Origin of the sequence: Salipiger sp. H15, assembly GCF_040409955.1 — a bacterium.
In the GTDB taxonomy this organism is placed as follows: domain Bacteria; phylum Pseudomonadota; class Alphaproteobacteria; order Rhodobacterales; family Rhodobacteraceae; genus Salipiger.
The window spans coordinates 1-56,314 of record NZ_CP123390.1 but is presented as its reverse complement, the minus strand read 5'-3'; the positions used below and the strand labels follow the sequence as shown (position 1 = coordinate 56,314).

Here is a 56,314-nt window from a genome sequence, read left to right as displayed (position 1 = left end):
CGACCGCTTGATGAGCAGGTCGTGCAGCGGCGTCCGGGTGTCGATGCGGGCGCGGCGCGGCTGTTTCGCAGCGGCCAGGCCGAGCGTCACGTGGATCCGGCAACGCAGCACTGCGCGCCAGTGTGCATAGGCGCGATGCGAGCGCCAGAACGCCCGGGGCGCGCCGGGCAGGGGGCCCGCGCCGATGTGCGTGAGGGGCGGGAAATGGGTGTCGAACCAGGCAAGCAGGTCGCCTCCCGCGCCGTCGAGGGTGCAGAGCGGTGCACCGACATACTCCGAGAGACGCGCAATGCACCTGCGCGCGCTTTCGTCCGGGGTCTGGTCGAGGACGGTCTGCATGTCGGGGCTCACCGGCCTGGCGGGGGCACGCGTGGTTCGGGACAGGCTGGAAGAATGGCTCATGGCGAGCTCCTGGAGGGGGTTGAGAGGGGGCCGGACGCCGGGGGTGGCATCCGGCCCTCGGGCGGTGTCAGACGGACCTAGGGACAGGCGCGACCGAAAAAAAATGTGGGTCTGGCCCGGGGCGCGGTTGAGGTCGGCCGGAGTGCGCCCGGAGGCGGGATGTGGCGGGATGCGGCAGGGGGGGCGCGGGTGGAGGTCCATGTGGATCCTTTCCTCTGGTTCGAAGGGGAGATTGGCCGCCTGGCGTGCAGACGAAGCGAAAACGTGCGCGGGAGGCGATTTTTCCGGATATTTACCGGTCCCTTATGTTTTCGGGAGTTTCGCCTCTGCCGGCGCTCCGTGCGCATCATCGCCTCGGCGGGCACCTGCGGCGGATCGGGTGCATACGGAGCGGGCCGGATGATCCCGAGGGGCCTGCCGCGTGGCGCTGGCAAAGAGGCCACCGACCGGGGCCGCGACGGGCGGGCAGGGGGCATCGCGCTCCGGCCCGTCCTCGGCAGCGACAGCGGCGGAGGCGCCGGAGTCCGGGGCGGCGGGAGAGCCGAGCCGCCGCAGGACGTCGGCGACAAGGAAGCGGGACTGCCCGCCCGCGAGGATGTGCATCGGAGCGGTCTCGGCGTCGGCCAGCAGCGCGTCGATCCTTGCCTGCGGGCGGCCGGTGGCGCGGGCGAGGTGCGACGCCGGCTCGGCAAAGCCCGCGATCGGGGTCAGCGCGTGCCAGGCATTGCGCGGGCTCGCGAGCATCTGCTCGACCTGGGCCCGCAACATCAGATGCCGGTGCGGGCCGAGCACGAAGAGCGGCGGGTAGCCATGGCCCGGGCGGCGGAGCGCCTTGAGCAGGTCGTCGTTCTGCAGCCCGACGCGCGCCGCGACCCAGGTCGTGCGCACCAGGCCCTGGCCCAGCATCTGCGCCTCGGCGTCATCCTCCGGGTCCAGGCCGAGCAGCCCGTGGTAGACCCGCAGCATCGGGTATTTCCGGTTCAGCGCTGCCACGCCGAGACCTTTCAGCAGCGGCCCGACGCCATTGCGCGAGAGCGTCGACCAGCCGGCCAGGTCCTGAAGCGTCGCGGGGTGATATCTGTCGAAAACGGTCATGCTCTTCTCCTCTTGCGAGGAAGTAGGAACGTGTGACCCGGCGCGGAAATGAGCGCCGCCCTTTTGTCCAGGGAGCTGACCTCGGGGCCATCCTGCCGCGCGTTCCAGGCCCGCGCAGGTGCCTGCGCGGGCTGGTCCGTCGGGACGGGCGGGCGGCAAGATGGACCCGGTCGGCAAGCCCGGGCCCTGGGTGTGTTGGCCCGGGTCCCGGAGCTGAGACGTCTCGCGGCAGGTGCCGCGCCGAGTGCCTGCCCGGATGACGGAACCCCCGGTTCCGGGCCCATGGCACTGCAGCGATCTTCTCTTCAGCCCCCAGAAGGCCGACATGTTGCCATTCCAAGACGTCCGCCTGTCCGGAGACGCCGGCCCCTGCCTGGCCGGCACGTCCACCGCGTATTTCCTACGCCGAGGGGCGTAGTGCGGTCCCTGCCGGGATCGGCTGGAACGCGCCTCACCCGGCGGGTGATGATCTTCGGGATCGGCGGGTCGGCCATGGCGCCCGCGCGGAAAATCCCGGGGCATCCTGCGGATCGCGGATCTTGAAGGCGGGCAGGGGCCTGGAGGCAGGCCACAGGACGCCCGGCGACACCGGCAGGCCGCCCCGGGCTGCCGCAAACCTGGCAATGCCGCGCTTGCGGGCCAGGCCTTCGCAACACGCGATGCTCCTGCCGATGGCAAAACGCTTGCGGATTTGACCCTGGGCATCCACCTTAGACTAGGTCGTGGTCGAGCCCCGATGGGAGCGAGGTCTCACATGCAGATGGATATCGCAGAAGCGAAGGCGAAGCTGTCGCAGCTCGTCGCCGCTGCAGAACGCGGCGAGGAGGTGGTGCTGGCGCGTGCCGGGCAGCCGGTCGTGCGCCTCGTGCCGGCCGTCCCGGCGCGGCCGAGGTTTCGGTTCGGCGTTGCCGCAGGTGAGGTGAAGCACGTTCCGGACTTTCTGGAGCCCATGCCCGACGACGCGCGCGCTCTGTGGGACTGACCGCGGCTCTGCGGGATACCCACACCCGGGTTTGGACAAGGCTCGATATGCCGGACCTCGATCCCGCCGCCAGGGCGGCCATCGCGGACGCGCAGACGGTCTACGTCCCGCCCTGTGGGTACCACGAGATCCCGCAGAAACACAGGTCGGGGACATGGCCGGAGGTTGGTGCCATCGTGGCGCGTGTTCCGGCGCAATTGCGGGCGCAGGGCGGCGTGCACCGCCGAGATGGCGATGCTCTCGGGCGGAATGGACTGGAGCCACCGCGATCCCTTTGACCGGAGGATCGCGGCAACGGCGATCGCGTTGGTCTGCCCCCTGATGTCGCAAGATCCCGCCTTCGACGGGTTGGACGGAGTGCCGGGCTGGAAAGGCCGGCTGTGGTCCGAACAGTCCGCGCAGAAAACGTCGTCAGCACCTTCCTACCCGCAGTCCAGCACCTGGGGATGGCAGGGTGTCCTGCCGAGCAATGCTGCTGCACTCCCCGCAGGGGGCGGACCTTGCGGGCGGCTTTGGTGCGGCATCGCGGCTGTGGTCACGGGGCTTGGGCCGCGCCGGCGCGCCTGGGACCTGCCCGCGGCTGCGGTCAGGCTGGGCTCGCCAGGTCCATCCCGGGCAGGCTTTCCCGCCAGTCGCGGAGCCGGGCCAGGTGTTGGCGCGCAGAAGTTGGCGCCAGCAGGGATTGCTCGGCCTCGACGCGCTCGAGAAGCGTCTCGCTGACCAGCAGGCCGGGGGCCGGATCGGCCCCCCGGGGGAAGAGGCCGAGCGCGCGCAGGCAGCGCCACAGGAGGTGGGCGGCCTCGAGCAGCTGCTGGGGCGCGCCGTCGAGCGCGGCCTCGAAACGGCGGGGCAGGGGGAAGAGACCGTGTCTGCAGCGGGCGCCTCGCGCCGGCATGGGGCCCAGGCACTGGGGGGGCAGAAGACCACTGGCGGCGACCGCGGGGAGCTCCCGCAGCGCGTCGAGACGCGTGATGTTGCGCGCCCAGGTCAGCCGCAGGTCCGGGCGCAGGCCGCGCTCGTGGCTCCAGGCCCATTCCCGGTCGAGCTGCCAGGGCTCGAGCCTGGCCTCTCCGGCGACGCGGGCCAGCGCCGCAATCGGGTTGTCGAGGCGCGCCACGCCCGCGTCGGTGATGGCCCGCTCGAGATCGCGCCAGCCCGGCGACAGATTGCGCGTCAGCCGGTCGGCCAGCCGGGTCAGCTCGGTCCGGTATGGCGCCAGGTCCGCAGGGTGGGCGACAAGCGCCGCGTCGGTCAGCGCGGCCCAGGGGATCTCCGCAAGCTCTGCGTCGAAACGCTCTTTGGCCGATGACAGCGTGTAGAGCTTGCGGACCGCGACGAGCTGCGCCTTGGCGGCAGGGTCGCTGTATCCGGCCGCTTTCGCCTCGCGTCGCAAGGCCTGCTCCAGCGCCGGGGGCAGCTCGCAATTGCCCCCCTTGCGCCCGTCCGGCAGCGACCCGATCGGCGGCGTGGGCAGGAGGTCGGGCAGCAGGCCGCGCAGCAGATCGAGCGAGCTGAGGCCCTGCCGCAGTCGAGAGCCATCGCCGTGTGTCCGTGCCGTTGCGACGAGGTTGGTTGCAAGCTTGGTGTCGATGCCCGCCGGGGAAAGCTGCGGGTCGAGCGCCTGTGCCTGTCGCCGGAGCAGCCGCAGCCCGCGAATATCGAGGCCGGCGATGGCCGCAGTCCGGGCCTGGTCGAGCAGCGCGTCCCAGGGGTCCCGGTGACCAACGTGCCTCAGGAAGTCGCGCAGGAGGCTGCGATAGGTGGTCAGCGTCCCGGGCGTCGCTTCGGGATAGAGCGCCTCGAGCCGGGAGATGGCGCCCTGGAGCACCTGGTCCCTGTCATCCGCTTCGACACCGTCGAAGAGCCGCGCGAGGATCCGCCGCAGGGTGGTGATCTTCTTCGTGGCTGCCTGCCGCGCAACCCCGAACCCCGCCACGTCAGCCTCGACCTGGCAGGGCAGGGGAGGCAGGGACCTGTCTGTCTTTGAAAGCGACACGCGCTCCGGCTTGGTTGGTCCGCAGGGCCGGTCCGGGTGCCTGACCCGGGCAAGCGTCAGACCCTCGGGAACGACACCGGTGTCGGCCGCACGCAGCAGTGCAATCAGCGCGCCGAGGGTGAGCGAGGCCCAATTCTCCGAAACACGGGTCGAGACCTTGGCATGGTAGTCGCGCGCGGCGTGTTCCGTCAGCACCTTGCGGCCTTGAGGTTGCAGGGCCAGAACACCGAGTTCCAACGCAAGCTCATAGGCGCGCCGGGCCCGCTTGGCGTGGCCCCTTGGCAGCCGTGGCACGGCGGCCTCGAGATCGGGCGGCAGGGGCAGCCGCAGTTTGACCCCGTCCACGTAGCGGGGCAGGGGGCCGATCATCTCATCGCCGAGCAGGCTGAGCGCGCGGAGCCTGGGCTGGTCCCGCAGCCGGTCGAGGGCGGCGAAACTGGCCCGCAGGGCACGGCGCTCCGAACCGCGGAGAGGCTGATCCGCCGCGAGGGCGCGTTCACGGGTGATCTCGCTCAGGGCGAGGCCCGGGAGGTAGGTCTCCAGCACGCGCCGGTTGACGGTCGGCGTGCCAAGGTCCCGGGCGGCCTGGTTCAGCAGCGGAAACGGATCTGCGCTGGCCCAGAGGCCCGCCAGCTTGCAATGGCGCAGCAGGCTTGCGCGGCAGCGCCTGTAGAGCGCGGCATCGCCAAAGGCCGTGGCAAGCGCTGCATCGGGGACCGCCGGCAGGGCGTGGCAGAAGGCCTCTTCGGAGATGACAAGCTCGGGAGACTCGAAAACGTCTCCCAGTGCACGCCGGGCAAGCGCCAGGAACGCGAGGGCTGATGCGGGGCCGGGAGAGGCCAGCGCGTCGGAGCTGATGGCCTGCTCGAGCTCGGGCAGGGAGTGCGGAAGATCTGGTGTCATGAGGGGGATATTGGTCGCAATGTCCGGCGCCGAAGAAAAAACTCCGGCGCGGAGAAAAAGGTCAAAAGCGGGGAGCCTGCCCGCCGCCGCGAGACGGTGGGCAAGGGGTGATTTGCGACCGGGATCAACCGCGTGGCAGGTGCAGGACCACGACCCTGTGCCGGTAATCGGTGGCAACGTCCTGCACCTGAGGATTAGTGCTCTGGGCAGGGACGGTTGCTGCGCTGAAGTCCTCTCGTCGCCGGGCTGCAATGTCTTCCCGGATTTCGAGGTAGGTATCAATGCTGTCGTCGATTGCCTCAAAGATGATGCCGAGGCGCGCGCCTTCGGTATTCGCCGCGAGGTAAGTCTCTCCACAGATCGCATGGATCTCCTCGCCGATGGAGAAGTTGAGCGAGACCTCGAGGAAGAAGCCATCACCGGACATGAGGTCCGGGCGGGGCGTGCATCGGATTTGGATCGGGACGAAGCCGTCCAATTCGGCCAACCGGATGACGCGATTGGGAGTGAGCTGTTTGCGCAGGTAGCGCGCGGCTTCCTCGAGAATCTCGACCTGGTCAAAGCCGAAGAATGCGGCGCTGGCGGGGGACTGGAAAATGCAGCACGTCATCGAGCTGAGCCTTTCTGTGTTGTGGTGTAGAGCTAAAATCGGAGCGACGGAGCCCGGACGGAAACGACCTGGCCGCCAAGTTTGAGATTTTTTCCTGGCGTGCCGGGCACCCTGAAGCTGCCCCCGGGGGAAACGGGCACAAGCGCGGCCTGGCGCGCCTCGCCTGGATCGGGCTCATGGCGCGCTCCGGGCGTGCTGGTGTTGGCGCGGCGCAGGGCGCGTCCGGGGCCAAAATTGCCCTCTCCAACGCGGCCGACGGCCTCTTTCAAGGGATTCTTTCAATTCCTTAGATTCAGGGGCGAATTCGTCTCGTAAAATCAGAGTGTTATGGCGGCGATGTCGCGGAAATTCCGGGCCGGGTCGCAGAAATTCCGCGCAATGTCGCAAGAATTCCGCGACATGTCGCAGAAGCTCCGGCGCGTGTCGCAGGAATTCCGTCGCAATTTCGAGGCGGTTGAGTTCCTCAGGACAGATCGTTGCTCGGTTGGGCGAGATCCGCCAGATCGCGTTGAACACGGGCATGGCGGAGCGCGTCCCGAAGCCCGATCTCGGCCGCGGCGCTGAGGTCTACGCCGAGCCGCCGGGCTTCGTCCAGAAGTGCTGCGTCGAGCGCAACTTCGAGGGTTTCGGTCCTTCGTGTCATCGGTGCCTCCGCCTTGCTTTGTCTTGTATCTTGCCGAGCAGCCGCGCGTCCGTCGAGCGGCGAAAGGGTCTGGCATGGGCGCGGCAGGACCGCCGCGGCTCTGTCCGCGGCGCTCGATGTCCTGCAAGCGCTGCGCGGCTCGGAGGGGGAGGGCCGGCGACTTCGCAAAGTGCCTCTATCCCCTTCCTTCCCACAAGGGCGTTAAAACTGCCCCATCGGCTCGGGTACGCCAAGCGTCGCAGGGGGTCTTACGCAGATGCTCAAAGTTTTTTGAAATTTCCACCGGCCAATTTTTTTCTCGCGGCCGAAAAGTTCCATGTTCTTCTCGAGCGGCGTGCCCGCTCGTGCCGCAAACCCGCACCGCCGATGGTGCCAAAAAATGAAAGCCAGATGATGAAACTCCAGAATATCGCCATTTTTGACGGACAGTTTCTCAACGCCGAGATCGTGACCGAGATCGGCACCATCGCCGTCGAGGCCGAAGTTATGCACTTCGTTCCCATCCAGATCGAGCATGCAATCTGGACGGAAACCGGGGAAGATGCGTTGTGCTACGTCGCGCAGCGCTTGGATGTCGTGCGCGACACGCTTGAAGCCGCGCTTCCCGAGCGAGCTTGAAGGGACGGGCGCCGATCCAGGAATCTGCGCTTGGCACAGTCGGCTCTTCGGAGCCGTCCATGTCGTTGCCAGAAAAGAACTGTGGGTTCTGCACGACGGTTTGTCGAAAGGGCCCAGGGGCGGCCTTCAACAGAACACCCCCTGGCAGATCGGTGGCGCGCTAGGCCATGAACGTGTTCCGTGAAGGCGAGGTTCCGCCGCCAAGCTGCAGCACGGGTTCTGGACGAGAGGCGGGCTCGCAAGGGATCCATTCAGCCTGAACCAGCGAGCTCGGCATGGTCCAGATCTGCAGTGCCCTGAATACCTCCGCGATCGTCGTGGCATATCACCGCGCTCCGGCTGCACAGATGCCCTGACGTGGGCCGTGCAACCGAGGGCGCGGGTGAACGTCTTGCCAGGGACGGGCTGAGTGCGGGTGTTCACGCCTTGCGCCCGAGGATCATCAGGCGCTCATGCTGTGAAATTTTTGCAGGATTTACACTTTCTACGCAGTCCGTTCCCCTGCAGCGGCCCTCAGCCCACAGGTCGCCGCCGCCGAAAGGTCTGGTGGCGAAAGCGTCGTAGCCCTCGAACCAATCACTCAGCGGGACATATGCCAAGCGGCCGCAGTGGAACGTTACTTCGATCCCGTGCTTTTCGGAGAGCAGGGCGAATTCATCGAGGAAGGCTTTCATTTTCTCGGGTGACATAGAGTCCTCATGTGGATTTTTTCAATCGACACGAAGATTGGCCAAATTGGCCTGCCACGAAGAAGAAATTCCTAGAAATGTTGACGGAATGTCAGGCACCATCAGGACGTCTCGGCGCACGCCATTAACAATCGGGAGGCGCCGGAACCGTTTTGGCCCGAATTGCGACCCAGTGGTAGAGTTAGCGTGCTGCTGTGGTCGCGTGTTGCACTGGCTCGTTGCTCAGTCGTCCTCGGCGTGGATCCGAGGCTCGGTGGGCCGCTTGCGCCGTCCTGTCACACACGGCACCAGCGCCGGAAGCTCGGCCTTGGGGGCGATTGTGCGCAGAGTCGCGGTGATCGGGACCCAGGGTGGGTCGTTCTTGGCGTGCGGCATCGCGTTCTCTTCCTCCGGTGAGCCTCTGTCAGAGTATACCCTCGCCCGACGAAGTCACGTCGGAATTGGACCCTTCGGGGTCGAGGCACGCGCCTGAAGCGTGCCTCGGCGCTTGAGGCCTCTGCCGTGCAGAAGACGTCAGGGACAGTATCGGTGCCTGGTCGTGATTGGACTGTCGGTGACACGACTTGTCGTCGGAGTTCGGGGGCGCCGCAAAGAAGATGTCGCAAGCCTCAGAATTTCGCATGATCTTGCGGCCGCGGGGCTGTTGGATCGCGATATCGTCATTGGTATCGGTGCCTTGGACGAGTGCTCCGTCAGCCCTGGTCGCCTGCAGCGCGATAGAGGCCGCGGGAGCGGCAGGTCAGGCGCTATTCCAGATCAATATCGTCCGGGACGGTGCCCCGAGATCTTTTGAACGCACGGTGCCAAACAGCATCATCTCTACGCCTCTTGATCAGCAGCATGGCCACGACAATTGCGCACCCCAAGGCGGATGCGGACAGAGTGGCAACGATCAGGAGGGCGGCCGTCTGCGTCATTGGTCGAGTGTATCTTCCTGCGGCATCTGCGGCGAGGGATATTGCGCCCGCCGCTCGGGAAGCGAAGCGCTGGCGGAGCAGGTCGTGGCGTCCGCAGTGGCGAATGCTGACCCGTTTTTTCAGTTTTCTTCTTCGCTGTCTGGAACGTCGGCCAATATTCATTCCGACGCAGCAAGACAAGGCTCCATACACCACCAGAGACCTTCCTAATTTGACGGCCGCGGCGGCGATATCGCCGTCCCAACCGACGCGGCCATCGGGCGGAACTGCCCCGGACTCTTCGATGGAGGTTCATCATGAACTCGATCATTTTCACCCACGTCGCCGAGCCCGTTGCGGGCGTGTCCATTCTCGACATCGGGCTGGAGCGTCTCGGCGCCTGGCTCGACACAGAGCGGGAGACGCTGGGCCGCGTATTTGCTCAAGCCGGCCGCTGGGAGACTGTCAGCGCGCTCGAGGCGCTGGACCAGCTTCATCTCGGCCCGGAATCCTCTACCGAGGACCTCCGGGAGTTGCTCGACCATGCCAGGACCTGCCTTGAGGTTCTGCTCGAGGCCCTGCGTGCCATTCCCGGACGCTGCGCACTCCAGACGGCGTGGGGCCTGCCGGGCCCGAGCACTTTCGATGCCCACCTGCGCTGGAGCGCAGCGCGGCTCTCGGACGTCGTCGCCGCCTTGAACCACGCGCTGGCAGCCTAATGGGCAGGGGTCCCGGGCATCGGTCTGGGACCCCATTGTGTCCGGCAAGGGCGCTGTTGCGCAAATTCAGGGGGAGTCATCTCGTGAATCCAGCATGCTAGCCGGGCAGCATGAGCAGACCTCCGCAGACGACCTACAAGACCACCAACTGACACAGTTACAATCAGGCTGTGACGCAGCGCGGTTCGCTGTCCGTCTGGTTCGATCCCTCGATGCAGCGGGAGGCGATGCCGTCCGGGCGGCGCGGCCGCCAGCAGTCCTATAGCGATGCTGCGATCCAGGTCTGCCTCGCCCTCAAGGTCCTCCTCGGCCTGCCACTCCGCCAGACGACAGGGTGTTGATTTCCGCCCAGAACTGATGGGGTGGATACCCCCCCGACGGCATCGCAATGTGCCAAGGTGATGTGGGTCACATCACAAGAGGGAGGAAGTATCCATGACAGAAATTACCATTGTTGGGCTGGATTTGGCAAAGCGGGTTTTCCAGGTTCATGGTGCGACGGCCGATGGCGGCGTTGCTATTCGCAAGAAGCTGTCACGGGGTCAGGTGTTGGCATTTTTCGCAGATTTGCCGCCCTGCGTGGTTGCTATGGAGGCCTGCGCCACGGCCCACTACTGGGCACGTGAGATCGGTGCTCTGGGACATACCGTCAGATTGGTGCCGCCTGCCTACGTCAAGCCATTCGTCAAGCGTCAAAAGAACGATGCGGCTGACGCGGAGGCCATAGCTGAAGCAGCCAGCCGGCCGACCATGAGGTTCGTCGAGCCGAAGTCATCCCGACAGCAAGCACGCGCCATGGTCTTTCGAACCCGCGATCTGTTTGTCCGCCAGAGGAAACAGACCATCAATGCGCTACGGGCCCATTTGGCAGAGCATGGCCTCATCGCAGCTCAGGGTCTGTCAAATCTCGCAGGGATCCAGCGGGTAGTTGACGAGGGAACAGCTGACTTAGAACCTTTGATAGCCGAGACTGGGCTCCGCAGACTGGAAGCGTGATCACGACACCGAAATATGGAAGTGGGCTGACATATATGCAAACCCCAAGGTCCGCGAGTTGATGACGAAGATCGCCAATTCCAAAGAAGCGGTCGTGCGGTTTAATGGTCAGCAATATTATGACGATGTGAAGATCACCGAACGAGACAAGCAAATTCTTCGCGACATGTTCGTCGTCGAGGAAGTCCTGAAGTCGGGGCCTGATGCCGAAGCCGAATTCTGCGAGACAACCCTTGGCAAGCCGCTCTCGCAGATTCAGCCCTTAGCAAGCTGTCATCGGCTTTCACAGTTTTTGAAACGGAGAGGTGCAAAGGCGAGGCTGCTGCCAAGTTGCAGCGCTGGGTGTCGATGACAGTCGAGCTCGCAACGAGCCCGTTCAGCCGGAACACGCGAGCTCGTGGTGGTCCAGATCAGCAGTGCCTTGGGCGCCGGGGTCGTCGCGGCACATCACCGCCGTCCGGAGAACGCGCGTATTCCAAGCACGCGCCCTCCGGCTGCAGAGACGTCCTGACGTGGGCCGTATAACCGAGGGCGCGGTAGCCCGAGCCTGTCCTAACCTCTCATGGGGAATGATCAGAAGATGGGTTCGAGCCGCGTGGGACAGAAACCCGCTCTTCACTCCGCCGGTGCGGCGGACATCACCACCGGCGGCATGTCACCGCCGGAGGTGCTTTCTCAGCCGCCTACGCGGCGGACAACTGGGCCAAGAGCCCTGAGAGGGAGATGGGATCGGACGGGGTGCCGCCAAAACCCATCTCCGCGACCGCCTGGCAGGCGGCTCTCGGTAAACCCTCACGGGGTATGATCAGAAGATGGGTTCGAGCCGCTTGGGACAGAAACCCGCCCTTCACTCCGCCAGTGCGGCGGACATCACAACCGGCGGCATGTCACCGCCGGAGGTGCTTTCTCAGCCGCCTACGCGGCGGACAACTGGGCCAAGAGCCCTGAGAGGGAGATGGGATCGGACGGGGTGCCGCCAAAACCCATCTCCGTGACCGCCTGGCCGGCGGCTCTCGGTAAACCCTCACGGGGTATGATCAGAAGATGGGTTCGAGCCGCGTGGGACAGAAACCCGCTCTTCACTCCGCCGGTGCGGCGGACATCACCACCGGCGGCATGTCACCGCCGGTGGTGCTTTCTCAGCCGCCTACGCGGCGGACAACTGGGCCAGGGCCCTGAGAGGGAGCTGGGATCGGACGGCGTGCCGCCAAAACCCATCTCCGTGACCGCCTGGCCGGCGGCTCTCGGTAAACCCTCACGGGGTATGATCAGAAGATGGGTTCGAGCCGCGTTGGACGGAAACCCGCTCTTCACTCCGCCGGTGCGGCGGACATCACCACCGGCGGCATGTCACCGCCGGAGGTGCTTTCTCAGCCGCCTACGCGGCGGACAACTGGGCCAAGAGCCCTGAGAGGGAGATGGGATCGGACGGGGTGCCGCCAAAACCCATCTCCGCGACCGCCTGGCAGGCGGCTCTCGGTAAACCCTCACGGGGTATGATCAGAAGATGGGTTCGAGCCGCGTTGGACGGAAACCCGCTCTTCACTCCGCCGGTGCGGCGGACATCACCACCACCGGCGGCATGTCCCGCCGGAGGTGCTTTCTCAGCCGCCTACGCGGCGGACAACTGGGCCAGGGCCCTGAGGGGGAGATGGGATCGGACGGCGTGCCGCAGCACTTGACCAAGGCAATTAGAGAACTCTTTGGGATGTCACACGACAAGACTCGGGAACTCCGCGTCGAGCCAGTACACTACCGCGAGTGCATGGCGCTCGAGATGATGAGCCGTTTTTCTCGCCCCCTGCATTGCTGCCATAGCTTCGGGAGGACGGTCGATTGAGGATGCCATGCGGTCCTCTTTCTTGACCTATCTCGGACACCGGGCTTCATTGCTGATCGACCGGCGCGGCCCGCTCGATCAGGTCATCCCAGTCGGTCGGGGGATCTTCCGACGCAAGGCGCTTCCGGAAGACCTTGTAGGCGTCGGTCTTGCTGCCGTAGGCCCTTTTGGTTTTCTCGTCATTCATCCAGCCATAAATGATGATCTTGGACTTCGTGTCGTAGCGGAAGAAGAGGCGGAACTGCTGCAGGAACTTCACCCGCTTCCAGGCGCGATGTTCCGGCCCGATGGTGTTGCCCAGGTCAAACATAGAGGAAGTTGGATCCGCCGGAATGACCTCCTTGGTCAGCTTCTCGATAGCCGCCAGCATTTTCGTGGTGGCCTTTTCCTGATAGGTATCGGGATGTTTTTCGCGGAGTCCATCGACGGTCGCGACGAGACCCTCGTAGCCTTCCGCAAAGGCTGGATCCTGCAGCAGTGTCCAGCCATTGACCTCTTCATTTTTGCCCCAAGTGACGGAGTTGGTCATGTGCAAGTTCCCTTTTGGATGGTCAGTGAGCTGCGGTATTGCCCCTCACACCGAGGAAATTGGTTTCTTCGGAATCCGCCAAAAGCAGAGCCGTTAGTTTTCTTGATTAATTTTGCGCAGGAGCAACGCAGCGGTCGTGGGGACAAAGAAATGCTAGGGCGATCGCGTGTACGGCGATGAGCGCGGACAGACGGAGTGGGGTCTTCAGGTGGGCGACAACCATCTTGACCGGCACCGTCAGGCAGGTTGCCCTGTACGGCCCCGAGCGCGATGTAAACTTCCGCCAAGCGCCCGAGCCGGGCCGGATGGCGCTGTAGGACTTCACGGGTGCGGGCAGGCTTGGCGTTACCATCGGTGGCGTGCCGCTGGAGCACCGGCTCTTCCGCTTCGTCTTGGCCTTCAGCGGCTGGGAACACGCTGCCGTGGTTTTGGGTGGCGAGAGCTTCACGGCGTTGGCCGAGAGCCTCCAGAACGCGCTCTGGACCCTCGGCGGCGTGCCTCAGGAGCACAGGACTGACAGCCTTTCTGCCGCCTTACCGCAACCTCGATGCAAATGCCGCGGCGGACGTGACCCGGCGCGCCGCATTCTGCGCCCATTACGGTATGCTGGCCAGCCGCAACAATCCCGGGGAGGCCCACGAGAACGACGCCGTTGAGGCTCCGAACAACCATCTCAAGGACGCTCTCGACCAGGCGCTGATCCTGCGCGGCTCCCGCGACTTCGCCGAGCTCGACGACTGGAAGCGCTTCGTTGACGAACTGGTCGCCCGCCGCAACCGGCGGCGCGAGGCCGCTGTGCGCACTGAGATGGCCGCGCTTCGACCGCTGCCAATCCGGCGCACCACCGACTTCACCGAGGTTGTCTCCCGCGTCACGAAGACCGGCGGATTCCTGGTGCATGCCGTCTTTTATTCTGCGCCTTCCAGCTCATCGGCAAGCGGCTGCGGGTTCATGTCTACGACGATCGGATCGAGGCATTCCTCGGCGCTAACCGGCTCGTCACCCACCCCAGGCAGCGCGGGCGTCGGGACGGCGCGCGTGTCCATTGCGTAAACTACCGCCATGTCATCCACGCCCTGCGCCGCAAGCCGCAGGCCTTAGCAGGGGCGGTCTATCGCGATGGCCTGTTTCCCCGCAGCGAGTACGAGGCCGCCTGGGCTGCACTTTCCACCGCCTTGCCCCGCAGGGACGCCTGTCGCCGGATGGTCGACCTGCTGTGGCTTGCCCATGACGAAGCCTGCGAGGTTGAGCTCGCGGGGCTAATCGCCGGCGTCCTTGACGAGGGCCTCTTGACCGAGGCCCGGGCCCTGAAGCCGATGCTGGTACCGCGGCGGCGCGAACTGCCGGGAGACACACCTGTCACCCTGACCGACCTCGCCAGCTTCGACGCCCTGCTCTGGAGGGCCGGGCATGGGGACAGCTACCGCCGGCGAGCTGCAGCCTCCCGACAATCACCCGAGGCTGTCGCTCCGCCGATAGTCTCCAGCGACAACATCAGCGACAAGCTCGAGGAGGAAACCGCACAGTAGCATCAACGAAAAACGCAGCGGTCAAAACCGGCCAAGAAAGTTGACGCTCTACAGTCTTCCGGGCCCGAACACTTTAGGTACGCAATTGCGCTGGAGTGGAGCGCGGCTTTCGGACGTCGCCGCCGCCTTGAACCACGCGCTGGCTGGCAGCCTGGAGCCGGGCAGGGGGCTCGGGTGACCTGCTCCCCGTGGAGTCCGCGGTTATTAGTTCGCTCTGTTCAGGGTTTGGTCCTTTACTGACCGTTGGTGATACTCCCACGGGGTGAGCCCGTCGAGGCTCGTGTGGGGGCGGTGGTGATTGTAGTCGTCGCGCCAGGCCGAGATCAGCTCCCGGGCGTGGCGCAGGTTTGCGAACAGGTGCTCGTTGAGGCACTCGTCTCGCAGGCGGCCGTTGAAGCTCTCGACGAAGCCGTTCTGCATGGGCTTCCCAGGCGCGATGTAGTGCCACTCGACCTTCCGGTCTTCCTGCCAACTCAGAATGGCATTAGAGGTCAGCTCCGTGCCGTTGTCGCTGACCACCATGCATGGATAGCCGCGCACCCGAGCGATGCTGTCGAGCTCACGGCCAACGCGCAGCCCAGACAGCGAGGTGTCCACGACCGTTGCCAGGCATTCCCGGCTGTAGTCGTCGATGACGCACAGCACACGGAACCGGCGCCCATCCGACAGGCTGTCCGAGACGAAGTCCAGGGACCATCGCTGGTTCGGCCCCTGCGGGATCGCCATCGGCGCCCTCGTTCCGATCGCGCGCTTGCGACCGCCGCGCTTGCGCACTGTCAGGCCTTCTTCACGGTAGATCCGATAGAGCTTCTTCCAGTTCACCTGCCAGCCTTCTCGGCCCAGCAGGAGGTGCAGTCGCCGATAGCCGAAGCGCCGCCGTTCGCCGGACAGCTCCTTCAACCTCTCTCGCAACTTGATGTCTGCAGGCCTGGTTGATCCACGCCGATAGACACGCGGGTCGATCCCGGCCAATGCACAAGCCCGCCGCTGGTTGTAGTTCTTCTCTTTCATGGCCCAGTCCACAGCTCGCCGCCTTGCACCGGGCTTCAGAAGTTTTTTCCCAGCATCTCCTTGAGCGTGGCGACATCGAGCATCTGCTCCGCCAGCATCTTCTTCAGCTTCGCGTTCTCGGCCTCAAGCGCCTTCAGCCGTCTGGCCTCCGACACTTCCATGCCCCCATACTTCGAGCGCCACTTGTAAAATGTGCCATCGCTGACGCCGTGCTTCCGGCACAGCTCCTTGGCTCCCATGCCGGCTTGGTGCTCCTTCAGGATGCCAATGATCTGCTCTTCGCTGAAACGGCTTTTCCGCATCGTCTGTCTCCTCGTGTGGAGAACAGGCTAACCTCAAACCGCGGACTTTGGTGCTTTCTCACCGCCTACGCGGCGGACAACTGGGCCAAGAGCCCTGGGAGGGAGATGGGATCGGACGGCAGAAGATGGGCCCCGTGGGACGGAAACCCATCTCACCACCGGCGTGACCGCCGCTTTCAACCGCCTACGCGGCGGGCCGGCTGGGAGGAGATGGGATCGGACGGCGCCGCCAAAAATCTCCGTGACTCACGGCGGTACGTAAATCACGGGGTACGATCACTAGGCGGCCGGGTGCTCGGGCCTGTCCTAACCCCTCATGGGGAATGATCAGAAGATGGGTTCGAGCCGCGTGGGACAGAAACCCGCTCTTCACTCCGCCGGTGCGGCGGACATCACCACCGGCGGCATGTCACCGCCGGAGGTGCTTTCTCAGCCGCCTACGCGGCGGACAACTGGGCCAAGAGCCCTGAGAGGGAGATGGGATCGGACGGCGTGCCGCCAAAACCCATCTCCGTGACCGCCTGGCCGGCGGCTCTCGGTAAACCCTCACGGGGTATGATCAGAAGATGGGTTCGAGCCGCGTGGGACAGAAACCCGCTCTTCACTCCGCCAGTGCGGCGGACATCACCACCGGCGGCATGTCCCGTCGGAGGTGCTTTCTCAGCCGCCTACGCGGCGGACAACTGGGCCAGGGCCCTGAGAGGGAGATGGGATCGGACGGCGTGCCGCCAAAACCCATCTCCGTGACCGCCTAGCCGGCGGCTCTCGGTAAACCCTCACGGGGTATGATCAGAAGATGGGTTCGAGCCGCGTGGGACGGAAACCCGCTCTTCACTCCGCCGGTGCGGCGGACATCACCACCGGCGGCATGTCACCGCCGGTGGTGCTTTCTCAGCCGCCTACGCGGCGGACAACTGGGCCAAGAGCCCTGAGAGGGAGATGGGATCGGACGGGGTGCCGCCAAAACCCATCTCCGCGACCGCCTGGCAGGCGGCTCTCGGTAAACCCTCACGGGGTATGATCAGAAGATGGGTTCGAGCCGCGTGGGACAGAAACCCGCTCTTCACTCCGCCGGTGCGGCGGACATCACCACCACCGGCGGCATGTCACCGCCGGAGGTGCTTTCTCAGCCGCCTACGCGGCCGCCAACTGGGCCAAGAGCCCTGAGAGGGAGATGGGATCGGACGGCGTGCCGCCAAAACCCATCTCCGTGACCGCCTGACCGGCGGCTCTCGGTAAACCCTCACGGGGTATGATCAGAAGATGGGTTCGAGCCGCGTGGGACAGAAACCCGCTCTTCACTCCGCCGGTGCGGCGGACATCACCACCGGCGGCATGTCACCGCCGGAGGTGCTTTCTCAGCCGCCTACGCGGCGGACAACTGGGCCAAGAGCCCTGAGAGGGAGATGGGATCGGACGGGGTGCCGCCAAAACCCATCTCCGCGACCGCCTGGCAGGCGGCTCTCGGTAAACCCTCACGGGGTATGATCAGAAGATGGGTTCGAGCCGCGTTGGACGGAAACCCGCTCTTCACTCCGCCGGTGCGGCGGACATCACCACCACCGGCGGCATGTCCCGCCGGAGGTGCTTTCTCAGCCGCCTACGCGGCGGACAACTGGGCCAGGGCCCTGAGGGGGAGATGGGATCGGACGGCGTGCCGCAGCACTTGACCAAGGCAATTAGAGAACTCTTTGGGATGTCACACGACAAGACTCGGGAACTCCGCGTCGAGCCAGTACACTACCGCGAGTGCATGGCGCTCGAGATGATGAGCCGTTTTTCTCGCCCCCTGCATTGCTGCCATAGCTTCGGGAGGACGGTCGATTGAGGATGCCATGCGGTCCTCTTTCTTGACCTATCTCGGACACCGGGCTTCATTGCTGATCGACCGGCGCGGCCCGCTCGATCAGGTCATCCCAGTCGGTCGGGGGATCTTCCGACGCAAGGCGCTTCCGGAAGACCTTGTAGGCGTCGGTCTTGCTGCCGTAGGCCCTTTTGGTTTTCTCGTCATTCATCCAGCCATAGATGATGATCTTGGACTTCGTGTCGTAGCGGAAAAAGAGGCGAAACTGCTGCAAGAACTTCGCCCGCTTCCAGGCGCGATGCTCCGGACCGATGGTGTTGCCCAGATCAAACATAGAGGAAGTTGGATCCGCCGGAATGACCTCCTTGGTCAGCTTCTCGATAGCCGCCAGCATTTTCGTGGTGGCCTTTTCCTGATAGGTATCGGGATGTTTCTCGCGGAGTCCCTCGACGGTCGCGACGAGACCCTCATAGCCTTCCGCAAAGGCTGGATCCTGCAGCAGTGTCCAGCCATTGACGACCAGCGCGCCGGGAACTTGGCCTTCGGTCATTCGTCGTTGAGTGGCGCGTCCAGATCGACGTCCATGCCTTCGGTCAATTCCGCGGCGCGGCGGCTTGTTTCACCGCCGAAGGGCTGCAGGCGCTGTGGGTTGTTGACCATCTCGCGCTCGAGGAAGCCAAGAAAGGCCTGCACAGCCGGGTCGACCTGGTCGTATTGAGGCTCTGCCTTTTCCAGGATCACCTGACCGCCCCGGATGACGTAGGCGATCTTGTCTCGCTTGCCGAGATGCAGGGCCTTTCGCACTGCGGCAGGGACGGTGTTCTGATACTTGTCTGTCAGGGTCGCTTCGAAGCGGGGGACTCGCACGTCGCTCATGCCGATGTTCCTAGAGATGGGTTACATGAAAAGGTAATGCAAATACATTACCTTTTCAAGGTCACTAAGAAAGCACATCTGGGAGGTAGTCGACCCTCCTCAACTCAATGGCGCTTATGCGAATCCGCGAGCATCAGGGGGCATCAGGCCTGACCTGTGGGACAAGCTAGTAGTTCGTTCGCCCGAAAATTGGAATCCGGCCGTGATTGATGATACAGTCTCCTGACGTCACCGGTGCTGTCCCCACGTGGAAGGCACCCCATGCTGAAAAGCGTCTGAAGGAGACCGCAATCGAAGCTCATCTGCTAGCAGTCCTGATCTTGTCGCCTTTCGTGCTGGCTTTTATTTGCGCGGCCGTTCACGAATACGGGCGTTTCAAGTCTGAGGGTCGTGCGACCTACGGTTTGGTGTTCGATGAAGAGACTGGAACATCTTACTTGACGGGCATTGATGAAGAAGATGAGGCGTTCGATCCGAACGATTTCAATCCCGACGACTACAATAATACCGAAGACACGACGTACTTCGGTGATCGCAGGTCCTGAGCATTGCCGTTCGAGTTCCTCGTTAGCCGAGCGCGTATACCAGCGCTCCTTATGGCGCGAGGCTTCGGCCTTGTGGTAGGTCGCAGGCGCTGCAGGATTTTGTGACCTCGTTCCCACGGGAACGCTGGCCTTGAACGCTGTCTCCTGCATCATAAGTATGATAAAGTAGGTCGATGGCCGTAGGAGGTATGACAATGCCTGGGATCGAGAGAATGACGATCACGATGCCTGCAGAACTGGCCGACGTGCTGCGCCAGACGGTGGCAGGGGGTGAATATGCATCGACGAGCGAGGTCGTGCGCGAAGCCTTGCGTGACTGGGCCCGCAACCGGGATACAGAACGGCGCGAGCTTGAGACCCTCCGCGACGCGATCAAGGCTGGTCTGGAGAGCGGTCCAGGCGTTTCGGCTGACCAAGTGTTCGCGGAGCTTCGCGCGCGATACGGGGCGAAGTCCTGATCTGTGCGACGTCTTGTCATTCTGCCGGCGGCCCGCGCCGATCTGGTTGACGTTGCGGACTTCATCGCGTTGGACAATCCTGAGAGAGCGATGTCCTTCCTTGCCGAGATTGAAGCGAAGATGGGACAGGTTGCAGAACGCCCCGAGAGCTTTCCCATGCGCGACGATGTGTACGAAGGGATGCGCGCAGCGCGTCACGGGCGCTACCTAATCTTCTTCCTGGATGCAGACGATCAGGTGCAGATTGTCAGGGTGTTGCATGGCGCCCGCGATCTGCCCGGGCTATTTCTCTGACCTTTGGTTTACGCGCCCAACTCTTCCGGGCATGGTTGGATGCTGCTGCTTGAGCAAGGAGCCATCCCGGCGCCTCGACCGGGTATTCGTATCTCGCTGCCGCAGAGGTCTCGTCCTCGCGGATGTTCCCACCGGTCATTCACCACTCCGTCTCGGCTTGAGTGACGCGATCTCCGCATATTGCGGCAGCCAGCATTCCCACGATCTGGTGGTGACGTCCCGTCGCGATCGGCTTGCCGGGCAACCTGAATGCGAGATCAAGGGTGTCCGGAGGACGAACAGTCTGAAACCGCTCGCCCGCTGCTGCATCACTCTCGCTCGCCTGAGCTCTACTTCAGATGGCAGGACGAACTTCTTGCCCAACCGGAATGCCGGGGCAGGGGGCACGCGGGGCGCACAGGCATGACGTTGTTCAGGAAGCGTCCCCTTTTGCGCCCTGCCGCGCCTGCTCTCGAAACCGATAGCCGATCCCGGGCTCGTTCAGGATGAGCCGCGGGTGCGAGGCATCCTCTTCCAGCTTCTTGCGCAACGCACGCACGGTCACGCGCAGGTATTCGACCTGTTCGACATGGGCCGGTCCCCAGATCTCGCGAAGCAGATGCGAATGGGTCAGCACCTTGCCTGGATGGGCCGCGAGCTGGGCGAGAAGCGCGAATTCCTTGGGGGTCAGCTTCACCTCGGCGCCATCGCGGCGCACGCTGTGGCCGTCGAGGTCGATCTCCACCGGACCGGCCACGATCCGCCGTGCGGTGCCGCTGCTGCGGTCGGCGCGGCGCAGACAGGAGCGGATGCGGGCCAGCAGCTCCTCGCTGTCGAAGGGCTTGGTCACGTAGTCGTCGGCCCCGAGATCCAGTGCCGCGACCTTCTCGGCCGAACCTTCGCGCGCGGTCAGCACGATGATCGGCACATCCGCCGCGCGGAAGGGTCCGATCAGCTCGAGCCCGTCGCGGTCGGGCAGCCCCAGATCGAGCAGCACCAGTCTTGGCTGCGCGCGGGCGAGCGCCCGTAGGGCCTCGTCGGCGGTTGCCGCCTCGGCGACCGCGTGGCCGCTCCGCTCGCAGGAGACGCGCAGCAGGCGTCGGATCGGCATCTCGTCGTCGACGAGCAGGATGTGGTCGCTCATGCCATGTCCTCCATGGGCATCTGGACGATCGCCTCGGCGGGCATGCGGATGCTGAAGCGCGAGCCGCCGCGCTGGCGCCTTGCGGCCTCGACGGTGAAGCCCATGGCCTCGGCAAAGCCCTTGACGATGGCCAGCCCCAGCCCCGAGCCGCCAGTGCGGTCAGAGCTTTCGCCGCGGGCAAAGCGGTCGAAGATACGCTGCTCGCTGCCGGGCGGGATGCCGGGGCCGCGGTCGAGCACGTCGATCACCGGGCCGCGGCGGCCCATGCGGGCGGTGATCTCGATGGGCTCGGCTTCGGGGGCGTATTTCACCGCGTTGTCTAACAGGTTGAGCAGCGCGTGGTGCAGCAGCGCGGCATCGGCGCGCACCAGCGGAAGGGTGGGATCGACCGAGCTGCGCAGGTCCCGCCCCCCGAGCCGCCGCGACATGTCCGCCACGGCGGCGGCGATCACGTCGGTCAGGTCGACCGGCTGCAGGTCGGGGCTGACGGCGCCCTCCTCGATCCGCGTGAGGTCGAGCAGGTCCGACAGGAAGCGGCCGAGCCGCCGCGCCTCGGTGCGGACGGTCTGCACCAGCTCGGCCTCGGCACCCTCGGCAGGCAAGGCCTCGGCGGCGGCGGTGACGGCGGTGAGCGGCGTGCGCAGGTCGTGGCTGAGCGAGGCCAGCAGTGCGGCGCGCAGGCTGTCGCGCTGGCGCATCACCTCGATCTCGCGCATCTCGGTCTCGAGCTTCAGCCGCTCATGTGCCAGCGCCGCCTGGTCGATCAGGCTGACCGCCAGCGCGGCGCGCTCGGCGGGCACCGGGTCGCGCCCGGCCGGGCCGCGCAGCCCCAGCACCGCCAATGTGCCGAGCGCGGTCTTCAGCGGGCGGAACTGCCAGTCGCTGGCGCTGAGCGTGCTTGTCCCGCGCCCGGCGGCCTCGCCATGGGCCAGCGTCCACTCGGCGGCGGCGCGGTCGACCGGGGTCAGCTCGGGGCGGGTCTGGCCCGAGGCGGTGATGGCCAGCCCCTCGCCCTGCGCCTGCAGCACCAGCGTCTGCACTGCCAGAAGCGTGCGGATCTCCTCGCAGACGATCTGCGCAGTCTCGGCGCGGTCCTTGGCGGCGCCGAGCCGGGTCGCGAAACGCGCCAGCGCCGCGTTCTCGCGCGCCGAGCGCATGGCCAGCGCGGCGGCGGCGCGGGCGCGGGCGGCAAGCTGGCCGGTGAGGATCGCCACCAGCACCAGCAGCACCGCGGTGATCAAGTTGGCGGGCCCGTAGATGATGAAGGTATAGACCGGCGGCAGGAAGACGAAGTTGTAGGCGATGCCCGCCGCGATCGCCGCCATCAGCCCGGCGCGGAAGCCGAAGAGGCTGGCGCTGGCGATCACCGGCACCAGATACAGCAGGTCGATCGGCCCGCGCCCGATCCAGCCCTGCGCCAGATAGGCGAGCAGCGTCATCGCTCCGACCCCGGCGATCGCCGCCAGATCGCCGCCCCAGCCGCCGGCAAAGGCCGCCCGCCAGTCGCGCCGCAGTCCGGACGTGCTGACCGGCACCACGTGCACCGCGGTGCCGTTGCTGCCGTCGAGCAGCGCGCGCACCACCGGCCGGCGCCAGCCGCGCAGCCGCTGCGACCGGCCGATCACCAGATGCGTCGCCCGCGCCTCGCGGCACTGCGCGAGGATCGCCTCGGGCACCGAGGTCGCCGGCACCGACTGCAGCGCCGCCCCCAGCGAGGCGCCAAGCGCCAGCGTCCGCGCCAGCTGCGTGCGTGCCTCGGAACCCTGCCGCTCGGAGGCGGGGGTTTCCACGTGCAGCAGCGTCAGCGGCGCGTGCAGCGCATCGGCAAGCCGCTTGGCGGCGCGCACCACCTGCTCGCTGCCCGGCGCTTCCGAGACCGCCGCCAGCACGTGCTGGCCGCCGCCCTGTCCGTCCTGCCCGGTGACCTCCTGATGTTCGCGGATGCGCGCATCGACCACCTGCGCGGCGTGGCGCAGCGCCAGCTCGCGCAGCGCCAGCAGGTTGCCCTTGGAAAAGAAGTGCGCCAGCGCTTGCCGCGCCTGCTCGGGGATATAGACCTTGCCCGCCTCGAGCCGCGCGATCAGATCCTCGGGCGGCAGGTCGATGAGCTCGATCTCGGCGGTCTCGAAGAGGCGGTCGGGCACCGTCTCGCGCACCCGCACATGGGTGAAGGCGCCCACCACGTCGTTGAGGCTTTCCACGTGCTGGATGTTCACCGTGGTCATCACGTCGATGCCGGCGGCCAGAAGCTCCTCGATGTCCTGCCAGCGCTTCTGGTGGCGCGCGCCGGGGGCGTTGGTATGCGCCAGCTCGTCCACCAGCACCGCCTGCGGGTGGCGGGCCAGGATCGCGTCGAGGTCCATCTCCGAGAGGCTCTGGCCGCGGTAGCGGAGCTCGCGGCGCGGCACCACCGGCAGCGGTGCGATCAGCGCCGCGGTCTCGGCCCGGCCGTGGGTCTCGACCACGCCGACGACGAGGTCGCAGCCCGCGGCGCGCTTCTCGGCGGCCTCGAGCAGCATTTCGTAGGTCTTCCCGACGCCGGGGGCGGCGCCGAGGAAGATCTTCAATGTGCCGCGCCCCTCGCGTTCCGCTTCGCGGAGCAGGGCATCGGGCGAGGGGCGCGTCTCGTCGCTCATGCGCGCATCCTACTGGCGCGGCGCCGGCGCCGCCAGCGCGGCATCGAGCGCGAGGTTGAGGGCCAGCACGTTGACCCGCCGCGCCCCGGACAGCGGCGTGGGCTCGGCCTGTGCGGCGACGATCTCGGTCACGGCGCTGCGTGGAACGCGCCGCGCTTCGGCGACGCGGCCGGCCTGGAACAGCGCGGCCTCGACGGTGACATGCGGGTCGAGCCCGGAGCCCGAGGCGGTGACCAGATCGGCGGGGATCGGGTTGGTCGGGCCGGCGCCTCCCTCGGCGGCGATGCGCGCCTCAGCGCGGGCCGTCAGCACGGGGTTGGCCGGCGAGAGGTTCGAGCCCCCCGCCGCGCCCGCGTCGTAGCCCGCCGCCGAGGGCCGCGGCCAGATGTAGCGCGGCTGGCTGAAGCCCTGGGCGATCTGCCGGCTGCCGAGGATGCCGCCATCGTCGCGGCTGATCAGCGAGCCGTTCGCGGTGCCGGGGGTTGCCAGCTGCGCGACGGTCAGGACCAGCGCGGTATAGCCCGCGACGCAGAGGGTCATGGTTGCCAGTGCGACACGCAGGGCGGAGGTGAAGTTCGACATGGACATGTCTCCTGTTGCCGCCGCTCAGGGCAGCGAGAAATGTTCGGCAAGCGGGCCGAGCGCCGCCGCCGGAAGGAAGGTGAGCGCGCCGAAGATCACCACGGTGATCGCCAGCAGCGTGCCGAAGGTCGCATCCTCGACCCCCAGCGTGCCCGCGCCCTGCGCGCCGCGGCGCTTGGCCGACAGGCTGCCGATGATCGCAAAGGGCAGGATTAGCGGCAGGTAGCGACCGATCAGCATTACCAGCCCCGTGGCGATGTTCCAGGCGGCGGTGCCGTCGCCCAGCCCCTCGAAGCCCGAGCCGTTGTTGGCCGCGGCCGAGCTGAACTCGTAGAGGATCTCGGTGAACCCGTGCGGGCCGGCCTCCTGAACCGTGGCCTGCCCCCAAGGCGTCGCGGCGAAGAGCGCCGTGCCGCCGAGGATCAGCACCGCATGCGACAGCAGCGCCAGCACCGCCAGCCGCATCTCGCGCGCCTCGATCCGGTGGCCGAGGTAGTCCGGCGTCCGGCCCACCATCATCCCGGCGATGAACACCGCGACCAGCACGTAGAGCAGCATGTTGACCATGCCCACGCCGACGCCTCCGAAGGTGGCATTGAGCCACATGCCCGCCAGCGGCATCAGCCCGGTCAGCGGGTTGAGGCTGTCGTGCATCGCCCCCACCGAGCCGTTCGAGGTCGAGGTCGACAACACCGCCCAGAGCGGCCCGCCCGCCGCGCCGAACCGCAGCTCCTTGCCCTCGAGGTTGCCGACGTCCTGCGCCACCGGCAGCCCGGTCAGCGCAGCTGTGGGCGCGCTCTCGAGCGTCAGCGCGCCGGCGATCTTGACCAGCAGGAACAGCGTCATGACGGCGAAGATCACTGCCGCATGGCGCGGACGGCCGAGGATGCGGCCGAACATCCAGACGCACGCCATGGGGATCAGCAGGATCGCCCCCATCGACAGCGCGTTGGTCCAGAATGTCGGGTTCTCGAAGGGATGGGTGCCGTTGGGTCCGAAGAAGCCGCCGCCGTTGGTGCCCAGCTGCTTGATCGCCACGAAGGCCGCCACCGGGCCGCGGGCGATGGTCTGCACCGCGCCCTCCAGCGTTGTCGCATGGGCCGCGCCCTGCAGCGTCATCGGTACACCGCCCGCGACCAGCAGCAGCGCCATGACCAGCGCCAGCGGCAGCAGCACGAGGAAGGTGGCCCGCTGCAGGTCAATCAGGAAGTTGCCGAGCGCCGCGCGCCCGGCCAGCCCGCGCGCCAGCGCCGCCAGCGCCGCGATGCCGGTGGCGGCGGCGACGAACTGCAGCCACATCAGCCCGGCGAGCTGGCTGAGATAGCTCATCGACACCTCGCCCGAATAGTGCTGCAGGTTGGTGTTCGTGGTGAAGGAGGCGGCGGTGTTGAACACCAGCGAAAGCCCCAGCGCGCCCTTGCCGTCGGGGTTGAGCGGCAGGTGCTGCTGGAGCGCGAGGATGGCGAAGGTCAGCGTGAACATCACCGCGTTGAAGCTCAGCAGCGCGGCGAGGTAGCGCCGCCAGTCCTGCCCGGCATCGCCGCCAGCGACGCGAGCGAAAAGGGCCGTCCAGCGGCGCGTGGTGCGGGCGCCGGGGTCAAGCGCCCAGGCCATGTAGGCACCGAGCGGGATCGAAAGCGCCGCGGCGCCCCCGACCACCAGCAGGATGAGGGTAAGTTCGGTCATTCTGTCAGTCCTTGATCGGCCGGGCCGCGCGCGGGGCGCGCAGTCGGGCACGGGGAGTGGGAGGGCTCAGGCGAGGCCGAGGCCCGCGACTGCCATGTCGATCAGTTTGATCCCGGCGAAGGGCACCACCAGCCCGCCCAGCCCGTAGAGGGCGAGGTTGCGGGCCAATTGCCGCGCGGCGCTCTGCGGGCGGTAGGCGACGCCGCGCAGCGCCAGCGGCACCAGCGCCGGGATGATCAGCGCGTTGAAGATCAGCGCCGAGAGGATCGCGCTTCGCGGGCTAGCAAGCTGCATCACGTCGAGCGCGCCCAGCCCCGGGTAGAGCGCCACGAAGATCGCCGGCAGGATGGCGAAATACTTGGCCACGTCGTTCGACACCGAAAAGGTCGTCAGCGCGCCGCGGGTCATCAGCAACTGCTTGCCGATGCCCACGATCTCGATCAGCTTCGTGGGGTTGCTGTCCAGATCGACCATGTTGCCGGCCTCGCGCGCGGCCTGCGTGCCGGTGTTCATCGCGACGCCCACATCCGACTGCGCCAACGCCGGCGCGTCATTGGTGCCGTCGCCGCACATGGCGACCAGCTTGCCGCCCGCCTGTTCCTTGCGGATCAGCGCCAGCTTGTCCTCGGGCGTCGCCTCGGCGAGAAAGTCGTCGACGCCCGCCTCGGCGGCGATCGCGGCGGCGGTCAGCGGGTTGTCCCCGGTGATCATCACCGTGCGGATGCCCATACGGCGCAGCTCGTCAAAGCGCGCGCGGATGCCGGCCTTCACTACGTCCTTGAGATGCACGACCCCCAGCAACCGCGCGCCCTCGGCCACCGCCAGCGGCGTGCCGCCGGCGCGGGCGATGCGCTCGGCAAGGCCGCGCAGCTCGCGCTCGGCGCCGGGATCGAAGGGCTGCAGCCTCAGCACCGCGTCCACGGCACCTTTGCGGATCTGCCGCCCGGCATGGTCGATGCCGCTGACCCGGGTCTGCGCGGTGAAGCCCACCACCCCGGCGCCCTCGGGCACCTTGCCCGCGCGCCCCGACAGGGTGACGATCGACCGCCCCTCCGGGGTCTCGTCGCCCAGCGACGCCAGCCAAGCCGCCTCGACCAGTTCGCTTTCGCGGATGCCGGGCAGCGGCAGGAACTCCGCCGCCTGCCGGTCGCCGAGGGTGATCGTGCCGGTCTTGTCGAGCAGCAGCGTGTCGATGTCGCCCGCCGCCTCGACCGCGCGGCCCGATTTCGCCAGCACGTTGAAGCTGATCAGCCGGTCCATGCCGGCGATGCCGATGGCCGAGAGCAGCGCCGAGATCGTCGTCGGGATCAGCGCCACGAAGAGCGCGATCAGCACCGGCACCGGCAGCGCGCCGCCGGCATAGGCGGCAAAGGCCGGCAGCGTGCCGACAGCCACGAGGAAAACCAGCGTGAGCCCGGTCAGCAGCACGGTCAGCGCGACCTCGTTGGGCGTCTTGGCGCGGCTCGCGCCCTCGACCAGCGCGATCATCCGGTCGATGAAGCCTGCGCCGGGCTCGGCGGTCACCCGGACACGGATCGCGTCGGACAGCACCCGCGTGCCGGCGGTCACCGCCGAGCGGTCGCCGCCCGCCTCGCGGATCACCGGGGCGCTTTCGCCGGTGATCGCCGCCTCGTTGACCGAGGCGATGCCGGCGATCACCTCGCCATCCGCCGGGATCAACTCGCCCGCCTCGACCAGAACGACATCGCCCTTGCGCAGTTCGCTGGCGGCCACCTCCTGCGCCGTGTTGCTCTTCAGCCGCCGGCCGCGCAGCTCGGCCTTGGTCGAGCGCAGCGCGCCGGCCTGCGCCTTGCCCCGGCCCTCGGCCAGCGCCTCGGCGAAGCTGCCGAAGAGCACCGTGAGCCAGAGCCAGAAGGTGATCTGCGCCTCGAAGAGAAGATCGCCGCCAACCGCCAGGCTGCGCGCCAGAAGCAGCGTCGCCAGCGCCGCGGCGACGGCGGTGGTGAACATCACCGGGTTGCGGATCAGCTGGCGGGGGGCGAGCTTGGCGAAGCTCTGCCACAGCGCCGGGCGTAGCAGCGCGGCGGAAAACATCGACGTCGGGGTTCGCGGTGTCATGCGCGCCTCCCTCAGAACCGCTCGGGCCGCATGAGCACGGCGAGCAGGTAGACGAAGAGCGCCGCGGCGGCAGCGCCGGCAAGTACGAGATCAAGATCCATGCGAGGATCCTCCAGATGGTTTGCCGGCCTTATCTGGGGGATCAGGGCGTAAGGTCTCCATGTGGAAGCCCGGCGGGCCGCATAAGGAATGCGTAAAGATCGCCGAGATGAATCTGTGGCCGCGGAGCGCGCCTGCGCCGCAGCGCCAGCGCATTAGGCGACCCATAGGTCGCATTCCGGGTCTTGCCGACATTCGAATGGCCGAGATGCCGCACTCCGCTTGGACCGGATCCCGGCTCTGGTTCGATTCCTCGTGACGGCCTTGGGAACGCCGGAGCCCGGCCCTTTGGGCCGGGCTCCGCATGTTCTGGTCAGGGGAAAGAGCCTGCTCAGACCCAGTAGTTGGGCACGCCGTAATAGTCGTGCGTGCGCGCTTCCCAGTCGCGGTCGCGGTGCCAGTCGTCCCCGCGCTCCGGCGCGCCCTCCAGCTGCTCAGACGTGATGTCGGTCACGTAGCCGCCACGGCTGGTGTCGTAGCTCAGCTTCGCCCAGGGGATCGGGTGGTGGTCTTCGCCTATCCCCAGAAAGCCCCCGAAGCCCATCACCGCGTAGGCCACCTTGCCGGTCGCTTTGTCGATGGTGAGGTGGTCGATCGTTCCGACATGCTCGCCGGAGCGGGAGTAGACCGCCGTGCCGTTGACCTTGACGGACGAAATCATTGTCGAGTTCTCATGCATCGTGACATCTCCTCCTGATGTGGCAACAAAACGGACGGGCAGGGGGCAATGTTCCGGCGGCAGCCGCGGTGCGCGGGGGGATGAGAGCGCATTTCCGCCGAGGCCGCGTGCCCCGGCGGTGCGGTCAGGTTGTCAGGGCCGGAAGAAGGGCACGCCCGTCATCAGGCTGTTGACCTGCGAGACAAGGTAACCGGCCTCGGCGCTCTTCTTCAGATAGTCCTGCCAGTCGGGATCCGCGGCCAGCGCTGCGCGCTTCTGCGCCCGGTCATCCGCGTTCTCGTAGACCCAAATGTGCACGTAGCTGTTCACGTCGCCGCTTTCCGTGCGCATGTAGAGCGCCGGCTGCCCCAGATGCCTGGACTGCACCGGCCAGCCGAATTCCTCGTAGAGCTTCAGATGCCTGGCGATGGTGCCGGGGCGGCAGCTGTAGGTGCGATGGTCGTAGATCATGGGAGGGAGGTCCTTTCTGTTTCAGAGGGTGCAGCGCGCAGAACACACCACAGGTCACGGACCGAATAGGCCAGCATGACAGCCCCGGCGAGCGGGATCGCCGCGTAGAACAGCGCCGTGGGCAGGTTGAGGATCGGGGTGAGCGCGCGCGACCGTAGCGCGAGATCGTATCCGTAGCGCGTCATCGCGACGAGGAAGGCCTTGGCCGTGCAACACCTCGACCTGGCGCAGCTTGGTGACAATGTCTTCCGGCTTCTCACGCTTTCCAGCCATTCTGTAGTCCTCCTGTTCGCCGAAATCCTATCGGATTTCAGGCTTCGTGGGTGGACCACCTCAAAGGGGCTGGCTCACTCTTCTGCCGGATGGAAATCCTGCCGAACCTCTTTGGCGAGTGGACCCTTCTTCAGGAGTGGGGTCTCGTCGGCTTGAGTTGCCAGACCCGCATGGACTGGTTCGCTGACCGGGAGCAGGCGATCACCGCGCTCACCACCCTCGAGGTGGCAAAGCGCCAGCGCGGCTACTGGGTAGAGCCCCAGCAGCTGGCCATGTTTGCCTGACGCTCCCGCCCGATGTCTCCGACAACGGGCGGGCGGACGTAGGAAATGCGTTCTCTCTGCCCCGCTCAACCCACCGCACGTCGAAGAGTCCTGAGCGCGACCACGCCGGTCGTGACGAGCATGCATGCTGCGACGGCCGCGAGAGCCATATTCAGCGGCAGAAGGGTCAGAAGTGCGCTGGTCACAATGACGCCGCCCGCATTCGCCGTACGCAAGAGGGCAAAAAGCTCGGCGCGGCGGTGAGACGGCGCGAGCGCATCGAGCACCAAGGCGTAATGCGTGCCCAGAGGGGCGAGCATCAGGCCAGCAAGAACCGCTCCAAGTATTGTCGGCACCAGCGCGCCCGAAAGGGCTGTCATTCCGATGCCGAGAGAAAACAGCGCCAGCTGCACAACGACGGCGCGGGGCGAAGAAGCCCGATTGCGGATGCTGACCCAGATGCCGCCCAGCACTGAGGCCACGCAGAGCGGCACAGTGAACAGGATGGCCATCGTCGGATCAAAGCCGAACTGCAGCGCGAGCGCGACCGCACCGATCTCGATGGCGGCGATGGTCGCGCCGCCGGCGGCCGCGCAGGTGAGCCAGAGGAAGATCTCCGGGGTGACCAGGCGGCCGGTCATATGGGTTTCAGGCCCAGCGGGCATGCTCGCATCGCCCGAGATCACCAGCGCGGGCAGGCCACCCAGAACCGCCATCGCGGCAACAGCCAAGGCCGGCGAGAGGGACCCGAGACCGGAGGCCAGAACCGGGCCCAATACGAAGGTGACCTCGTTCAGCGTGGCCGCAATGCCCAAGGCTCGCGGCATTTGGGATGCGGATGTCAGCGTATTGAGCAGGGCGCGCAGATAGCCATAGGTCGCACCGTTGACCAGCCCAGCCAGGGCGGCAAGCGTGACGAGGACGGCAAAGGGTGCCTCGGCATGGAGCCCGAGAACGATCCCGGCCAAGGCTGCGCTGCGCAAGAGAACAAGCATGCGCAGGAAGGATGCGATGGACTTGCCCCTGCCCATCCGGGTGATCGGGATCGCCCCGACGACCTGCGCCAGCGTCATGGCGAGCACCATTGCGGCACCGAGGCGCGCGTCCCCCAGGATGGACAAGGCAACGAGGGAGAATGCGACGGGAGCGGTAGCTTGGGGCACCGTGAGCGCGGCGGAGGCCGTGAACCAGCGCAGCATCGGCGCCGAGTGCAGAGCCCGCTGCGACTGCCTCGGAACATCCATGGCGAGGTTGGTTTCGGTCATTGTGATCTCGTTCCGGCAATAGAGTTCCAGGGGCCCCTAGACGGATCAACAGGGCCGAGTGCGAAGGTGGTAGCGGCTTGCACTACGACCGCCGTCCCTCGGGGCCCGCAGCACCGTCGGCACATGGCATGCCCAGCCGAAAAGCCGGTCGCGTCACGAAGGGATTTCAGATTTGGCCTGAGAGGCACTTCCAGCCCTCCTGCAAGGGCCGGGCCGTTCCCGGACTTTCATTCCCGTGATGGGTGAGGGCGTTACCTCATGCTCCGCACCCTATCGGTCGCCAGACATCTGTCAACCTGGGGCAGCGCGGTGCCCGAGAGAGAGCGCCGGGCGGTGGAAAGACGGAGACTCTTTCGCCCCGGGGCACCGGGCATCGAGCAGCTAGACTTGGGCTGGTGCCCGACGGTGAGCGCGGCGCGGTCGCATGAGGTTCTCGGGCAAGGGGTGCAAGGATCGCCCAGAGATCATGTGAAGGCCGCGTTCTTGGCCATGGTGCGCGGGTTTCGGGGTTGTGTCGATGCCGGCGATGGGGTGTCGTGCCAACCTTCCGAGTGGCGCCGAGTAGCCTGCGCGGGCCATTCCGGATGGTGGAGCTCAGGCCTGCGCAGGCAGGGAAGGGCAGTGTCACGCGAGGGCGAGATCCGCCGCTATTTGACGGCCATCGCGGCCTTCCTGGAGGTCATCGGAGGCGATGAAGTCATAACCTTTTTTAGCGTTGAACCATTTGACAGTACCGATGGGCATTGCTGTCTCTCATGAGGGGCGAAATAGAGGTGCGATGTTGGTCCGCGCTGGGGCGCAGGGACGGGCTCGCGCAACTTTGCAATCAGATCCCGAAGTCTTCCACGCTTTTCCCATCTGCGATTGCTTCGAAAAGCCACGCAGGCTTGCGCCCGCGGCCGCTCAAGGTGATTTCTGAGTTTTCAGGGTGGGGGTGACGATACACGGCAAGGGAGCTATTGACCTGGCCCAGTCAATCGCCGAGGCTCGGTGCATATTATTTAATCGGTTTTGAGTCGTCCATTTTTCAGGGAGGCATCAATGCCCATGTCGCTTTCTCAGCTATCCATATTCGATTTTCCGAATTTTTCTCCGGTGGCCGATATTTCTTCCGGCGCTCGGACCGAAGCGGAATCTCTTTCGATTGGCCGCGGGTTCCAGGTCAAAAGCAACCCCCATCCGTCGGGCGGAAAATACCTGGAAGCCAATGCGCAGGGGTCGCAGGCGGGCGGGATTTTCTCCGGTGTCAGCGGCTATTATGACCTGAGTCTCGGCTACTTCGACGAGAGCGACGGCAGCGCGTACATGGAGATCCTGGTGAACGGTGCGGTGGCGGCCGCGTTTGAATGGGACGACCCCAGCGGCACGGCGATCGTCACCGCCGCGGCTCGCCGCGAGTACGTGATCTCGGATCTCGAGCTGCACCACGGGGACGTCATCGAGATTCGCGGCGCTTCCGACGGGGGCGAACCGCTCAGAACCGATTACCTCGATCTCAGCGAAGTCACGCCGCTGGAAACCGCCCAGAGTTTCGACGTCGAGGCCGAGAGCCTCCGTATCCTCTCGGGCTTCGCGGTGGTCCGCAATGGTGCCGCCTCGGGGTCGCAGGTCTTGCAGCATGGCTCGGGCACGGTTGCCCGCGCGAGCTACACGATGGAGGAATCCGGAACTTTTGACCTGACAATCAACTACTTCGATGAAACCGACGGGGTTTCGGAGATGTGGGTATCAGTCAACGGAAGAGAGATCGACCGCTTCGATTGGGACGGAACCTCGGGCAGCGCCCTAGCCAACTCGGCAAGCAAGGCGGCGCGACTGCTCGCGGGGCTCGAGCTCAGGGCGGGGGATGTCATCGAGCTCGCCGGACATGGCGACGGCGGCGAGCCGCTCCGGATCGACAGCCTTTCGTTCGAGGCCAAGGGCGCCGTGGACCCCGATCCGGTGTCGCCTCCCGACATCTGGTACGAGGACGGAGACTATGTGGTCGTTGCGCTGAATGACGGGCATGGGGGGTTCACGGAAGTGGTGACCGGCATTCCCACCGAGGTGACCTATGACACCATCGCGCGGGGTGGCGCGTCCTTCATGAGCGCCGATCTGAACGGCGATGGGCTGAATGATTTCATCAAGGTCACCCATGCGGGACCGGACCTTCCGGACATCCCCCAAGGTGATTGGCAGGTCCCCTACAGCTTCACGGTGACGACAGAAGTCTATCTCAATGGAGGGAATGCCAGCTTTTCCTTGAGCGAAACCTCCCAGGAAACCGTCTCCCTTTATATTCAGGACTATGCCGCCTACGATCCGGATCTTCCGGACGACCTGTTCAAGGCCTATGCCGCCGGGGATGTGGATGGTGATGGCGATGTCGACTATCTCGCCTCCAGCTACCTGGGCGAGTCCGTCTATATTTTCGAGAATGACGGCACCGGTGCCTTTTCCATCCAAGCACGCAGCTATCTCGAACAGGGATATTCAGGTAATGAGGGCAGGCTTGCCGATATGAACGGCGACGGGTTTCTCGATGCCATCCTCTTGACCGGCTACGATCGCAACAGCATTTTCGTCATGGTCAATGACGGCAGCGGCCAGTTGACTGATGTCTCGTCCTCCATGCCGGCGGAAGCTCCGCCCGGAAACCCTCAGGTTGTCGATCTGGACCTGGATGGCGATCTAGACGTGATGTTGACCGCTGGCGGGGATGGGCGCGGCATCTACACCTATCTGAACAATGGCACGGGGCAGGCATCGCGGGGGCCGGCACTGATCCCGCAGGGCGACTCGTCGAGCGGCGGCGGCGTCGGCGCGGCCGCGGCGGCAGACTTCGACGGCGACGGCGACATCGAAATGGTAACCGCCGCCTATATGGACGAGAACTACGGCGCGCCACGGGGATTGCGGCTCTACGACATTGTCGAAGGGGCAGACGGGCTTGAGTTCGAGGAGCGCTCCTATGACCCCACCATCGTCGGAAGCGTCTACGCGCCGGCGGACTATGACGGGGACGGAGACATCGACCTGCTCGTCCAGTCCGCCGGCAACAGGATGTTGGTGAACGACGGCACCGGGCATTTCTCGCTGAGCGCGCCGATCGTGCCGGGTTTCGTGACCACGGAATATTCCTGGGTACCACGGGTCGAGACCGGCATCTTCCACAGCGCGGATGAATTCGTGTTCTAGGGGGAATAGGCGCATGCATGACGCTTGTTATTGAGAAGTTTGAATTTCGCCCATAGACTGGGCGCAGGGTTCGGATTTGAGCCGAAAAGCTCATCGTTCCCTACCTCCCTGTTGGACTTCGGCCGAGCTTGTCTCGGCCATTTTTTTGTCCGCGCGTCTCTTCGGCGGTGGTCTTAGCGCTCTCGGAGCGCCTGCCGCGCCAGCGCGGCGATCAGGTCCGTGCGCGTGACGATGCCGACGATGCGTCCGCGCTCGAGCACCGGGATGGCCTCGACGTCGCCATCCGCCATCATCGGCAGCAGCGCGGCGACCGGCGAGGCACGCGTGGCGCGCGGGCCGGCGACCTTCATGATGTCCGAGGCACTCACCGGGGTCTCGCGCCCGAGATCGACGAGCCGCCGGAAGGCGGGCAGGAATCCCCGTTCGAGCCGCTGCGCATCGTCGCGGGCGCGGGTGATCAGGTGGATCTGGAAAATCACCCCAAGAAATCTCTGCCCCGGACCGACCACCGGCAGCGAGGCGAAGCGATGCTGCCGGAACAGCTCGGCGACCTCGGCAAGGGTGGTGTCGCCGCCGACGGTGACCAGATCGCGCGACATGATGTCTTCGGCCGTGAGCGGGCCTGCATGGTGGCTCGCGGCTTGCAGTTCGGCGGCGCCGATGAGCCGGGCCAGATCCTCGACCCCGAGGTTGAAGGACTGCCGGTAGCGCTCCAGCAGCCCGGAAAGCTCGGCTTCGGAGAGCCCGAGACGCTCTGAGGGCGCACGATCCCCGGTGCCGTGCTGGCCGGGGGCGTCGAACTGCCGGAACGGGTAGTGCCGCCCGGTCAGCCGGGCGTAGAGCGCGGCGAGCACGACCAGCGCGGTGGTGCCCGCGGCGATCGGCGTCAGCGCGAACCAGAAGCCGAGCTGGTCGATGGCCTCGGGGCTCATGGCGGCGGTCATCGCCACCGCCCCCGCCGGCGGATGCACCGCGCGGCAGAGGATCGTCGCGGTGATCGCCAGCCCGACGGCAAGCGCGATGCGCAGCGCCGGATCGGCGACCAGCAGGCAGGTGGCAACGCCCACCAGCGCCGCGACGGTATTGCCGACGATGGCGGACCAGGGCTGGGCGAGGGGGCTGTTGGGCACCGCGAAGAGCAGCACCGAGGTCGCGCCGAAGGGCGCGACGAGATAGAGCCCGAGGCTCAGGTCGATCTGCGGCGAGAGTAGGACCAGCCCGGTGACGCCGAGGCCGAGCAGCGCACCGAAACCGGCGCGGAGCGCCTCGCCGAGGGAGACGCGCGCCACGGCCGGCCCGAGGGAGCGGAGGATCTGCATGGGGAACTGCCTTCTATGCCTGCCGCGCAAAAATTCAGCATTTTGCGAAAAGTTCAACCGTAGGCCTGCGCGAAGAAAACGATGGTGGTGACCAGCCCGACGGTGACGATGAAGGTCCTCAGCAGCGACAGGTCCTGCACCTTGCGGGCCATATGCGCCCCGACGTAGCCGCCCGCGGCGCACCCAAGGCCGGTGACGAGCAGCGCGCTCCATTCGATCAGCCCGGCAAGGCTGTAGGTGACGACCGAGACAGCCGACAGCACCAGCGAGGCCAGCGTCTTCAGCCCGTTCATCCGGTGCAGGTCGCTCATGCCGATGAGTCCGAAGGCGGCCAGCAGCAGGATCCCCAGCCCGCCGTTGAAATAGCCGCCGTAGATCGAGACGAGCAGCAGGAGCGCCGGCGAGACGACATCGGGCAGGCGGCGCCCCGAGGCGAGCAGCCCGCGCAGCAGCGCGGGGCCGGCGGCAAATGCCAGCGTGGCGATCAGCAGCAGCCAGGGAATGACGCCGGAAAACAGGTCCTCGGGGGTGACCAGCAGCAGCAGCGCGCCGAGGACCCCGCCAAGCAGGGCGGTGACGACCAGCGCGCGCAGGCTTGGCCCGTCGCCCGCCTGGATGTCGCGGCGATAGGCCCAGCTGCTTCCGGCATAGCCGGGCAGGGCGGCAAAAGTGGCGGTGGCATTGGCCATGATCGGCGGCACGCCGACCCAGACCAGCGCGGGAAAGGTCAGGAATGTGCCGCCGCCAGCGATGGCGTTGAGCGCGCCCGCGCCGAAACCGGCAAGGGCAAGGATGGTCGTGGTCAGCATCTGGGTCCTCCTCGAGAGCGGCGCGGTGTTGCATGGCATGGCATTGGTCTGCAAATTGGTCTGGGTTTGGCCCGGAGCGGGAGGCACGGCATGACATCAAAGCGGGGGCAGGTGGTCCTGTCGGAACTCCGCGGGCTGGTGGCTGATCTGGCCGCCGAGGTCGGCGCGCGGCTGCCGCCCGAGCGCGACCTGGCGCGCCAGCTCGGCTGCAGCCGCGAGACGCTGCGCGCCGCCCTGCAGGTTCTCGAGCGTGAAGGGGAGATCTGGCGGCATGTCGGGCAGGGCACCTTTTGTGGCCCACGTCCGCTTGGCCATCCGATCCGTGAACAGATCCTCGTGCAGGGTGCCGCACCGATGCAGCTCATGCAGGCGCGCCTGACCATCGAGCCCTCGGTGGCCGCCGAGGCGGCGCGGCTCGCTACCCCGGAGCAGGCCGCCTATCTGGCAGACCTGGCGCAGCGTGGCCGCAGGGCACGCACGCGGCCCGAGAGCGAGCAGCTCGACGCCGCCTTTCACCGCGGCATCGCGGAGGTGACCGGAAACCCGATCCTGCTGGGGCTGCTTGACTATCTTGCGGGGGTGCGGCGTCACGCGGCCTGGCAGCGCGAGTGGGAACTGACCTATCGCAGGCTCGGCGTTACCGAGTTCACCGAGCGCCACAGCGCCCAGCACGAGGCCATTGCGGCGGCGATCTCGGGGCGTGACCCGGACCGCGCGGCGGCAGCGATGCGGCTGCATCTCGAGACCATCTCTGACGCGATGCGTGGGGCCGGGCTGCCGGGTCTCGGAGCGCGGGTCTGGGCGTGAACGTCCCAAGTAGGCAGGAACTTTGATGGAACGCTGGCGCCTTGGAGTGGCGCGCTTAGGGTCAAAAAGGCATCAGGTATCGGTCGCAGTCAGCCCGAACTCGGCAGGCGCGAGGGCGATGTCGGCGACCGAATAGCGCGCGAGCGCCGCGAGGAAGGCGTGGCGCGCTTCCTCAAGGGGGGAGATCAACCGGCAGCGCCGTGTGATCGTGCAGGCGTTGCCCGGGCGCATGCATTCCGCCAAGGCGAAGTCGGTCTCCATATGCTCGACCAGGGCGCTCACGGGGATGTCGCCCGCGTCCCGTGCCAGCGTCAGTCCGCCTGAACGGCCCCGCTGCGCGCTGAGAAACCCCCCCTGTGTCAGCGCATTGACCACTTTCATGACCGTACTGCGCGGCAGGTGATAGTGGGCGACGATCTGGTCGATCGTGATGCGCTGGCCGCCGGTCGAAGCGGCGTGGATCATGATCCGCAGCGCAATGTCGGTGCTGTCGTTGAGCCGCATGTTCCGGTCCTTTCCGTCGCGCCAGCAGTATGCACCGGTCCGCTCAGGCCGGGACGCAATGACGCAGGCCTTTAAGATACCAATGGGTGGAATGTTTTTGAAGGGCCTGTATAGATGCCGATAATCGGAACCTTTTAGGAGGGCATCATGTCGCGCCCGCTCAGCGAAGCAACCCTGCAGATCATCGAGTCGACCGCGCCGGTCGTGGCGCAGCATGTCGACCGGATCGTACCTGCGATGTACCGGCGCCTGCTTGCAGACGAAGAGATCCGCGCGCTCTTCAACATGTCCAATCAGGAGGGCCAGGCGCCACAGCACAAGGCCCTTGCGAATGCGCTGGTGGCCTATGCAACCCATATCCGCACGCCGAACGTATTGGCCGGAGCGGTCGAGCGGATTGCACAGAAGCACGCGGGCTTGCAGATTCTCCCGGAGCATTATCCTCATGTCGCAGATGCGCTTCTGGGAGCGATCTCGGAGGTGTTGGGAGAGGCTGCAACGCCGGAGGTCCTGAAAGCCTGGGGCGAGGCCTATTGGCAGCTCGCGACCATCCTGATCGGACGGGAAGAGGACATCTACCAGGGCACGGCAGAGGCCCCGGGCGGCTGGCGCGGCTGGCGCGCCTTCGAGATCGCGGAGAAGCGGCGCGAGGCGACGGACATCGTCTCCTTCGTTCTGCGTCCCTTGGATGGTGGCGCGGTCGTCCGGCATCTCCCCGGACAGTATCTCAGCTTCCGGTTTCCTCTTGCCGATGGCGAGGAGCAGCGGCGGAACTATTCGATCTCCTCGGCGCCGAACGGTCAGACCTATCGCATCACCGTGAAGCGCGAGCCGCACGGGCGCGTGTCGAATTGGCTTCATGAGGTCGCCGAAGTGGGCCAGCGGATCGACGTCGCGCCGCCCGCGGGTGCCTTCTTCCTCGATCCCCGTGACAAGCAGGAAGTGGTGCTGCTCTCGGGCGGTGTCGGGCTGACGCCGATGATCTCGATGCTCGAAGCCTTTGGCGGGAAAGGTCTGCGCATGGTCCATGTGCACGCGGCGCAGGATCGGGAGCGCCACGCCATGGCGGGAACGTCTGGAAGGCTCGCCGACGCGACCTTTGCGTTTTATGAGGACCTCGGCGGGCGGGAGCGCGAGGAGGGGGTCTTTGAGGGTCGCATCGATCCTGCCTGGTTGACCGAGAGCACCTCCATCGAGCAGGCCGATTATTTCATCTGCGGCCCGGTCGGTTTCATGCAGGCGATGGTGCGTGGGCTCAAGGCGGCGAATGTGCCCGATGCGCGCATCCACCATGAGGTCTTCGGACCCGCGGCGGTGACGATAGGGTGAGCCCGCTGAACGCGCACCGACACCAAATTTGAGGAGACACGGGAATGGCCACGACTTCGGATCGCATGCGGGCCTGGACTGGCCCGGCGCTGTTCAGCTACGGCTTCCGGCCGTTCTTCCTGGGGGCCGGGCTCTGGGCGGTGTTGTCGGCCTGCCTCTGGCTCGCGCTGCTCTCGGGCACGCTCGCGCTGCCGACCCGGCTCGACCCGGTGTCATGGCACGCCCATGAATTCCTCTTCGGCTATCTCGGGGCGGTGCTGGCCGGCTTCATGATGACGGCGGTGCCCAATTGGACCGGGCGGATGCCGATCGTCGGATGGCCACTGATGCTGCTCTTCACGCTATGGCTGGTGGGCAGGCTGGCCATGGGAGTCTCGGCGCTGCTGCCGGCCGGGCTCGGAGCTTCGGTGGACGTGTCCTTCCTGCTGGTCCTGGCGCTGGTGATGCTCCGCGAGATCGTGGCGGGACGGAACTGGCGCAACCTCGGTGTGGTTGCGCTGCTCTGCGTCTTTCTTAGCGGCAACGTCCTCTTCCACGTCGAGGCCGCGCGGGGCGGTTACGCGGCCGGAGGCATGGGGCTGCGGATCGGGCTTGGCGCTGCGCTGATGATGATCGCGCTTATCGGCGGTCGGATCGTGCCCTCCTTCACGCGCAACTGGTTGGCACGGCGCGGGAGCAGCGAGCTTCCAGTGCCGCCCATGCAACGCCTGGATAAGGCGGCGTTGCTTCTGCTACTGGCGGCGCTGGCGGCCTGGATCGTGCGCCCGGAGCATCTGGTAACCTCTGCGCTGCTGATTGCAGCGGGACTGCTGAATCTCGTACGTGTCGCTCGCTGGGCCGGTACGGCGACCCTTTCCGAGCCGCTAGTGTGGATCCTGCATGCCGGGTATCTCTTCGTGCCCCTCGGAGCGCTGGCGGTGGCCCTCGGAGGCGCAATGCCCGCAGTGCTTGCGCCCGCGGCGGCGCAGCATCTTTGGATGGCGGGGGCGGTCGGGGTCATGACGCTGGCGGTAATGACCCGCGCAACGCTGGGCCATACGGGGCAGCCGCTGACGGCGGGACGCGGGACCAGCGCCGTTTACGCCCTGTTGATCGCCTCCGTACTTATCCGGACGGCGGCTGGTCTGTGGCCCGGCGCGGCAGCATTTCTCCAGAGCCTATCTGGCGCTTGCTGGCTCCTCGCCTTTGCAGGCTTTGTTTGTCTCTACGGCGGGCTTCTGATCCGCCCGCGGGAGGCTCGGTGAACATGAGCTGGGCGGTCCTCGCGCTGGCCTTTGCCGCGTTCTTTCTCAGCCATTCGGTGCCGTTGCGCCCGCCTGTACGCAAATTCCTCGAGGCCCGCCTGGGCGCGCGGGGTTTTTCTCTTGCCTACTCGGCGGCCTCGCTGGCGGTGCTTGTCTGGCTGGTCGCCGCCGCGGACCGCGCACCCTTCGTGCCGCTCTGGGACTGGGCCCCGTGGCAATCCGCAGTCACGCTCTGCCTCATGGCCATGGCCTGCCTGCTGTTCACGGCCAGCGTTGCGCGGCCCAATCCGCTGTCTTTCGGCGGCAGGGGTGATGCCCGCTTCGACCCTGCGCGGCCTGGACTGTTCCGCGTCATCCGCCATCCGCTCCTCATGGTTCTGGCGCTCTGGTCATCGGCGCATCTCGTGGCAAATGGAGATCTGGCCCATGTGCTCCTTTTCGGGACGTTCTTCGTCTTCTCCCTGATGGGCGGACGCATGGTCGACCGCCGCAGGCGGCACGAGATGGGAGAGGACTGGTCCAGGTTGGTGGTTGCCATGCGCAAGGCACCGCCGTGGCGAACGGAATTGACCTGGCCGGAGATATTACTTCGGATGCTGGCCGGTGCAGGGCTTTACGTCGGCCTGATCGCACTGCACCCGCTGGTGATCGGGGTGGCGCCATTGCCATAGTGTGCACCTGCAAGGTCGAATGGACATTTCAGCTACAGCGTGCATTCACCGCCAGCTTAGTCCATCAAGGGTTGCTTCTCGGAACTTTTGCCGGTTTCATGTCCACACATTTGCGACACTGCGCAATTCATAACTTTTTCTAGATCGCATTTTCAGCACCAGCGACTTCAGTCAGGCCAACGGAGGATAGGGTCATGGCAAAGCAATTGAAGGTCGTATCCATTGAACGGGTATCCATTTACAGCGATGGCTCTCAGGCTGAGTTGCCCAGCCAGGAGGGGATATTCAGCCAAGACGGCCAGACACTCGTTCTTGAGACCCGTGCGCAGCTTGTGCCGGGGGATGACAACGATCGGATGGACCTATATCTGCAGCAGGAAGGCTCGAGCGCGTGGCAGCGGGTCACACTCGATTCACCCTCCAATGTCCCTGATGGGGGAATGCAGGATGCCGCGATCTCTGCTGATGGAAACCAAATCGCCTTCGTCGGACTTTACCAATCACCCTTGGGGGAACTGCAGAGCGCTATCTACTACAAGCATCTGCTCACTGGCGAAGAAAAGTTGATCTCGGCAAGTGCGGGCGGGGTTCAGGGAAACAATGAAAGTGGCTCGCCGATCTTCACGCCAGACGGCACCAAGATCGCCTTCAACACCGCCGCCACGAACCTGATTCCTGGGCAGTCCGTATCTGGTATTTTTCTCAAGGACATTGCCAGCGGAGCGATTCAGTTGCTGTCGTCCAACGTGGATGGCGATCCCGCTAGCGGAAGCACGCAGGAGTTGGGTTTCTCGCCGGACGGCTCGAAATTCCTCTTCATCAGTAATGCCGGAAATCTCGTCGCGGGCGTCGGCGGCGGCGTCGGACAAGTTTATGAAAAGGACCTCGTCACGGGCGAGGTGATGCTGCTCTCCACGGCGGCGAACGGCGCTGCGGGCAATGCGGATTGCCTGTCGGCAACCTACTCTCCGGACGGAACCAAGCTGCTGATCACCAGCCGTGCCACAAATTTCGCCCCGGACAGCAACGAAGACGGTCTGGACCTCTTCATCAAGGACCTGGCGACGGGCGAAATCACCCTCATCTCCACCGACAGCGTGGGGAACCAGCATGACGGGTCCTATTTCGGCGGGAGGTTTTCGCCTGATGGCACCCGGATTCTCTTCCAGTCCACTGCCGCTCTTGTCCCCGGCGATGACAACGGAACCGTGGATCTCTACGTGAAGGTCCTCGCGACCGGGCAGGTCAGCTTGGTGACGACGAATGAATTCGGCGTGGTGAGCAACGGTCCGAGCCAATTGGCAAACTTCCTCCCGGACGGGTCGGGGATCATCTTCTCGAGTTCCGGCTCCAACCTCGTTCCCGGCGACACGAATGACGGCCAGGACGTGTTCGTCGCCCGGTTCGCGGAGTTCGAGACGGGCACCCCGGTGCAATGGACCGAGGCCGAGGGGGGCAACGGGCACTGGTATGAATATGTCGAGGGCCCGCTGAGCTGGGACGAGGCGCGGGCAGAGGCGGAGACGCGCAGCCACCTCGGGCTGCCCGGCTATCTCGCGACCATCACCTCGGCCGGGGAGAACGCCTTCATCCTGTCGATCACCCCGCCCAATGTCTGGGCCGGCGGGTCCGACGCACGCAGCGAGGGGACCTGGGAATGGGCGACCGGCCCCGAGGCCGGCGAGGTCTTCTGGACGCGCGCCTCCGGGGCGCTGGGATATGCCGATTGGGGCGGCTTCGAGCCGAACAACGCGTGGTCGGAGCCTCCGGGAGTGGACTACCTGACGGTGCACTCGCTCTACGCCAGCGGCACATGGGCCGACAACGGCATCCCGCCGAACCCGAACCATGCCTTCGGCTATGTCGTCGAGTACAGCGCGCTTGATCGCCCGCCCGCCGCGATCGGCCCCGGGCGCACCGAGGCCGAGAACCTCGACATCGCGCGCGGCTTCGTCCCGGAACGCAACCCCTGGGCCTCCGAGGACGGGCTGCTGCGCGCGCAGGACGGCGGCGAGGCGGGGGCCTCGGGCCGCTTCACCGGCGCGGCGGGGCTCTACAGCGTGGTCATCGGCTATTTCGACGAGACCGACGGCGCAAGCCGCCTGCGCCTCGAGGTCAATGGCGAGACGGTCGATGCCTGGACCTGGGACGCGGATCCCGCCGGCGCCACGGTCACCGGCGCTGCCGCGATGCGGCGGGTGGTCCCCGTCGTCGCGCTCGAGGAGGGCGACGTGCTGACGCTCGCCGGATGCGCCGACGGCGGCGAGCCGCTGCGCACGGATTACATCGACATCCACCAGGCGCCGCCGGTCTCGGGCAGCTTCGTGGTCGAGGCAGAGACCTTCGAGATCATCAAGGACATGCAGATCGCCCACAATCCCCACGCCTCGGGCGGGGCCTACCTGCAGACCGGCGGCGCTCCTGATCCGCGCGCGAGCTACAGTTTCGATGGCGCGGCGGGCACGTACGACCTGACGGTCGGCTACTTCGACGAGAGCGACGGGGCGAGCCAGATGACTGTGGCGGTCAACGGCGTCGCGCTCGACAGTTGGCTCTGGGACGGCACGTTCGGAGACGCGATCGTGACCAAGGCAGGTGCGGCACGGCACACGATTCATGAGGTTGCGCTGGCACCCGGCGACGTGATCGAGATCTCCGGTCACCCAGACGGCGGCGAGCCGCTTAGGACGGATTACATCGCCTTTGACCCCGTCGATCCCGCGACCGGACCGGACGCGTTCTTGTTCATCTGAAGGTGATCTCGCGTCTGACGCCAGTGCCCGCGATATTGATGACCACTGACCTGCTCCGCGAATTTAGCCCTTCCTTGTACAGGCGCGACCGCCAAATCAGCGGACCGAGGGCGAGTCCATGGCCTTCTCGTCGGGAGGTTCGCTGTCTTCTCGCTGGTGGGCGGACGCATGGTCGGCCGTCGCAGGGGGCGTGAGATGGGCGAGGACTGGTTGTTCAGGGGAATGGTTGCGATGCGCAGGTCGCCGCCGTGGCGGACGGAGTTGAGTTGGCCGGAAATACTGCTGCGGATACTGGCCTGTGCAGGGCTCCATGTCGGCCCGATCGCGCTGGACCCGCTAGTGATCGGCGCCGCACCGCTGAACTGCATAGGAGCGGGCTTCCGAGCTGGATCCCACTCTCTCGTGCGATCTTGCTCTGAAATTCCATCGGACCTGGTCGTCGCGGGCGTCGGTTGGAGCGGGGGCTTGATGGGAGCTGTTTTTCAGAATGGGGCGCATTTCCCGCAATAAGGAAGTGCGCCCCGCGTGCTGAACGTTCCGTGAGTGGAGAAGACACGTTCAAGATTCACGATACTTTCAACCGGCTAGCCGCGCAACACATCTCGGAACATACTGGCAAAAAAGCGATAATCTGCTAGTCTTGGCACGTTGGAATATTCCGCGTGAGACTTCTCCTGACTGCGCTTCAAACACGTGCAGGTTGTGTTCTGGTGTTTTCAAGGGCCTATCGGTCCTGACTTGGAGTTGAGAGCCGTTCAATGCACTTCAGGGCCTCCAAAACAGGCGATACATCTTCGGGAGAGAGGGTCTAAGACTATCAAATTGATAAAGTCTTGGTTTTGCCACGCTCCAATGTTAGCGTCACCTCGGCTTATTCCGTGAGTGGTGTAGCCGTCTTGCATTTAAGCATGTTCTTCCTTGGCGGGTAGAACCGCCAAGGAAATTCCGCAGAACCGAAGACTGTGCCCGCTGCACATTTGGGCGTAGACTTTGAGGACCGCCGATGACGCTCCCAAGCCTCAGTGTAAACTCAGTTGCCTACCCCTGTCGTTTGGTACCTCGGCAATTGGAGACACTTGCCCGCGGGCGTTGGCTTAACCTTCCATTCAACATTTCTCCCTATGCTGAGCCGAGAGGAAGGAGCGCCATGATGAAGACCACTGTGTCCTTGAGCGACGTGATGTCCGACTACATCAGCCGGTATGGGCTTACCGAAATGGCCAGAAGGTTCTTCCTCGAGCGCGTCGAGCAAGAAGCCGTGTCCGAGGGCTGGGGCCGCGCCACAGAGAAAGACAAGACGTCGTCGAAATAGCGCGGCAGTCTGCTCGTCGGCCAAATCGCAGGGAAGCCCCGGTCGCTTTCTGGCGCGACGATTGCGCTATGCGGCGTAGGATGCGCTTGGCAGTCAGGTGGAGGAAGGAGGTTTGCCATGACAAGCAAGTGGCCACGCAGCGCCTTACCCATGGTAAAGCTTCGGGAATCGTGCAACCGTGAGCTGCATCAATTTTCCTTTTGACTGATATTTTCATGCCGAGGGAGTTTGGAATGATACGCGCATTTGCCACCACCTCGATCCTCGCGCTTTGCGCCGCGAACGCTTCATCTGCTCAGGATGTTCCGACCAACCCCCTGCGCGAAGCCTATTTTGGCAACCTTCACGTCCACACGGCCTGGTCGTTCGACGCGAACATCAACGGCGCGGTCTCCGGCCCCGACGAAGCCTACCGCTGGGCAAGGGGCGAGGCGATCCCGGGAGGCGGGGGAGGTCCCGACCTCAAGATCCTGCGGCCGCTCGACTGGTATTCCGTGGGCGATCACGCCGAATACCTCGGAGCGTTGCCGCTCATGGGCGATCCGGACAGCCCGGTCAGCAAGCATCCGCTCGCCGCGGCGATCAGCGGCGACGATGCCACCGCCTCCTTTGCCGCCTACACCGAGATCCTCGATGGCATCTCGAACCGCAGGAATGATCCGATCCTTGGCGACCCCGCGCTCCTGGCCAGCGTGTGGCAGAAGATCGTCGCCATCGCCGATCAACATTACAAGCCGGGCGAATTCACGACCTTCGCCGGGTTTGAGTGGACGTCCAACCCCGGCTGGCGCAACCTTCATCGGGTCGTGATCTTCCGCGACACCGAGAACGTGTCCGATCACGCCTTCTCGGCGATCGAGTCCGACCGGGAGGAAGACCTCTGGGCCTGGATGGACCTCCAGCGCGAGAGTGGCGCAGAGCTCTTGGCTGTCCCTCACAATGGAAATGCGAGCGATGGCCTCATGTTCCCGATCGGGACGAGCTATGGCGGCAGCGATATCGACAGCGCCTATGCCGAGACGCGGATGCGCAACGAGCCGCTGTATGAGATTACGCAGATCAAGGGAACGTCGGAAGTCTATCCGGCGATCAGCCCGAACGACGAATTCGCCAACTTCGAGCTCTGGGACTACACGCTGGCGTCGACCGCGACGCCGCCCGAGCACAAGGTCGGCGGTTACATGCGCGAGGCGCTGATCCGGGGCATGGCGCTCGAGGCCGAGGGCAAGGGCAACCCATTCAAATACGGCTTCATCGGCGATAGCGACACCCACAACGCGGCCTCGACGATCGAGGAGAACAACTACACCGGCAAGTTCGGCTTCGAGAACAATCCGGAACACCGCCTCGAAGGCCCTCCGGGCGTGAGCGAAGCCGCCGCGCAGCAGGTCCGTCAGTTCAGCTCTGGCGGCCTTGCGGGGGTCTGGGCGGAATCCAACACGCGCGAAGCGATCTTCGATGCCATGGTCCGCAAGGAGACCTTCGCCACCTCCGGCGTGCGTATGCGTGTTCGGATGTTCGGAGGCTATGATTATGCCGAGGGCATGATGGAGAGCGCCGACTGGCTGCAGGCGGCCTACGATGGCGGTGTGCCCATGGGCGGGAATCTTCCCGCGGCACCCGAGGGGGTGGCCCCGACCTTCCTCCTCGCAGCGATAAAAGAGGCTAACGGCGCAAACCTCGATCGCATCCAGGTCATCAAAGGCTGGGTCGAGAACGGCGAACAGAAGGAACAAATCTACGATGTCGCGCTTTCCGGGGGCCGCACCGATGGCAGCGAGCCCGTTGGCAACACGGTCGACGTGGCCGAGGCCAGCTACACCAACGACATTGGCGCTGCGGACCTGATGGCTGCCTGGACCGATCCCGACTTCGACCCGGCGGTGCCCGCTGTCTACTACGCCCGGGTTCTCCAGATTCCGACGCCTCGCTGGTCGACATATGATGCGAAGACACTTGGCGTCGAAGTGCCGGAGGGTCTTCCAACATCAATCCAGGAACGCGCGTGGACCTCGCCGATCTGGTACACGCCGGAATGAACCAGGCGCTGCGCCCCACCTGCATCGCGCCCGATGGGGTGCAGCGCCAAGTTGGCGAAATCCCGCGCGGACCTGACACTGCGCTGAGTGGCGGGATCGGGCTCTTTGGCGCGGCATGACGAGACGACATCAATGACCGCAGGCGCCGTTCTGAAGTCTCCACTGCTGCATTTCTTCGCCCTCGGCGCACTGATCTTTGTTGCCTACGGTCTGCTGAACGACCGCTCACCCGCGGCCGATCTGGACGTCATTGTCCTGCAATCTGCCGAGGCTGCCCAGATTGCCGACCAATTCGCGGCAACCTGGAACCGTCCCCCCACGGTGACCGAACTGGAGGGCCTGATGAACGCCTGGGCACTGGAAGAGGTACAGTACCGCGAGGCCGTCGCCCTGGGTCTGGACCAGGGCGACTCGGTGATCCGGCTGCGGCTCAGCCAGAAGATGCAGTTCATATCGGAAGCCGGTGCCGCCACACTCGCGGCGGATGAGGCGGTGCTGCAAGCCCATCTTGAAGCCCATGCCGACCGGTTCGCTGAGCCAGCGAAATTGGCGTTTGAACAGGTGCTCTTGCCGGAAGATCCCAGTGCGGCAGAATCCCTGAAGCTCGCCCTCGAAGAAGGGGCCGATCCCGCGTCTCTCAGCCGGGGCAGCCTGCTTCCGATCCGCCTGCCACTGAGTTCCGAAACCGCAGTCGACAGGCTGTTTGGTCGCGGATTTGCGGCGGCGATCGCCGAACTGGCCGGTTCCGGCTGGTCCGGTCCGGTACAGAGCGGCTACGGCCATCACCTTGTCCATGTCACCGACCGCAGCGCATCGCGCTTGCCACCCCTTTCCGAAATCAGGGCGACGGTCGAAGAGGACTGGCGGGCCACCCGGGCTCGGGAGATGCGCGAGGATTTCGGGAAGATGCTGCTCAAGCGCTACGAAGTCACGCTTCCACCCGCGAGCGAAGTTCTGGCGCGGTAGGACTGACACGCGCGGCGTTATGACGGCCTTCGGTGGCCTTCAGAGTTTCGGCGATGCTACGACCGAAGTCTGCTGCCATGAAGCAGCACGCGGGGTTCGAAAGTCGCCGATATGTGCATCTGTTTCGGGCTCGAAACGGGCTTGCGGCAGTGCAGCGAGCCCCACACATGGCGGGCAGCTGCGCCCGTCGCTGCCGGCCCCAGTCCGGACATTCACTCTTCACGCAGCGGATGTCGGAGGGCAGCCCTTTCACGACATTCAACTCGATTAGCCCAACCTGATGAAGCGGACCTTCACCCCGAGGCCTTTGGGCGACCGAAGAAGCGGACGAAGCTGTCCTTGGTCGCATTGCAGCAATGCACCTGCCGTTGGCCACTCGCTTGCAGAAAGGTGATTGAGTGCGTTGCTCCTCTCTCGGAAACTTATCCTTCGGAGACGACGTCGATCAGGATGGTCCCAGACACTTCGTCAGATTGTTCTGCCTGTCGTCTTTTCACTACAAGAAGCGCTCCGTCCCCGTCCCGGTCGCAACCTCCTCGATCAATCGTGCGGCCTCGGTGGCGACTGCCGATAGCTGAGGCGCAAAGGGGCGCATTCCCGAGACGCAGACGCACAACGTTTCCGACAGGCGACGCTCAGCCAGAGGCACAAAGCACAGCTGCTTCCGAGCGACCGCGCGATGGACGTCGAACCAAGTGAGGAAGCTGACGCAATCGCCGCGTACGGCCATCTCGCGGATCATGGCAATCGAGTTGCTGGTCGCGTGGATGTCGGCACGTCGGCGTTGCTTGAGCAGTTCAGAATAAAGCCGTGTGTGCAGCGACAGGTTCTCGTCCGGCAGGCAGATTGGGTGGTCCAGGGCCCGGGCAATCGGCACTTCCTCCTCGGCAATGGAAAGCAGCCCCGGTCTGAACACCATACCGATGCGACAGTCGCGGTCATACAGCACGCGCGTGATCTGGCTGTGATGCACGTTGAAGGCGATGACGAGGTCCAGTTTGCCGTTCTCCAGATCGCGCAACAGTTCGGCGGTGCCGCCGGTCTTGGTCACCATCCGGTCGGCCTTGTCCTGTGCCTGGGCATACAAGGACAACTCTGGCAGCAGGGTGTCAGCAAAACACTCCATGGCACCAATCCTCAGCGCGCGCTCGCGCGTCGCATCGGCCTTCGCGAGCATCGCGCGCAGGCGCATATCTTCTTCGAGCCACTTCTCGACCTGCTGCAACAGCATAGTGCCATGCTCGGTCAGCTGTACTCCCGTCACTTGCCTGGTCAGGAGCGAGACGCCGAGATCCGCTTCAAGTAAGTTCATCTGACGGCTGAGCGCAGATGATGAAATATTAAGCTTGTCGGCAGCCCGTCGGATCGAGCGCTCTCGGGCAATTTCCACGAAGGAATAGATTTCTCTCGAGAATTCAGGCATCTGCGGGTGTCTCCGGGCGGTGATCTAATTATTAGCGCGCAAAGTGCAAATTATTCCAATCCGGTCAACACCTCTCACGGAGTTACGGCTCGAGTCATTCAGACACAGGAGCTGTCATGAAAGACGACGACCTAAAACACCTGCGCGAAACCGTCCGCATCGCACAGGAAAGCCGCGAAGCCGGCAACCACCCCTTCGGCGCGACGCTGGTCGGTCCGGACGGCACGGCGCTGATCCGTCGGGGCAACAACTACAGCGACGACAGGGGCGTCGGGCACGCTGAGTTGCTTGTCGCGCAGGAGGCAAGCCGCCTCTACTCGCCGGAGTTCCTCGCGGGCTGCACGCTCTACACCTCGGTCGAGCCCTGCTGCATGTGCGCGGGTGCCTGCTACTGGGCCGGCATCGGCGCGGTGGTCTATGGCATGACCGAAAAGCGCCTCGCGGTACTGACCAGCGACAACCCAGAGAACCTGACGCTCGACCTTCCTTGCGAGGACGTGTTCCGCGCCGGCCAGCGCAAGGTCGAGACGCGCGGGCCCTACAGCGAAATCGAGGAAGAGGTCGCCGAAGGGCACCGCGGGTTCTGGCAATAACTGCTGTCCGGGTCCAACAGGGAGACTACAATGAAAAAGAACACCTCCGCCGCACATCCCGTCGACCAGGTTCTGCCCCCGATGCGGATGATCGTGCTCGCGCTTCAGCACCTGCTGGTGATGTACTCCGGTGCCATTGCGGTACCCTTCATCATCGGCGGTGCGCTCGACCTCAGCCAGGAACAGATCGCCTACCTGATCCAGGCCGACCTGATTACCTGCGGCATTGCCACGCTGATCCAGACCGTCGGATTCTGGCGCTTCGGAATCCGCTTGCCGATGATGCAGGGGCTGACATTTGCCGCCATCTCGCCGGTCATCGCCATCGCCAGCGATCCGGCGCTGCTCGAGATCGGTGGCACTGCCGGGCTTCAGGCGGTCTATGGTGCGGTGATCGTGTCCGGCCTCGTCGCCATCGCCATCGCCCCGCTCGGGCGCTACATCGTGCGCCTGTTCCCGCCCATAGTGGTTGGCTCGGTGCTCACGGTGATCGGCCTCAGTCTGCTGCCGGTTGCGATCACCTACGCCTCCGGTGGCTACGTGTCGGACGCGGGCGCGCCCAAATACGCCGGCATAGCTTTCAGCGTGCTCGCGGTAATCATCGCACTCAACGTCCTCGGCCGCGGTTTCCTGCGAAATATCGCGATCTTCGTCGGCATCCTCCTCGGCATCGGAATGGCAGCACTTATGGGCGAGGTGGATTTTGGCGGCATCGGTACCGACCGGGTGATCTCGGTGGTGACCCCGTTCCACTTCGGCGCGCCCACCTTCCACCTCGTGCCGATCCTGAGCATGGTGCTGGTGATCGCCATCACATGGGTTGAATCCGTCGGCGACGCGATGATCGTCGGCGAGATCGTGGACCGCAAGCCCGATGCTCGGAGCATCTCTGACCTCATCCGCGCCGACGGTCTGTCGACGGTCATCGGTGGTGTGATGAACTCCTTCCAGTACACGGCCTTTTCCGAGAATGTGGCCCTGGTCAGCATTACAGGCGTGCGCAGCCGATGGGTGGTCGCACTGGCGGGAGTCTTCCTGATCGCGATCGGCCTGTCGCCGGTGCTCGCCGGCTTTGCTGCCTCGATTCCTAAGGCCGTCGTCGGCGGAGCCGGCTTCATGATGTTCGGCACGCTGGTCGTGGTCGGTATCAAGACCCTGCGCCGGGTCGATTTCGACAGCGACTTCCGCAACTACATCGTCATCGGGCTGAGCGTCGGCATGGCTATGATCGCCATCGTTAAGCCGGACTTCTTCGCCTTCATGCCGGGCTGGTCGCAGGTGATCTTTACCTCACCGGTGATCATGGGTGCGCTTGCGGCTATCGTGCTCAATCTCGCGCTCCTGGGGCTCCACAAGGGACTGGAAGATAGTCGCTTCGCTCAGGCCTGACGGGATGACTGCCGGATCACCCTTCTCGAAGGTCCGCGGCTAAGGTTCTTTTGCCGACCCGTGCTCGACGCGGGTCGGTATTCTCCATAGCGCCTGGTTCTGGGGGGAGAAATCCGAAAAGTTCCGGACGCGATCCAAACATCTCAATGCGCATATGTGGACCCGCGACGGCATGGTGCAGAATATCCGCCCTGCTTTCGACCTGGCCCTCACCCTGACCCCGGTGCCCGGCTCGACTCTCGTCGAGGGCTTCGTGCTCTTCCGCTACGGCCTCACCGGCGAGGCGGGGCTGCCTGGCACCGGGCTGGGCCGCACCATCATCGACACGCTGGTCAATGTCTCGCTGCTGGACGGCAGGCATCATTGCCTCATGCTCCGTCCGCGCGAGCCCGCCGTGACTATCCCAGAGACGCCCTCGGCCTGGGCCATGGTGCAGACCTACACCCGCCTCGGCGCGCAGCACATCCTCGAACGGGTCGATCACCCGACCTTCGTCGCTGCGCTGATGCTGATCGTGCGCGGCTGGCCGATGCTACTGAAGACCGTCACCACCTTCACCGTCGCCCATTCCATCACGTTCGCGCTCGCCACCTTCGGCTACGTATTCCTGCCGCCGCCCCCGGTCGAGACCATGATCGCGCTCAGCATCCTGCTGGTCGTCGTCGAGGCCATCCACCTGCCCCGCAGCCGCCACCGTCTCGCGACCCGCTGGCCCTGGATCGTCGCCTTCGCCTTTGGCTTCTTGCACGGCTTCGGCTTCGCCGGGGCGTTGGTCGAGATCGGACTGCCGCAAGGTGACATCCCGCTGGCGCTGCTGTTCTTCAACGTCGGCGTGGAACTGGGTCAGCTTGCCTTCATCGCGGTGCTGCTGGCGTTGGTGGCCCTGCAGCGCTGCCTCGCCGCCCTGCCGCGGGCCGCCCCGGTCGCTGCCGCCTACGGCATCGGGACCATCGCGACCTACTGGGTGTTCGAGCGGTTGGACGGAATGTTTTTTTAATTGTGACAGGGCCGCTTGAACGACCCTGGTGGATTGCTCGGAGATAGCTACACGACCCCTGGGCATCTGAGTGACGTCCAATGGCCGCAAGAGCCATGGTCACTCTGCGCCGTAGCCGAACCCATCCACCAGCACGACGCGGGTGTCCGTCGTCGATTTGTGTCGGTGGTGCATGATCCGGGTCTGGTAGTCATCGCTGTTGAAGCAGGCCAGGGCCTGTTCCTTTGAGGGGAAGCGGATGTGTAGGTCATCGGCGTAGGTCATCGGCGTGGACTGGGAGCCGGAAGGTAGGCGACCCTTCCAGAGCACTTCACCGGTCTCGGTGTCATAGGCGCGCAGGTAGTAATCCTGCGTGCCCGAGTGGAACGCGAGGCCTGACTTGGTCGAGACGAGGCCCGCCATGCCCGGCATGCCGATCTGCGCCTTGAGGGGGCTCTTGCCGAGGGTGCCGAGCGGCGTGTCCTCGGAGGTGCCCGCCGGCTGCTGCCAGGCGATCTGCCCGGTCGCGAGGTCGATGGCCGAGACCATGCCCCAGGGCGGGGTGATGCAGGGCACGCCGAGCGGCGACATGAAGTTGTGCAGGTCGTGGCCGTAGGGCAGGCCGAACTGCGGCGAGCGGCCGTGCGAGTTCATCACCAGCTCGCTGGTGTCGCCGTACTCGTCGCGCGGGATCAGCCAGTTCACCGTGGGCATGCGCATGTCGACGACCATCATGCGGTTGCGCGTCTGGTCGTAGGAGACCGAGGCCCAGTTGAAGCCGCCGCCGTTGCCCGGGTTCATCAGCGTCTTGTCGGTCGACTGCGTGGTGAACTCGCCCTCGTAGCGGTAGCTCCTGAACATGATGCGGCAGAGCATCTGGTCGATCGGCGTCGCGCCCCACATCGAGGCCTCGGTCAGGTGATCCGCCGCGATGGTGGGCATCTCGACCGAATAGGGCTGGGTCTCCGAGTAGTACTCGCCCTCGATCTTGCCGTCCGAGGCGGGCACGGGTTTCTCGACGACCTTCTTCAGCGGCGTGCCGGTGCGCCGGTCGAGCACGAAGATCTGGCCGCGCTTGGTGACCTGGATGATCGCCTTGTCGGTGCCGCCCTTGCCGTCGGGGATGTCCGCGAGCGCGGGCTGCGCCGGCAGGTCGTAGTCCCAGATGTCATGGTGCACGGTGCTGAAGTGCCAGGCTTCGCGGCCGTCGTCGAGGTTGAGCGCCACCAGCGCCGCGCCATACTCGTCGTCGATGTCGCGCCGCGCGCCGCCGTAGTAGTCCGGCGTGGCGTTGCCCATGGGCAGGTAGACCATGCCCAGTTCCTCGTCGATGGCGATGCCGCTCCAGACGTTGGGCGTGCCCTTGGTGTAGCTCTCGCCTTCAGTCGGCAGGCCGGTGATCGCCGGGTTCCCGAGGTCCCAGGCCCAAGCGAGCTCGCCGGTCTGCGCGTCGAAGGCCCGCACCACACCCGAGGGCTCGCCGGTGCTGACGTTATCGGCGACCCAACCGCCGAGGATGATCTTGCCGCCGCCGATGAACGGTCCGGTTGTCTGCGCAAGGAAGCCGGGCAGCGGCGAGACCTCGGCGGCGCCGTCGAGATCGCTCTGCGGCGTCAGCTGGGTCATCCCCTCGGCAAGGTCGACCGTGCCGCCCTCGCCGAAGCTCTCGCACACCTCGCCGGTCTCGGCCTTGAGCGAGATGAGGCGCATGTCGGTCGTCGCCATGACAATGCGCGGGCCGCAGGCGTCGCCGGCGGGCGGCTCGTAATAGCCCATGGTCCGGCAGCGCTTCCAGTAGGGCGAGGCACCCTTGGGGTCGAACTGCCACTTGATCTCGCCGGTGGTGCCGTCCAGCGCGGTCACCTGCGATCCGGCGGCGCACTGGTAGAGCGTTCCGTCGACGTAGAGCGGGGTGTTCTGGTCCTGCAGGCTCTGCGACTGGTCGGCGACAAAGCCGGTGCGCGCGGTCCAGGCGATCTCGAGCTCGCCGACGTTCTCGGGGGTGATCTGCTCGGCGGTGGAGTAGCGCAGGCCCTCGCCGGTCTTGCCCCAGGAGAGCCAGCTCTCGCCGGAGGTCTCGGTCGCGGCCGAAACCTCGCCCGGCACGATCGGCAGGTCGTTCTGCACCACATCATGCGGCTGGAACATCAGCGCGACGAACCCGGCGAAGACCGCCATCATGCCCACGCCGCCAAGCCGAAGGCCGCGGGCGCAGGCGGGCTTGCCCTCGTGGCGGCGGGCCAGCGGCAGCAACAGCAGCGCCAGACCGGCCAGGAAGACCGGCGCGACAAGCCGCGGCACCAGCGGCCAGAACGAAAGGCCGGCCTCCCAGAGCGCCCAGCCGCTGGTGCCGGCGAAGAGCGCGAGGTAGACGTGAAGCCCCACGGCCCGGCCCCTGAAGAGCAGCAGGGCAGAGACCAGCATGAGCAGTCCGGCGATCCCGTAGTACCACGAGCCGCCGAGGCTGATCAGGTAGGCTCCGCCCGCGATCAGGACGAGCCCGACCACGGCGAGAAGAAATCCGAAGGCCCAGAGCAGGGCAGGCGGACGGGTGCGTCTTGCGACCTCGGTCCCAGGCGGGACACGGGCCTGAGACGCCGCGCAGGGCGTTTTCAGGTACCTGTTGTTCCGCAGATAAGTGAAGAGACCGCCTAACTGCCGTCGGTGTCCAAGGGGCCGGAGTACCTCCGGACATCCCAGGCGCCGCGCCAGTACCGGGTCAGCGCCCGCGACAGATCCCGACCGAAGTCCATGCGCGAGAAGGGATGGCCGGCAAATTTCGGATGGTCTTTGACCGCCTGCGGAATATCGACGATCTGCCAGAGGCCGCGGGTCAGCGAGAAGCTTGGGACCAGCAGATCCACTCCCTCACCCTTCGGCAACTCCAGCGCGACTTCGATCGCCCGCCCGGCCTCGTCCAGGGCCTCGGCAAATTGAAGTTTGAGATCGAGCGCCTGTTCGTCGGAAAGATTTGGTTCGAGCATCGCGTAGCCCATGGAGTCGAGCCACATCAGTGACGGGTGGTCACACACATGGCCGACGTATTGCGTCACGAACTCCGCGACGATTTCCGGGCCCGGACCGCTGGAGGTCTCGAAGTACCGGGTGACAAAGGCGATGAAGGCCCGCAGTTCCCGGATCAGAAGCGAGGAAAAGATCTGCTCCTTGCTCTCGAAGTAGATGTAGATCGTACCCTTCGCGAGCTTGGAGCGGGTCGCGACTGCTGCGACGGTGGGGAGATGGCGGGTGTCCTCGAGAAACAGCGCGAGCGCCGCTTCGAGGATCGCCTCGCGGCGGACCTGCTTGTCTTCGGCGGCCGATGCGTAGGTGACCATGCCCTTACCTCGCGTTTGCCAGAAAGCGCGTCATGGCGCGCAGGAGAAGTCCGCGAGGCAGAAGCCGTGCGGAAAAGGCGGTGACTTGGTTCATTCGGCCGGCAACCACGCTCCGCTTGCCTTTCATCAGCGCCGTTACACCGATCTCGGCCACGCGCGCCGGCGTCAGCATCGTCGCGCGCAGTAGAGCGCTCGGCGCGTGGCCCGAGGTCTCAAGGAACCCTGTGTCCATGATCCCCGGCGACAGTACGGTGACTGTGACGCCCGCGGAGGCGAGTTCATGATGCAGCGCTTCACCTAGATGCACCACGTAGGCCTTGCTCGCGGCGTAGGCGGCGTAGCTCGGACAGGGGGTATAGGCAGTGAGGCTGCCGACGAGCAAGATTGCGCCACTGCCTCTGTGCGCCATGTCCGAGCCGAACAGCCGGGAAAGCATAGTCAGGCTCTGAACGTTGACGCGCAGCATCTCTGCGGTCGCATCGACGCATTGGTAGACGAAATCCCCGTGTATGCCGAAACCTGCGTTATTCACGAGAACGTCGATCGAGATTCCCTGCAGGATCAGACGATTGTGAAGGTCCGAGGCTGCCTCCGGCGCGCTCAGGTCGCACGGCTCGACCAGAACTTCGACGCCGTGGCGCTCGCGAAGCTGCTGCGCGAGTCTCTGCAGTGCATCCCGCCGGCGGGCAGAGAGGACAAGATTGCAACCCCGCGCCGCGAGATTTTCCGCGAGATTGGCACCGAGCCCGCCGGTTGCGCCAGTCACCAGTGCCCACTGCCCCTTGATGTCCAT

At 65.5% G+C, this 56,314-nt stretch carries 50 protein-coding genes and 2 pseudogenes (1 of these 52 cut by a window edge); 24 read left to right on the top strand and 28 right to left on the bottom strand.

Features of this window, described 5'->3' with window-relative positions; all coding sequences use genetic code 11:
- Positions 1 to 402, bottom strand: the 5' portion of a protein-coding gene (locus tag PVT71_RS28665; protein ID WP_353476829.1) for a hypothetical protein. It extends 171 nt beyond the left edge of the window; 402 of the gene's 573 nt are visible here — the first part of the coding sequence; it begins with the start codon at positions 400 to 402; the stop codon falls past the left edge of the window.
- A 303-nt stretch (positions 403 to 705) separates the two neighbouring features.
- The gene (locus PVT71_RS28660; protein WP_353476828.1) at positions 706 to 1,497 is read right to left on the bottom strand and encodes a hypothetical protein; all 792 of its coding nucleotides are present in this window, start codon (positions 1,495 to 1,497) and stop codon (positions 706 to 708) included.
- Between the two features lie 754 nt (positions 1,498 to 2,251).
- Between PVT71_RS28660 and PVT71_RS28655 the strand changes: the two genes are divergently transcribed.
- Positions 2,252 to 2,479 carry a type II toxin-antitoxin system prevent-host-death family antitoxin gene (locus PVT71_RS28655; protein ID WP_353476827.1) on the top strand — a complete coding sequence of 76 codons (228 nt, stop codon included), beginning with the start codon at positions 2,252 to 2,254 and terminating at the stop codon, positions 2,477 to 2,479.
- Positions 2,480 to 3,065: 586 nt separating this feature from the next.
- On the opposite strand, the gene PVT71_RS28650 is transcribed toward PVT71_RS28655, so the two are convergent.
- From PVT71_RS28650 to PVT71_RS28640, 3 genes are all read right to left on the bottom strand, one after another.
- Positions 3,066 to 5,378 (bottom strand): hypothetical protein, encoded by a 2,313-nt coding sequence (locus PVT71_RS28650; RefSeq protein WP_353476826.1) that lies wholly within the window; start codon positions 5,376 to 5,378, stop codon positions 3,066 to 3,068.
- Positions 5,379 to 5,502: 124 nt separating this feature from the next.
- Positions 5,503 to 5,988, bottom strand: a complete 486-nt coding sequence (locus PVT71_RS28645; protein WP_353476825.1) for a hypothetical protein — start codon at positions 5,986 to 5,988, stop codon at positions 5,503 to 5,505.
- A gap of 463 nt (positions 5,989 to 6,451) precedes the next feature.
- Positions 6,452 to 6,631, bottom strand: coding sequence for a type II toxin-antitoxin system CcdA family antitoxin (locus PVT71_RS28640; protein WP_353476824.1), 180 nt, complete (start codon positions 6,629 to 6,631; stop codon positions 6,452 to 6,454).
- Between the two features lie 390 nt (positions 6,632 to 7,021).
- Between PVT71_RS28640 and PVT71_RS28635 the strand changes: the two genes are divergently transcribed.
- Positions 7,022 to 7,249: a hypothetical protein gene (locus PVT71_RS28635; RefSeq protein WP_353476823.1), complete on the top strand. Its 228-nt coding sequence runs from the start codon at positions 7,022 to 7,024 to the stop codon at positions 7,247 to 7,249.
- 419 nt (positions 7,250 to 7,668) lie between these two features.
- Here PVT71_RS28635 and PVT71_RS28630 read toward each other — a convergent pair whose 3' ends face one another.
- Complete coding sequence (locus PVT71_RS28630) at positions 7,669 to 7,938, bottom strand: hypothetical protein (protein WP_353476822.1); 270 nt, start codon at positions 7,936 to 7,938, stop codon at positions 7,669 to 7,671.
- A 1,213-nt stretch (positions 7,939 to 9,151) separates the two neighbouring features.
- Between PVT71_RS28630 and PVT71_RS28625 the strand changes: the two genes are divergently transcribed.
- The 4 genes and pseudogenes from PVT71_RS28625 to PVT71_RS28610 all read left to right on the top strand — a co-directional run bounded on the left by PVT71_RS28625 (position 9,152) and on the right by PVT71_RS28610 (position 10,901).
- Entirely contained in the window at positions 9,152 to 9,553 is a 402-nt protein-coding gene (locus tag PVT71_RS28625) for a hypothetical protein (protein ID WP_353476821.1), read from the top strand.
- Between the two features lie 170 nt (positions 9,554 to 9,723).
- A pseudogene (locus PVT71_RS28620) lies at positions 9,724 to 9,888 on the top strand (transposase); the annotation flags it as partial.
- A gap of 100 nt (positions 9,889 to 9,988) precedes the next feature.
- Positions 9,989 to 10,459 (top strand): annotated as a pseudogene (locus PVT71_RS28615) (IS110 family transposase); the annotation flags it as partial.
- Between the two features lie 151 nt (positions 10,460 to 10,610).
- A complete protein-coding gene (locus PVT71_RS28610) occupies positions 10,611 to 10,901 on the top strand; it encodes a hypothetical protein (RefSeq protein WP_353476820.1) in 291 nt (96 codons plus the stop codon).
- 1,534 nt (positions 10,902 to 12,435) lie between these two features.
- On the opposite strand, the gene PVT71_RS28605 is transcribed toward PVT71_RS28610, so the two are convergent.
- On the bottom strand, positions 12,436 to 12,918 hold the full coding sequence (locus tag PVT71_RS28605; protein ID WP_353476819.1) for a type II toxin-antitoxin system YhaV family toxin: 483 nt from the start codon (positions 12,916 to 12,918) through the stop codon (positions 12,436 to 12,438).
- A 567-nt stretch (positions 12,919 to 13,485) separates the two neighbouring features.
- Between PVT71_RS28605 and PVT71_RS28600 the strand changes: the two genes are divergently transcribed.
- Positions 13,486 to 13,971 (top strand): hypothetical protein, encoded by a 486-nt coding sequence (locus tag PVT71_RS28600; protein ID WP_353476818.1) that lies wholly within the window; start codon positions 13,486 to 13,488, stop codon positions 13,969 to 13,971.
- 149 nt (positions 13,972 to 14,120) lie between these two features.
- Positions 14,121 to 14,447 (top strand): hypothetical protein, encoded by a 327-nt coding sequence (locus PVT71_RS28595; protein ID WP_353476817.1) that lies wholly within the window; start codon positions 14,121 to 14,123, stop codon positions 14,445 to 14,447.
- Between the two features lie 204 nt (positions 14,448 to 14,651).
- On the opposite strand, the gene PVT71_RS28590 is transcribed toward PVT71_RS28595, so the two are convergent.
- The 3 genes from PVT71_RS28590 to PVT71_RS28580 form a co-directional block, all read right to left on the bottom strand.
- Positions 14,652 to 15,760, bottom strand: a protein-coding gene (locus tag PVT71_RS28590; protein WP_353475490.1) for an IS3 family transposase whose coding sequence is annotated in 2 segments (ribosomal slippage) — positions 14,652 to 15,511 and positions 15,511 to 15,760 — 1,110 coding nt in all. Because the reading frame shifts where the segments join, the coding sequence is not laid out codon by codon here.
- 1,874 nt (positions 15,761 to 17,634) lie between these two features.
- Positions 17,635 to 18,114 (bottom strand): type II toxin-antitoxin system YhaV family toxin, encoded by a 480-nt coding sequence (locus PVT71_RS28585; RefSeq protein ID WP_353476816.1) that lies wholly within the window; start codon positions 18,112 to 18,114, stop codon positions 17,635 to 17,637.
- A complete protein-coding gene (locus PVT71_RS28580; protein WP_353476815.1) occupies positions 18,111 to 18,440 on the bottom strand; it encodes a type II toxin-antitoxin system PrlF family antitoxin in 330 nt (109 codons plus the stop codon). The genes PVT71_RS28585 and PVT71_RS28580 overlap by 4 nt, the downstream gene beginning before the upstream one ends.
- Positions 18,441 to 18,649: 209 nt before the next feature.
- Between PVT71_RS28580 and PVT71_RS28575 the strand changes: the two genes are divergently transcribed.
- The 3 genes from PVT71_RS28575 to PVT71_RS28565 all read left to right on the top strand — a co-directional run bounded on the left by PVT71_RS28575 (position 18,650) and on the right by PVT71_RS28565 (position 19,737).
- Positions 18,650 to 18,985, top strand: a complete 336-nt coding sequence (locus PVT71_RS28575) for a hypothetical protein (RefSeq protein WP_353476814.1) — start codon at positions 18,650 to 18,652, stop codon at positions 18,983 to 18,985.
- 194 nt (positions 18,986 to 19,179) lie between these two features.
- The gene (locus PVT71_RS28570) at positions 19,180 to 19,443 is read left to right on the top strand and encodes a type II toxin-antitoxin system ParD family antitoxin (protein ID WP_353476813.1); all 264 of its coding nucleotides are present in this window, start codon (positions 19,180 to 19,182) and stop codon (positions 19,441 to 19,443) included.
- A 3-nt stretch (positions 19,444 to 19,446) separates the two neighbouring features.
- Complete coding sequence (locus PVT71_RS28565; RefSeq protein ID WP_353476812.1) at positions 19,447 to 19,737, top strand: type II toxin-antitoxin system RelE/ParE family toxin; 291 nt, start codon at positions 19,447 to 19,449, stop codon at positions 19,735 to 19,737.
- Positions 19,738 to 20,149: 412 nt separating this feature from the next.
- Here the strand turns inward: PVT71_RS28565 and PVT71_RS28560 are convergent, their stop codons facing one another.
- From PVT71_RS28560 to PVT71_RS28520, 9 genes are all read right to left on the bottom strand, one after another.
- Positions 20,150 to 20,860, bottom strand: coding sequence for a response regulator transcription factor (locus PVT71_RS28560; protein ID WP_353476811.1), 711 nt, complete (start codon positions 20,858 to 20,860; stop codon positions 20,150 to 20,152).
- Positions 20,857 to 23,496: a sensor histidine kinase KdpD gene (locus PVT71_RS28555; protein ID WP_353476810.1), complete on the bottom strand. Its 2,640-nt coding sequence runs from the start codon at positions 23,494 to 23,496 to the stop codon at positions 20,857 to 20,859. Before PVT71_RS28555 ends, PVT71_RS28560 begins: the two co-directional genes overlap by 4 nt.
- A gap of 9 nt (positions 23,497 to 23,505) precedes the next feature.
- Positions 23,506 to 24,078, bottom strand: a complete 573-nt coding sequence (locus tag PVT71_RS28550) for a potassium-transporting ATPase subunit C (protein WP_353476809.1) — start codon at positions 24,076 to 24,078, stop codon at positions 23,506 to 23,508.
- Positions 24,079 to 24,102: 24 nt separating this feature from the next.
- Positions 24,103 to 25,764, bottom strand: coding sequence for a potassium-transporting ATPase subunit KdpA (kdpA, locus tag PVT71_RS28545; protein ID WP_353476808.1), 1,662 nt, complete (start codon positions 25,762 to 25,764; stop codon positions 24,103 to 24,105).
- A 66-nt stretch (positions 25,765 to 25,830) separates the two neighbouring features.
- Positions 25,831 to 27,843 (bottom strand): potassium-transporting ATPase subunit KdpB, encoded by a 2,013-nt coding sequence (gene kdpB / locus PVT71_RS28540; RefSeq protein WP_353476807.1) that lies wholly within the window; start codon positions 27,841 to 27,843, stop codon positions 25,831 to 25,833.
- Between the two features lie 11 nt (positions 27,844 to 27,854).
- A complete protein-coding gene (gene kdpF / locus PVT71_RS28535) occupies positions 27,855 to 27,944 on the bottom strand; it encodes a K(+)-transporting ATPase subunit F (protein WP_353476806.1) in 90 nt (29 codons plus the stop codon).
- A 329-nt stretch (positions 27,945 to 28,273) separates the two neighbouring features.
- Positions 28,274 to 28,603 carry a PRC-barrel domain-containing protein gene (locus PVT71_RS28530; protein ID WP_353476805.1) on the bottom strand — a complete coding sequence of 110 codons (330 nt, stop codon included), beginning with the start codon at positions 28,601 to 28,603 and terminating at the stop codon, positions 28,274 to 28,276.
- A 150-nt stretch (positions 28,604 to 28,753) separates the two neighbouring features.
- A complete protein-coding gene (locus tag PVT71_RS28525; protein WP_353476804.1) occupies positions 28,754 to 29,071 on the bottom strand; it encodes an NIPSNAP family protein in 318 nt (105 codons plus the stop codon).
- Complete coding sequence (locus PVT71_RS28520) at positions 29,068 to 29,256, bottom strand: hypothetical protein (protein ID WP_353476854.1); 189 nt, start codon at positions 29,254 to 29,256, stop codon at positions 29,068 to 29,070. The genes PVT71_RS28525 and PVT71_RS28520 overlap by 4 nt, the downstream gene beginning before the upstream one ends.
- Before the next feature lie 138 nt (positions 29,257 to 29,394).
- Between PVT71_RS28520 and PVT71_RS28515 the strand changes: the two genes are divergently transcribed.
- A complete protein-coding gene (locus tag PVT71_RS28515; RefSeq protein ID WP_353476803.1) occupies positions 29,395 to 29,628 on the top strand; it encodes a WGR domain-containing protein in 234 nt (77 codons plus the stop codon).
- 65 nt (positions 29,629 to 29,693) lie between these two features.
- Here PVT71_RS28515 and PVT71_RS28510 read toward each other — a convergent pair whose 3' ends face one another.
- Together PVT71_RS28510 and PVT71_RS28505 are read right to left on the bottom strand one after the other, a co-directional pair.
- Positions 29,694 to 30,872, bottom strand: a complete 1,179-nt coding sequence (locus tag PVT71_RS28510) for an MFS transporter (RefSeq protein ID WP_353476802.1) — start codon at positions 30,870 to 30,872, stop codon at positions 29,694 to 29,696.
- An 826-nt stretch (positions 30,873 to 31,698) separates the two neighbouring features.
- The gene (locus PVT71_RS28505) at positions 31,699 to 31,818 is read right to left on the bottom strand and encodes an H-NS family nucleoid-associated regulatory protein (RefSeq protein ID WP_260350332.1); all 120 of its coding nucleotides are present in this window, start codon (positions 31,816 to 31,818) and stop codon (positions 31,699 to 31,701) included.
- Between the two features lie 95 nt (positions 31,819 to 31,913).
- Between PVT71_RS28505 and PVT71_RS28500 the strand changes: the two genes are divergently transcribed.
- The gene (locus PVT71_RS28500) at positions 31,914 to 34,052 is read left to right on the top strand and encodes a VCBS repeat-containing protein (protein WP_353476801.1); all 2,139 of its coding nucleotides are present in this window, start codon (positions 31,914 to 31,916) and stop codon (positions 34,050 to 34,052) included.
- A gap of 173 nt (positions 34,053 to 34,225) precedes the next feature.
- Here the strand turns inward: PVT71_RS28500 and PVT71_RS28495 are convergent, their stop codons facing one another.
- Positions 34,226 to 35,371, bottom strand: a complete 1,146-nt coding sequence (locus PVT71_RS28495; protein ID WP_353476800.1) for an HPP family protein — start codon at positions 35,369 to 35,371, stop codon at positions 34,226 to 34,228.
- A 53-nt stretch (positions 35,372 to 35,424) separates the two neighbouring features.
- On the bottom strand, positions 35,425 to 36,180 hold the full coding sequence (locus PVT71_RS28490) for a sulfite exporter TauE/SafE family protein (protein WP_353476799.1): 756 nt from the start codon (positions 36,178 to 36,180) through the stop codon (positions 35,425 to 35,427).
- 90 nt (positions 36,181 to 36,270) lie between these two features.
- Between PVT71_RS28490 and PVT71_RS28485 the strand changes: the two genes are divergently transcribed.
- Entirely contained in the window at positions 36,271 to 36,987 is a 717-nt protein-coding gene (locus tag PVT71_RS28485; protein ID WP_353476798.1) for an FCD domain-containing protein, read from the top strand.
- 72 nt (positions 36,988 to 37,059) lie between these two features.
- On the opposite strand, the gene PVT71_RS28480 is transcribed toward PVT71_RS28485, so the two are convergent.
- Entirely contained in the window at positions 37,060 to 37,491 is a 432-nt protein-coding gene (locus PVT71_RS28480) for an Rrf2 family transcriptional regulator (protein WP_353476797.1), read from the bottom strand.
- A gap of 147 nt (positions 37,492 to 37,638) precedes the next feature.
- On the opposite strand from PVT71_RS28480, the gene hmpA reads away from it, so the two are divergent.
- The 7 genes from hmpA (at position 37,639) to PVT71_RS28445 (ending at position 47,805) form a co-directional block, all read left to right on the top strand.
- Positions 37,639 to 38,820: an NO-inducible flavohemoprotein gene (gene hmpA / locus PVT71_RS28475; protein WP_353476796.1), complete on the top strand. Its 1,182-nt coding sequence runs from the start codon at positions 37,639 to 37,641 to the stop codon at positions 38,818 to 38,820.
- Between the two features lie 44 nt (positions 38,821 to 38,864).
- Positions 38,865 to 40,064, top strand: coding sequence for an NnrS family protein (locus PVT71_RS28470; RefSeq protein WP_353476795.1), 1,200 nt, complete (start codon positions 38,865 to 38,867; stop codon positions 40,062 to 40,064).
- A 2-nt stretch (positions 40,065 to 40,066) separates the two neighbouring features.
- Positions 40,067 to 40,735 carry an NnrU family protein gene (locus PVT71_RS28465; protein WP_353476794.1) on the top strand — a complete coding sequence of 223 codons (669 nt, stop codon included), beginning with the start codon at positions 40,067 to 40,069 and terminating at the stop codon, positions 40,733 to 40,735.
- Positions 40,736 to 40,929: 194 nt separating this feature from the next.
- Complete coding sequence (locus PVT71_RS28460) at positions 40,930 to 43,488, top strand: hypothetical protein (protein ID WP_353476793.1); 2,559 nt, start codon at positions 40,930 to 40,932, stop codon at positions 43,486 to 43,488.
- A gap of 1,147 nt (positions 43,489 to 44,635) precedes the next feature.
- Entirely contained in the window at positions 44,636 to 44,800 is a 165-nt protein-coding gene (locus PVT71_RS28455) for a hypothetical protein (protein WP_353476792.1), read from the top strand.
- Between the two features lie 233 nt (positions 44,801 to 45,033).
- Entirely contained in the window at positions 45,034 to 46,839 is a 1,806-nt protein-coding gene (locus tag PVT71_RS28450) for a DUF3604 domain-containing protein (RefSeq protein ID WP_353476791.1), read from the top strand.
- Between the two features lie 132 nt (positions 46,840 to 46,971).
- Positions 46,972 to 47,805, top strand: a complete 834-nt coding sequence (locus tag PVT71_RS28445; RefSeq protein ID WP_353476790.1) for a peptidylprolyl isomerase — start codon at positions 46,972 to 46,974, stop codon at positions 47,803 to 47,805.
- Positions 47,806 to 48,301: 496 nt separating this feature from the next.
- Here the strand turns inward: PVT71_RS28445 and PVT71_RS28440 are convergent, their stop codons facing one another.
- Positions 48,302 to 49,228, bottom strand: a complete 927-nt coding sequence (locus tag PVT71_RS28440; RefSeq protein ID WP_353476789.1) for a LysR family transcriptional regulator — start codon at positions 49,226 to 49,228, stop codon at positions 48,302 to 48,304.
- Between the two features lie 116 nt (positions 49,229 to 49,344).
- On the opposite strand from PVT71_RS28440, the gene PVT71_RS28435 reads away from it, so the two are divergent.
- The 3 genes from PVT71_RS28435 (at position 49,345) to PVT71_RS28425 (ending at position 52,207) form a co-directional block, all read left to right on the top strand.
- On the top strand, positions 49,345 to 49,821 hold the full coding sequence (locus tag PVT71_RS28435; protein WP_353476788.1) for a nucleoside deaminase: 477 nt from the start codon (positions 49,345 to 49,347) through the stop codon (positions 49,819 to 49,821).
- Between the two features lie 30 nt (positions 49,822 to 49,851).
- Complete coding sequence (locus PVT71_RS28430; RefSeq protein WP_353476787.1) at positions 49,852 to 51,210, top strand: nucleobase:cation symporter-2 family protein; 1,359 nt, start codon at positions 49,852 to 49,854, stop codon at positions 51,208 to 51,210.
- Positions 51,211 to 51,382: 172 nt separating this feature from the next.
- Positions 51,383 to 52,207, top strand: coding sequence for a HupE/UreJ family protein (locus PVT71_RS28425; RefSeq protein ID WP_353476786.1), 825 nt, complete (start codon positions 51,383 to 51,385; stop codon positions 52,205 to 52,207).
- Between the two features lie 99 nt (positions 52,208 to 52,306).
- Here PVT71_RS28425 and PVT71_RS28420 read toward each other — a convergent pair whose 3' ends face one another.
- The 3 genes from PVT71_RS28420 to PVT71_RS28410 form a co-directional block, all read right to left on the bottom strand.
- Positions 52,307 to 54,694, bottom strand: coding sequence for a membrane-bound PQQ-dependent dehydrogenase, glucose/quinate/shikimate family (locus PVT71_RS28420; RefSeq protein WP_353476785.1), 2,388 nt, complete (start codon positions 54,692 to 54,694; stop codon positions 52,307 to 52,309).
- Positions 54,695 to 54,837: 143 nt separating this feature from the next.
- Positions 54,838 to 55,521, bottom strand: a complete 684-nt coding sequence (locus PVT71_RS28415) for a TetR/AcrR family transcriptional regulator (RefSeq protein ID WP_353476784.1) — start codon at positions 55,519 to 55,521, stop codon at positions 54,838 to 54,840.
- A 4-nt stretch (positions 55,522 to 55,525) separates the two neighbouring features.
- A complete protein-coding gene (locus tag PVT71_RS28410; RefSeq protein WP_353476783.1) occupies positions 55,526 to 56,314 on the bottom strand; it encodes an SDR family oxidoreductase in 789 nt (262 codons plus the stop codon).

Excerpts from the sequence above, each read along its gene's own strand:
- PVT71_RS28660 (WP_353476828.1), bottom strand. The coding sequence starts at position 1,497 with ATGACCGTTTTCGACAGATATCACCCCGCGACGCTTCAGGACCTGGCC.
- PVT71_RS28655 (WP_353476827.1), top strand. The coding sequence starts at position 2,252 with ATGCAGATGGATATCGCAGAAGCGAAGGCGAAGCTGTCGCAGCTCGTC.
- PVT71_RS28650 (WP_353476826.1), bottom strand. The coding sequence starts at position 5,378 with ATGACACCAGATCTTCCGCACTCCCTGCCCGAGCTCGAGCAGGCCATC.
- PVT71_RS28645 (WP_353476825.1), bottom strand. The coding sequence starts at position 5,988 with ATGACGTGCTGCATTTTCCAGTCCCCCGCCAGCGCCGCATTCTTCGGC.
- PVT71_RS28640 (WP_353476824.1), bottom strand. The coding sequence starts at position 6,631 with ATGACACGAAGGACCGAAACCCTCGAAGTTGCGCTCGACGCAGCACTT.
- PVT71_RS28635 (WP_353476823.1), top strand. The coding sequence starts at position 7,022 with ATGATGAAACTCCAGAATATCGCCATTTTTGACGGACAGTTTCTCAAC.
- PVT71_RS28630 (WP_353476822.1), bottom strand. The coding sequence starts at position 7,938 with ATGTCACCCGAGAAAATGAAAGCCTTCCTCGATGAATTCGCCCTGCTC.
- PVT71_RS28625 (WP_353476821.1), top strand. The coding sequence starts at position 9,152 with ATGAACTCGATCATTTTCACCCACGTCGCCGAGCCCGTTGCGGGCGTG.
- PVT71_RS28610 (WP_353476820.1), top strand. The coding sequence starts at position 10,611 with ATGACGAAGATCGCCAATTCCAAAGAAGCGGTCGTGCGGTTTAATGGT.
- PVT71_RS28605 (WP_353476819.1), bottom strand. The coding sequence starts at position 12,918 with ATGACCAACTCCGTCACTTGGGGCAAAAATGAAGAGGTCAATGGCTGG.
- PVT71_RS28595 (WP_353476817.1), top strand. The coding sequence starts at position 14,121 with ATGGTCGACCTGCTGTGGCTTGCCCATGACGAAGCCTGCGAGGTTGAG.
- PVT71_RS28585 (WP_353476816.1), bottom strand. The coding sequence starts at position 18,114 with ATGACCGAAGGCCAAGTTCCCGGCGCGCTGGTCGTCAATGGCTGGACA.
- PVT71_RS28580 (WP_353476815.1), bottom strand. The coding sequence starts at position 18,440 with ATGAGCGACGTGCGAGTCCCCCGCTTCGAAGCGACCCTGACAGACAAG.
- PVT71_RS28575 (WP_353476814.1), top strand. The coding sequence starts at position 18,650 with ATGATACAGTCTCCTGACGTCACCGGTGCTGTCCCCACGTGGAAGGCA.
- PVT71_RS28570 (WP_353476813.1), top strand. The coding sequence starts at position 19,180 with ATGCCTGGGATCGAGAGAATGACGATCACGATGCCTGCAGAACTGGCC.
- PVT71_RS28560 (WP_353476811.1), bottom strand. The coding sequence starts at position 20,860 with ATGAGCGACCACATCCTGCTCGTCGACGACGAGATGCCGATCCGACGC.
- PVT71_RS28555 (WP_353476810.1), bottom strand. The coding sequence starts at position 23,496 with ATGAGCGACGAGACGCGCCCCTCGCCCGATGCCCTGCTCCGCGAAGCG.
- PVT71_RS28550 (WP_353476809.1), bottom strand. The coding sequence starts at position 24,078 with ATGTCGAACTTCACCTCCGCCCTGCGTGTCGCACTGGCAACCATGACC.
- kdpA (WP_353476808.1), bottom strand. The coding sequence starts at position 25,764 with ATGACCGAACTTACCCTCATCCTGCTGGTGGTCGGGGGCGCCGCGGCG.
- kdpB (WP_353476807.1), bottom strand. The coding sequence starts at position 27,843 with ATGACACCGCGAACCCCGACGTCGATGTTTTCCGCCGCGCTGCTACGC.
- kdpF (WP_353476806.1), bottom strand. The coding sequence starts at position 27,944 with ATGGATCTTGATCTCGTACTTGCCGGCGCTGCCGCCGCGGCGCTCTTC.
- PVT71_RS28530 (WP_353476805.1), bottom strand. The coding sequence starts at position 28,603 with ATGATTTCGTCCGTCAAGGTCAACGGCACGGCGGTCTACTCCCGCTCC.
- PVT71_RS28525 (WP_353476804.1), bottom strand. The coding sequence starts at position 29,071 with ATGATCTACGACCATCGCACCTACAGCTGCCGCCCCGGCACCATCGCC.
- PVT71_RS28520 (WP_353476854.1), bottom strand. The coding sequence starts at position 29,256 with ATGACGCGCTACGGATACGATCTCGCGCTACGGTCGCGCGCGCTCACC.
- PVT71_RS28510 (WP_353476802.1), bottom strand. The coding sequence starts at position 30,872 with ATGACCGAAACCAACCTCGCCATGGATGTTCCGAGGCAGTCGCAGCGG.
- PVT71_RS28500 (WP_353476801.1), top strand. The coding sequence starts at position 31,914 with ATGCCCATGTCGCTTTCTCAGCTATCCATATTCGATTTTCCGAATTTT.
- PVT71_RS28495 (WP_353476800.1), bottom strand. The coding sequence starts at position 35,371 with ATGCAGATCCTCCGCTCCCTCGGGCCGGCCGTGGCGCGCGTCTCCCTC.
- PVT71_RS28490 (WP_353476799.1), bottom strand. The coding sequence starts at position 36,180 with ATGCTGACCACGACCATCCTTGCCCTTGCCGGTTTCGGCGCGGGCGCG.
- PVT71_RS28485 (WP_353476798.1), top strand. The coding sequence starts at position 36,271 with ATGACATCAAAGCGGGGGCAGGTGGTCCTGTCGGAACTCCGCGGGCTG.
- PVT71_RS28480 (WP_353476797.1), bottom strand. The coding sequence starts at position 37,491 with ATGCGGCTCAACGACAGCACCGACATTGCGCTGCGGATCATGATCCAC.
- hmpA (WP_353476796.1), top strand. The coding sequence starts at position 37,639 with ATGTCGCGCCCGCTCAGCGAAGCAACCCTGCAGATCATCGAGTCGACC.
- PVT71_RS28470 (WP_353476795.1), top strand. The coding sequence starts at position 38,865 with ATGGCCACGACTTCGGATCGCATGCGGGCCTGGACTGGCCCGGCGCTG.
- PVT71_RS28465 (WP_353476794.1), top strand. The coding sequence starts at position 40,067 with ATGAGCTGGGCGGTCCTCGCGCTGGCCTTTGCCGCGTTCTTTCTCAGC.
- PVT71_RS28460 (WP_353476793.1), top strand. The coding sequence starts at position 40,930 with ATGGCAAAGCAATTGAAGGTCGTATCCATTGAACGGGTATCCATTTAC.
- PVT71_RS28455 (WP_353476792.1), top strand. The coding sequence starts at position 44,636 with ATGATGAAGACCACTGTGTCCTTGAGCGACGTGATGTCCGACTACATC.
- PVT71_RS28450 (WP_353476791.1), top strand. The coding sequence starts at position 45,034 with ATGATACGCGCATTTGCCACCACCTCGATCCTCGCGCTTTGCGCCGCG.
- PVT71_RS28445 (WP_353476790.1), top strand. The coding sequence starts at position 46,972 with ATGACCGCAGGCGCCGTTCTGAAGTCTCCACTGCTGCATTTCTTCGCC.
- PVT71_RS28440 (WP_353476789.1), bottom strand. The coding sequence starts at position 49,228 with ATGCCTGAATTCTCGAGAGAAATCTATTCCTTCGTGGAAATTGCCCGA.
- PVT71_RS28435 (WP_353476788.1), top strand. The coding sequence starts at position 49,345 with ATGAAAGACGACGACCTAAAACACCTGCGCGAAACCGTCCGCATCGCA.
- PVT71_RS28430 (WP_353476787.1), top strand. The coding sequence starts at position 49,852 with ATGAAAAAGAACACCTCCGCCGCACATCCCGTCGACCAGGTTCTGCCC.
- PVT71_RS28425 (WP_353476786.1), top strand. The coding sequence starts at position 51,383 with ATGGTGCAGAATATCCGCCCTGCTTTCGACCTGGCCCTCACCCTGACC.
- PVT71_RS28415 (WP_353476784.1), bottom strand. The coding sequence starts at position 55,521 with ATGGTCACCTACGCATCGGCCGCCGAAGACAAGCAGGTCCGCCGCGAG.
- PVT71_RS28410 (WP_353476783.1), bottom strand. The coding sequence starts at position 56,314 with ATGGACATCAAGGGGCAGTGGGCACTGGTGACTGGCGCAACCGGCGGG.